The 56,482-nt window shown below is 59.1% G+C and carries 51 protein-coding genes and 1 pseudogene (2 of these 52 only partly in view); 25 read left to right on the plus strand and 27 right to left on the minus strand.

Features of this window, described 5'->3' with window-relative positions; genetic code table 11:
• Window positions 1–814 (plus strand): annotated as a pseudogene (locus DTW90_RS37705) (nucleotidyl transferase AbiEii/AbiGii toxin family protein) (it extends 53 nt beyond the left edge of the window).
• 184 nt (window positions 815–998) lie between these two features.
• On the opposite strand, the gene DTW90_RS25815 reads toward DTW90_RS37705, so the two are convergent.
• From DTW90_RS25815 to DTW90_RS25850, 8 genes are all read right to left on the minus strand, one after another.
• Window positions 999–1,724, minus strand: coding sequence for an Asp/Glu/hydantoin racemase (locus DTW90_RS25815; protein ID WP_246665046.1), 726 nt, complete (start codon window positions 1,722–1,724; stop codon window positions 999–1,001).
• 20 nt (window positions 1,725–1,744) lie between these two features.
• Complete coding sequence (locus DTW90_RS25820; protein WP_149342010.1) at window positions 1,745–3,175, minus strand: amidase; 1,431 nt, start codon at window positions 3,173–3,175, stop codon at window positions 1,745–1,747.
• 24 nt (window positions 3,176–3,199) lie between these two features.
• Complete coding sequence (locus DTW90_RS25825; RefSeq protein WP_149342012.1) at window positions 3,200–3,970, minus strand: aspartate/glutamate racemase family protein; 771 nt, start codon at window positions 3,968–3,970, stop codon at window positions 3,200–3,202.
• Window positions 3,970–4,953 (minus strand): ABC transporter ATP-binding protein, encoded by a 984-nt coding sequence (locus DTW90_RS25830; protein WP_149342014.1) that lies wholly within the window; start codon window positions 4,951–4,953, stop codon window positions 3,970–3,972. Before DTW90_RS25830 ends, DTW90_RS25825 begins: the two co-directional genes overlap by 1 nt.
• On the minus strand, window positions 4,950–5,912 hold the full coding sequence (locus tag DTW90_RS25835) for an ABC transporter ATP-binding protein (RefSeq protein WP_149342016.1): 963 nt from the start codon (window positions 5,910–5,912) through the stop codon (window positions 4,950–4,952). Before DTW90_RS25835 ends, DTW90_RS25830 begins: the two co-directional genes overlap by 4 nt.
• Entirely contained in the window at window positions 5,909–6,784 is an 876-nt protein-coding gene (locus tag DTW90_RS25840; RefSeq protein ID WP_149342018.1) for an ABC transporter permease, read from the minus strand. Before DTW90_RS25840 ends, DTW90_RS25835 begins: the two co-directional genes overlap by 4 nt.
• Window positions 6,777–7,775 (minus strand): ABC transporter permease, encoded by a 999-nt coding sequence (locus DTW90_RS25845; protein WP_188080056.1) that lies wholly within the window; start codon window positions 7,773–7,775, stop codon window positions 6,777–6,779. Before DTW90_RS25845 ends, DTW90_RS25840 begins: the two co-directional genes overlap by 8 nt.
• 119 nt (window positions 7,776–7,894) lie before the next feature.
• Window positions 7,895–9,568, minus strand: a complete 1,674-nt coding sequence (locus DTW90_RS25850) for an ABC transporter substrate-binding protein (protein ID WP_246665047.1) — start codon at window positions 9,566–9,568, stop codon at window positions 7,895–7,897.
• 204 nt (window positions 9,569–9,772) lie between these two features.
• Here DTW90_RS25850 and DTW90_RS25855 point away from each other — a divergent pair, with 204 nt between their 5' ends.
• From DTW90_RS25855 to DTW90_RS25875, 5 genes are all read left to right on the plus strand, one after another.
• The gene (locus DTW90_RS25855) at window positions 9,773–10,492 is read left to right on the plus strand and encodes a GntR family transcriptional regulator (protein ID WP_149342022.1); all 720 of its coding nucleotides are present in this window, start codon (window positions 9,773–9,775) and stop codon (window positions 10,490–10,492) included.
• Window positions 10,489–11,907, plus strand: coding sequence for a dihydropyrimidinase (gene hydA / locus DTW90_RS25860; RefSeq protein ID WP_149342024.1), 1,419 nt, complete (start codon window positions 10,489–10,491; stop codon window positions 11,905–11,907). The genes DTW90_RS25855 and hydA overlap by 4 nt, the downstream gene beginning before the upstream one ends.
• A gap of 12 nt (window positions 11,908–11,919) precedes the next feature.
• The gene (locus DTW90_RS25865; protein WP_149342026.1) at window positions 11,920–12,330 is read left to right on the plus strand and encodes a DUF3830 family protein; all 411 of its coding nucleotides are present in this window, start codon (window positions 11,920–11,922) and stop codon (window positions 12,328–12,330) included.
• Between the two features lie 417 nt (window positions 12,331–12,747).
• Entirely contained in the window at window positions 12,748–13,149 is a 402-nt protein-coding gene (locus DTW90_RS25870) for a heme-binding protein (protein WP_149342028.1), read from the plus strand.
• A 55-nt stretch (window positions 13,150–13,204) separates the two neighbouring features.
• On the plus strand, window positions 13,205–14,014 hold the full coding sequence (locus DTW90_RS25875) for an SDR family oxidoreductase (protein ID WP_149342030.1): 810 nt from the start codon (window positions 13,205–13,207) through the stop codon (window positions 14,012–14,014).
• 3 nt (window positions 14,015–14,017) lie between these two features.
• On the opposite strand, the gene DTW90_RS25880 is transcribed toward DTW90_RS25875, so the two are convergent.
• From DTW90_RS25880 to DTW90_RS25890, 3 genes are all read right to left on the minus strand, one after another.
• Window positions 14,018–15,529 (minus strand): MFS transporter, encoded by a 1,512-nt coding sequence (locus DTW90_RS25880; protein ID WP_149342032.1) that lies wholly within the window; start codon window positions 15,527–15,529, stop codon window positions 14,018–14,020.
• A gap of 18 nt (window positions 15,530–15,547) precedes the next feature.
• The gene (locus tag DTW90_RS25885; RefSeq protein ID WP_246665048.1) at window positions 15,548–16,693 is read right to left on the minus strand and encodes an HlyD family secretion protein; all 1,146 of its coding nucleotides are present in this window, start codon (window positions 16,691–16,693) and stop codon (window positions 15,548–15,550) included.
• Window positions 16,694–16,978: 285 nt separating this feature from the next.
• A complete protein-coding gene (locus DTW90_RS25890) occupies window positions 16,979–19,660 on the minus strand; it encodes a winged helix-turn-helix domain-containing protein (protein WP_188080047.1) in 2,682 nt (893 codons plus the stop codon).
• Window positions 19,661–19,940: 280 nt separating this feature from the next.
• Here DTW90_RS25890 and DTW90_RS25895 point away from each other — a divergent pair, with 280 nt between their 5' ends.
• Complete coding sequence (locus DTW90_RS25895; protein ID WP_188080048.1) at window positions 19,941–20,930, plus strand: alpha/beta hydrolase; 990 nt, start codon at window positions 19,941–19,943, stop codon at window positions 20,928–20,930.
• Window positions 20,931–20,976: 46 nt separating this feature from the next.
• Here DTW90_RS25895 and DTW90_RS25900 read toward each other — a convergent pair whose 3' ends face one another.
• Together DTW90_RS25900 and DTW90_RS25905 are read right to left on the minus strand one after the other, a co-directional pair.
• Window positions 20,977–21,501: an NAD(P)H-dependent oxidoreductase gene (locus DTW90_RS25900; RefSeq protein ID WP_149342040.1), complete on the minus strand. Its 525-nt coding sequence runs from the start codon at window positions 21,499–21,501 to the stop codon at window positions 20,977–20,979.
• Window positions 21,502–21,527: 26 nt separating this feature from the next.
• Window positions 21,528–22,802 carry an MFS transporter gene (locus DTW90_RS25905; protein WP_149342042.1) on the minus strand — a complete coding sequence of 425 codons (1,275 nt, stop codon included), beginning with the start codon at window positions 22,800–22,802 and terminating at the stop codon, window positions 21,528–21,530.
• Window positions 22,803–23,091: 289 nt separating this feature from the next.
• Here DTW90_RS25905 and DTW90_RS25910 point away from each other — a divergent pair, with 289 nt between their 5' ends.
• Together DTW90_RS25910 and DTW90_RS25915 are read left to right on the plus strand one after the other, a co-directional pair.
• Complete coding sequence (locus DTW90_RS25910; protein WP_149342043.1) at window positions 23,092–23,904, plus strand: type 1 glutamine amidotransferase domain-containing protein; 813 nt, start codon at window positions 23,092–23,094, stop codon at window positions 23,902–23,904.
• Between the two features lie 151 nt (window positions 23,905–24,055).
• Window positions 24,056–24,337, plus strand: a complete 282-nt coding sequence (locus DTW90_RS25915; protein ID WP_149342153.1) for a muconolactone Delta-isomerase family protein — start codon at window positions 24,056–24,058, stop codon at window positions 24,335–24,337.
• Window positions 24,338–24,383: 46 nt separating this feature from the next.
• On the opposite strand, the gene DTW90_RS25920 is transcribed toward DTW90_RS25915, so the two are convergent.
• Window positions 24,384–25,277 carry a LysR family transcriptional regulator gene (locus DTW90_RS25920; protein WP_348642665.1) on the minus strand — a complete coding sequence of 298 codons (894 nt, stop codon included), beginning with the start codon at window positions 25,275–25,277 and terminating at the stop codon, window positions 24,384–24,386.
• A gap of 334 nt (window positions 25,278–25,611) precedes the next feature.
• Between DTW90_RS25920 and DTW90_RS25925 the strand changes: the two genes are divergently transcribed.
• Window positions 25,612–26,826, plus strand: coding sequence for an MFS transporter (locus DTW90_RS25925; protein ID WP_149342045.1), 1,215 nt, complete (start codon window positions 25,612–25,614; stop codon window positions 26,824–26,826).
• 131 nt (window positions 26,827–26,957) lie between these two features.
• Here the strand turns inward: DTW90_RS25925 and DTW90_RS25930 are convergent, their stop codons facing one another.
• Complete coding sequence (locus tag DTW90_RS25930; protein ID WP_149342047.1) at window positions 26,958–27,182, minus strand: DUF2798 domain-containing protein; 225 nt, start codon at window positions 27,180–27,182, stop codon at window positions 26,958–26,960.
• 36 nt (window positions 27,183–27,218) lie between these two features.
• Window positions 27,219–27,644, minus strand: coding sequence for an ester cyclase (locus tag DTW90_RS25935; protein ID WP_149342049.1), 426 nt, complete (start codon window positions 27,642–27,644; stop codon window positions 27,219–27,221).
• 165 nt (window positions 27,645–27,809) lie between these two features.
• On the opposite strand from DTW90_RS25935, the gene DTW90_RS25940 reads away from it, so the two are divergent.
• Window positions 27,810–28,724: a LysR family transcriptional regulator gene (locus DTW90_RS25940; protein ID WP_149342051.1), complete on the plus strand. Its 915-nt coding sequence runs from the start codon at window positions 27,810–27,812 to the stop codon at window positions 28,722–28,724.
• Window positions 28,725–29,131: 407 nt separating this feature from the next.
• Here the strand turns inward: DTW90_RS25940 and DTW90_RS37710 are convergent, their stop codons facing one another.
• The 3 genes from DTW90_RS37710 to DTW90_RS25955 form a co-directional block, all read right to left on the minus strand.
• Window positions 29,132–29,617, minus strand: coding sequence for a hypothetical protein (locus tag DTW90_RS37710; RefSeq protein WP_246665049.1), 486 nt, complete (start codon window positions 29,615–29,617; stop codon window positions 29,132–29,134).
• Window positions 29,618–29,664: 47 nt separating this feature from the next.
• Complete coding sequence (locus DTW90_RS25950; protein WP_149342053.1) at window positions 29,665–30,849, minus strand: phosphatase PAP2 family protein; 1,185 nt, start codon at window positions 30,847–30,849, stop codon at window positions 29,665–29,667.
• Between the two features lie 755 nt (window positions 30,850–31,604).
• Entirely contained in the window at window positions 31,605–32,981 is a 1,377-nt protein-coding gene (locus tag DTW90_RS25955) for an FAD-binding oxidoreductase (RefSeq protein WP_149342055.1), read from the minus strand.
• A gap of 90 nt (window positions 32,982–33,071) precedes the next feature.
• Here DTW90_RS25955 and DTW90_RS25960 point away from each other — a divergent pair, with 90 nt between their 5' ends.
• Both DTW90_RS25960 and DTW90_RS25965 read left to right on the plus strand, forming a co-directional pair.
• Window positions 33,072–34,103 (plus strand): helix-turn-helix domain-containing protein, encoded by a 1,032-nt coding sequence (locus tag DTW90_RS25960; RefSeq protein WP_149342057.1) that lies wholly within the window; start codon window positions 33,072–33,074, stop codon window positions 34,101–34,103.
• A gap of 153 nt (window positions 34,104–34,256) precedes the next feature.
• Window positions 34,257–36,185: an adenylate/guanylate cyclase domain-containing protein gene (locus DTW90_RS25965; RefSeq protein ID WP_149342059.1), complete on the plus strand. Its 1,929-nt coding sequence runs from the start codon at window positions 34,257–34,259 to the stop codon at window positions 36,183–36,185.
• Between the two features lie 298 nt (window positions 36,186–36,483).
• On the opposite strand, the gene DTW90_RS25970 is transcribed toward DTW90_RS25965, so the two are convergent.
• The 3 genes from DTW90_RS25970 to DTW90_RS25980 all read right to left on the minus strand — a co-directional run bounded on the left by DTW90_RS25970 (window position 36,484) and on the right by DTW90_RS25980 (window position 39,124).
• A complete protein-coding gene (locus DTW90_RS25970) occupies window positions 36,484–37,563 on the minus strand; it encodes an SMP-30/gluconolactonase/LRE family protein (protein WP_210251435.1) in 1,080 nt (359 codons plus the stop codon).
• A 356-nt stretch (window positions 37,564–37,919) separates the two neighbouring features.
• On the minus strand, window positions 37,920–38,501 hold the full coding sequence (locus tag DTW90_RS25975; RefSeq protein WP_149342061.1) for a TIGR00730 family Rossman fold protein: 582 nt from the start codon (window positions 38,499–38,501) through the stop codon (window positions 37,920–37,922).
• Window positions 38,498–39,124 carry an NAD(P)H-dependent oxidoreductase gene (locus tag DTW90_RS25980; protein WP_149342063.1) on the minus strand — a complete coding sequence of 209 codons (627 nt, stop codon included), beginning with the start codon at window positions 39,122–39,124 and terminating at the stop codon, window positions 38,498–38,500. The genes DTW90_RS25975 and DTW90_RS25980 overlap by 4 nt, the downstream gene beginning before the upstream one ends.
• Before the next feature lie 87 nt (window positions 39,125–39,211).
• Between DTW90_RS25980 and DTW90_RS25985 the strand changes: the two genes are divergently transcribed.
• The 6 genes from DTW90_RS25985 to DTW90_RS26010 all read left to right on the plus strand — a co-directional run bounded on the left by DTW90_RS25985 (window position 39,212) and on the right by DTW90_RS26010 (window position 45,376).
• Window positions 39,212–40,177 (plus strand): aminotransferase class I/II-fold pyridoxal phosphate-dependent enzyme, encoded by a 966-nt coding sequence (locus DTW90_RS25985; RefSeq protein ID WP_246665050.1) that lies wholly within the window; start codon window positions 39,212–39,214, stop codon window positions 40,175–40,177.
• Window positions 40,178–40,327: 150 nt separating this feature from the next.
• On the plus strand, window positions 40,328–41,671 hold the full coding sequence (locus DTW90_RS25990; protein ID WP_149342064.1) for an LLM class flavin-dependent oxidoreductase: 1,344 nt from the start codon (window positions 40,328–40,330) through the stop codon (window positions 41,669–41,671).
• Window positions 41,672–41,696: 25 nt separating this feature from the next.
• Window positions 41,697–42,536, plus strand: a complete 840-nt coding sequence (locus tag DTW90_RS25995) for an ABC transporter permease (RefSeq protein ID WP_149342066.1) — start codon at window positions 41,697–41,699, stop codon at window positions 42,534–42,536.
• Window positions 42,518–43,255 carry an ABC transporter ATP-binding protein gene (locus tag DTW90_RS26000; RefSeq protein WP_149342068.1) on the plus strand — a complete coding sequence of 246 codons (738 nt, stop codon included), beginning with the start codon at window positions 42,518–42,520 and terminating at the stop codon, window positions 43,253–43,255. Before DTW90_RS25995 ends, DTW90_RS26000 begins: the two co-directional genes overlap by 19 nt.
• A gap of 14 nt (window positions 43,256–43,269) precedes the next feature.
• Window positions 43,270–44,307 (plus strand): ABC transporter substrate-binding protein, encoded by a 1,038-nt coding sequence (locus DTW90_RS26005; RefSeq protein WP_149342070.1) that lies wholly within the window; start codon window positions 43,270–43,272, stop codon window positions 44,305–44,307.
• A 169-nt stretch (window positions 44,308–44,476) separates the two neighbouring features.
• On the plus strand, window positions 44,477–45,376 hold the full coding sequence (locus DTW90_RS26010; protein WP_149342072.1) for an FAD/NAD(P)-binding protein: 900 nt from the start codon (window positions 44,477–44,479) through the stop codon (window positions 45,374–45,376).
• A 222-nt stretch (window positions 45,377–45,598) separates the two neighbouring features.
• Here the strand turns inward: DTW90_RS26010 and DTW90_RS26015 are convergent, their stop codons facing one another.
• The 5 genes from DTW90_RS26015 to DTW90_RS26035 are packed head-to-tail and all read right to left on the minus strand — an operon-like array spanning window position 45,599 to window position 50,649.
• Entirely contained in the window at window positions 45,599–46,312 is a 714-nt protein-coding gene (locus DTW90_RS26015; RefSeq protein WP_149342074.1) for an ABC transporter ATP-binding protein, read from the minus strand.
• On the minus strand, window positions 46,309–47,133 hold the full coding sequence (locus DTW90_RS26020; protein WP_149342076.1) for an ABC transporter ATP-binding protein: 825 nt from the start codon (window positions 47,131–47,133) through the stop codon (window positions 46,309–46,311). The genes DTW90_RS26015 and DTW90_RS26020 overlap by 4 nt, the downstream gene beginning before the upstream one ends.
• Complete coding sequence (locus tag DTW90_RS26025; RefSeq protein ID WP_149342078.1) at window positions 47,126–47,983, minus strand: ABC transporter permease; 858 nt, start codon at window positions 47,981–47,983, stop codon at window positions 47,126–47,128. The genes DTW90_RS26020 and DTW90_RS26025 overlap by 8 nt, the downstream gene beginning before the upstream one ends.
• Complete coding sequence (locus tag DTW90_RS26030) at window positions 47,980–49,029, minus strand: ABC transporter permease (protein ID WP_149342160.1); 1,050 nt, start codon at window positions 49,027–49,029, stop codon at window positions 47,980–47,982. Before DTW90_RS26030 ends, DTW90_RS26025 begins: the two co-directional genes overlap by 4 nt.
• Window positions 49,030–49,062: 33 nt before the next feature.
• A complete protein-coding gene (locus DTW90_RS26035; protein WP_149342080.1) occupies window positions 49,063–50,649 on the minus strand; it encodes an ABC transporter substrate-binding protein in 1,587 nt (528 codons plus the stop codon).
• A gap of 455 nt (window positions 50,650–51,104) precedes the next feature.
• On the opposite strand from DTW90_RS26035, the gene msuE reads away from it, so the two are divergent.
• The 6 genes from msuE to DTW90_RS26060 form a co-directional block, all read left to right on the plus strand.
• Window positions 51,105–51,665 carry an FMN reductase gene (gene msuE / locus DTW90_RS26040; RefSeq protein WP_149342081.1) on the plus strand — a complete coding sequence of 187 codons (561 nt, stop codon included), beginning with the start codon at window positions 51,105–51,107 and terminating at the stop codon, window positions 51,663–51,665.
• Window positions 51,666–51,756: 91 nt separating this feature from the next.
• Window positions 51,757–51,927 carry a hypothetical protein gene (locus tag DTW90_RS37235; protein WP_188080049.1) on the plus strand — a complete coding sequence of 57 codons (171 nt, stop codon included), beginning with the start codon at window positions 51,757–51,759 and terminating at the stop codon, window positions 51,925–51,927.
• Between the two features lie 172 nt (window positions 51,928–52,099).
• On the plus strand, window positions 52,100–52,828 hold the full coding sequence (locus DTW90_RS26045) for a gamma-glutamylcyclotransferase (RefSeq protein ID WP_149342162.1): 729 nt from the start codon (window positions 52,100–52,102) through the stop codon (window positions 52,826–52,828).
• A gap of 153 nt (window positions 52,829–52,981) precedes the next feature.
• Window positions 52,982–53,974 (plus strand): MsnO8 family LLM class oxidoreductase, encoded by a 993-nt coding sequence (locus DTW90_RS26050; RefSeq protein WP_149342082.1) that lies wholly within the window; start codon window positions 52,982–52,984, stop codon window positions 53,972–53,974.
• Window positions 53,975–53,992: 18 nt separating this feature from the next.
• Window positions 53,993–55,342 carry an LLM class flavin-dependent oxidoreductase gene (locus DTW90_RS26055; protein WP_149342084.1) on the plus strand — a complete coding sequence of 450 codons (1,350 nt, stop codon included), beginning with the start codon at window positions 53,993–53,995 and terminating at the stop codon, window positions 55,340–55,342.
• A gap of 18 nt (window positions 55,343–55,360) precedes the next feature.
• A protein-coding gene (locus DTW90_RS26060; protein WP_149342085.1) for a M20 aminoacylase family protein crosses the window boundary here: on the plus strand, window positions 55,361–56,482 show its 5' portion. It continues 78 nt past the right edge of the window; only the first 1,122 of its 1,200 coding nucleotides appear in the window; its start codon is at window positions 55,361–55,363; its stop codon lies beyond the right edge, outside the window.

The following is a 56,482-nucleotide window of genomic DNA, read 5'->3' on the forward strand; positions in this document are numbered from 1 at the left end:
TTCTCGTCAGACAGAGCAGGACCTTATTATTTCCCGGGCTCTCTGCGACCTTTTTTCGGCGTCAAAGCTTAAGGGCAAGATCGCGTTTCGAGGCGGTACTGCAATCAACAAGCTGCTCTTTAAACGGCCCATGCGCTATTTCGAGGATATCGACCTCGTCCAGATTACGGCCGAACCCATCGGACCAACTATCGACGCGATACGCGATGCTCTTGCCTGGCTGGGAAAGTGCAAAAGGGAGCAAGCGGGTCATTCTGCGCACCTCGTTTTTCGCTTTGCGCCCGAGGCCGAGCCTGGAACGACACTTAAGCTCAAGGTCGAGATTAACACACGCGAACACGCTTCGTTGTATGGGGCATAAGGATATCCATTCAAGGTTGAGAATGGATGGTTTAGAGGTGCGGCGGACATCATATCCTATGACAAGGAAGAGTTGTTTGGCACAAAGCTCCGGGCCCTTTTGCAGCGGAGAAAGAACCGCGATCTGTTCGATCTCCACGAGGGTTTTCGGGAGCTGTCGCTCCATCCAAAGCGGCTTGTCGCAGCATTCGAGCACTACCTGTCACTTGAGGAGAATGTGATCACGAGGGCAAATGCCGAGCAACGCATGCTCGGGAAGCTGACAAAAAGCCGTACGGAAGACATCGAACCTTTGCTCCCGCCGGGGATCGAGTTTACGGACGACGACGCTATTGGCGCTTTCTGTGTGATTTGGAAGGACGTCCTTCCTATGCTCAAGGGAGAGCCGTGGAAATCGTCGGAAAAAGCGATAGAGCAGTTGCGCGAGAAGAGGTTTCCAAACCTGCTTCGATAACCGATCGGATGCGCAGTTCATGCGGGGATTTCATGGGGGTCGGTCGGCCCGCTAATTTCCGTGCAGACGGTTCGATCCCGCTCAAGAGCTAAATCAAGGCCGCGATAGCCGAACGCTTACTTTCAGATCATCACTGCCAACAAGGGATCGCGCGAACTTCCGCGCGATCGGATTCATATGGCTGTTACGAGGCTCCGGAGAACATTCTCCCGAAACCTGGCACTCGCTTGAGATCATAGTCGAGCGCTGCAAGTGCACCGTAAATCGCTGTCGCGACGCTGTCATGGATCGCGATACCGTGAGCCGCCTCCAATTGATTAACGAGAGGTGCTCCCGCGAGATTGGTGCAGAAAATGGCGATTGAATCTGGCCTCGCAGGCGCGAGGTCGGCAACCATCTCTGCGATCGTCTCGGGTCTCACCTGGCTGAAACTGAAATTGTCCCTGATACCCTGATGCCTTTCGCAGATGACCTCGACCCCCTCATTCGCAAATGATTTGATGATGGCAGCCTGCACATCAGACGTATAGGGCGTCGCTAGACCGATCCGGTGTTCGTTTCTTCGGCGCATGACGTCGAACAGCGCCAGCACCGACGTGGACGCCTTGATGCCGGTTACCTGCGTGATGCGTTCGCAAAGCCGGCGATCGCTATCCAGACCGAGCCAGCCGGCGCTTGTGCCGTTCCAGACGATCACATCGACTTTCGCGTCCGCAAGCAATTCCGCGGCTGTTATCATCGGGCGATCATCGAACTGGTTTAGGAGTGCAGCATCCAGGCCGATTGCAGTAACCCGGAACCTCGAAAAATGCGCGGTCACGTCGGGCAGGTCTTTGAGCATCTGTGTGGTGACGGGTTCGAGTACCGTGTTGGATGAAGGGGTGAGCATTCCGATGCGAAGCGGGTTCACTGACATTTCCTAAAGATGAGTCAAGCATGGATGGGTGGCAGGCCGAGTTTCGGCAAAACCGCCTCGAAGGCTGCGGCAGCGGACAGCACCTTGGTATCACCGAGATGCTGGCCAACGATTTGCAATCCGATGGGCAGGCCATCGACGAGGCCGCACGGCACGCTGGCCGCCGGCTGTCCCGTTAGATTGAAAGGCGACGTGAACGGGCACCATTCGTAGGGTGCGATGGTTTTGCCATCGATTGTCGACGGGCCATCCTGATCTTTTGCGAAGGCTGTGACCGAAAGGGTTGGCGTCAGGATGAAATCATAACGGCTCATGACCTTGGCAATTTCGTCGACAAAGGCCTTGCGCCCGGTGATCGCGTTGGTCGCGTCCTCGAACGGACGTGATTCAGCCAGAAGAGTGGTCACCGCCTCCGAGACCGGCATTGGTTTGTCTGAAAGCAGCTTGCGCATGCCGGTGAGATCGGTCTCCAACGCCACCATTGCCTTGAATGTCGCATGCACGTCCATTTCGGGCGGAGCTCCAATGGTCAGTTGGAGGCCGCATGCTTCAGCCAACAGCGCGACGGCTTTGTCCGTCGCGTCCTTGAGGCCCTGCTCGATTGTCTGATCATGCCACGTGGGCCAATAGAGAACCTTGGCACCGCGAGGCAGCGGGGCAATATCGGTCCATGAAACATCTGCGCAAGGAATCGACCAGCGATCGCGCGGATCGGGACCAGCGATGACGGATAGCATGAGGGCGGCATCCGCGACATCGCGCGCGATCGGGCCGATATGCTCGATCGACTCCCAGCCCGAGACACCCGGAAGCGATATATCCCGGCATCCAGGCCACAGCGGAACGCGCCCCATAGCGGCCTTGACACCGACGAGCCCTGAAAGGGCCGCCGGTAGCCGGATGGAACCGCCACCGTCGCTGCCGATGGCGATCGGGCACACGCCGGCTGCAACAGCGGCGGCAGATCCTGCGCTCGAACCGCCTGGGGAGCGATCCGTATCCCACGGGTTGCCCGTGGCTGGAAACAGGAGATTGTTGCCGTGAGCACCGAAGCCGAATTCGGAGACATTCGTCTTACCGAGGATGATCGCATCGGCCGCCTTCAACCGCTCGACAACGATGTCATCTTCATCAGGAATATAGTCGGCATAGAGGTTGGAGCCGAATGTCGTTCTGAGACCCTTCGTCAGAACAAGGTCCTTGATGGCGACAGGCACACCGGCCAGCGGGCCGACGGGCTCGCCGCGCGCGATCCGCTGGTCCAAAGCGTCGGCGGTTTTATGAGCTTCCTCACGCGCCAACGTTGCAAAGGCGTGGATGATCGGCTCGACCTTGTCGAGCGCCGCAAAGGCAGCATCAAGGACGGCGCGTGCGGAGAGCGCTCCGGACGCGACCTGTTCGGCGATATGACGAGCCGACATGGTTGGGTATTCATCGATAAGCATGGAAGCCTCCTTGTGTAGAAATATTCATGGTGGCGGCGCTGTCTCGGCCGGCTTGGCCAGCAGCAGCCGTTCGAGCGCAGCGGAGAGGCCGATTGACGCCTTTGGATCGGGCCGCCTGAACGAGCCGGCGGATGCCTTTTTTGGATTGAGCGCAGCCAGCAATTCTGCCTGTTTCACGGCCGCGATGACGGATTCGACGACGGGGACGAAAATCCGCTCACGCACACGTGACGCGAGACCCGCCAGAGGGGCGCCAGCGAGAATGATGACATCGGCACCATCTTCGTCGATGGCTTTTCGCGACAGGTCGATCAGAAGCTCTTCCTTCTCGTCCTGTACATTGGCGAGGGATGCAAATGGTCCGTCGAGCAACCGGATGCTTGCCAGTCTTTCCAGAAGCCCGTGCATCGCAGCGCATTCACGGAACCAGGGGCCCAGTGCCCGCGAGAAGGAAACGATCGAGAAGCGCTGGCCAAGCATACAGGCGCTGAGCATCGCTGCCTCCGCAAGGCCGATGACCGGAACGGACATGAGCTCGCGCGCGCCCCCGAGGCCCGGATCGCCAAAGGCGGCGATGATCGCGATATCAAAGCTGCCATTCCGCTCTGCAAGGACATCGAGGACAATGGCGGACGCGATCGCGGCTTCAGCCCGCGTAGCAATATAGGGCACGCCCCGCGGAGCCGTAACCGGGATCAGTGTAGATCCTGGAGAAAGGAAAGGCTTTGCCACGCGAACGAGGAGGTCAGTGACTTCTGTCGAGGTGTTGGGATTAAAAAGCAATATGCGGGGCATCAGGGATTTCCTTCGATCGCGCGATGACACGCGACAAGGCTGCCGTTCCCGAGGGATGTCAGAGGCGGCATTGCCTTGGTGCATATGGGCAGCTCTACAGGGCACCGGCCGGTGAAGCGGCAGGCGTTCTGATCGGGATCGATCGGGCTCGATGCGGAGCCTTCGAGCTTGGTTCGATCGGCATTTTTACGCCCCGCATCCGGGATCGCATCAATGAGCGCGCGGGTATAGGGGTGGCGGGGTTCATGGAAGACCGACTTAGACTGGCCAAACTCGACAATGCGGCCGAGATACATCACCGCGATCTTGTCGCAGAGCAGGCGTACGACATTGAGGTCGTGCGAAACAAACAGATAACTCATGCCGCGCTGCTTCTGCAGCTTTGCGAGAAGGTGCAGGATCAGCGACTGCACCGAGACGTCTAAGGCCGAGGTCGGTTCATCCAGCACAAGCAGCTTGGGCTTGACTGCTATCGCCCGCGCAATACCGACACGCGCTTTCTGACCACCTGACAGCTGATGCGGATAACGACTACCGTACTCCCGTGGAAGACCGACATCGTCCAGTGCCGCAAGCACCAGGTCGGTAATATCTTGACTTGAACCGCCCACAAGTCGCTTCAAGGGATCAGCGATGGCTTGGAATACGGTGAAGCCGGGATTGAGACTTTCGGTCGGGTCCTGAAAGACAACCTGAATATCGCCCCTGAGCGAAGAGCCACCAAATCTCTTGGCGGAGATCGTACCGATTTCGACGCCTGAGAGCTCTATCTCGCCTGAGGTCGGGTCGATCAAGCGCGCCAGCACACGCGCCAAGGTCGACTTTCCGCACCCGGATTCGCCGACCAGGCCAACGCATTCGCCCTCGCCAATCGTCAGATCGACCTCGTCAACAGCGTACAGCATCCTGCGTCGCAGTGTCCCGACGGGATAGCGCTTCGAAAGGCCACGAACGTTTATCAGGGGAGCACGGGTAACTGTCATAACGGGTGCCTGCAGCGGACGGAGTGATCATTGCCCAGCGGCGTGAGCGCGACATTCCCCGTCTCGCAATCGGCCTGGCGCCTGTCGCATCGGTGGAGAAACCGGCAGGGGGGCAGGTCGCGCCTTAGGTCGGGAAGGCTGCCGGGTATCGAAGACAGGTCCTGAAGCTCGGTGCGAGCAGTCGGCGTGGCGGCAAAAAGCCCTCGTGTGTAGGGGTGCGCAAAATGTGCTCGAAGCTCATCGGCGGCTGCCATCTCAACCATGTGACCTGCATGCATGACAACGATGCGATCGCAATATTCTCCGGCGAGAGCCAGATCGTGGGTGATCAGGATCGAGGACATCCGGGTCTCTCCGACGAGATCGCGCATGAGATCCATGACGACGGCCTGGGTCGTGACATCGAGGCCCGTTGTCGGCTCATCTGCGATAAGAAGGGATGGCGAACAGGATAGTGCCATCGCGATCATCACCCGCTGGCACATTCCGCCGGAGAGTTCGAAAGGATAGGCGTTATAGCGTCTTTCCGGGTCGGGGATGCGCACTTTTTCCAGCGCTGCGATGGCAGCTGCCCGGGCATTCGAGCGGGTCACCGGTCCGTGTCGCCTCAACACGTCCTCGATTTGCCTCCCAACCTTCATGATCGGATTGAGGGCCGTACGCGGGCTTTGGAAGATCATCGACAGTTCGCGCCCGCGGATGGAGGCAAGCGGCGAGTTCGGTCCGATAAGGTCGATACCGCCGAATTCGATGGCATCGGCCATGATTTCGGCATTGTCGTCGAGAAGCCCCATCAGCGCATAGGACAGCACCGATTTTCCAGAGCCGCTTTCACCGACGATGCCGAGCACTTCGCCCTTGCCGAGGGAGAAGCTGACGTCGTCGAGGACCTTGACCGTGCCCGATCGAGTCCTGAAGCTGACACTGAGGTTTTCGACTGAAAGCAAAGGGACGGTCATGTGCGCCTCCTTGGATCGATGATATCTCTGAGACCATCACCGATGAGGTTGAAGCAGAAGACTGTAATGACGAGCGCTGCGCCCGGAAAAGCAAAAGTCCACCACTCGCCCGAGAAGATGTAGGACGCGCCCTCAGACACCATGATTCCCCATTCGGGTGTCGGCGGCCGCACGCCGAGGCCGATGAAGGACAAGCCAGCCGCGTTTAGGATCGCCCAGCCGAGATTGAGGGAGCCCTGAACCATCATCGTCGGCAGGATGTTCGGCACGATGTGAAAGGTCAGCAGCCGGAACGGGCGGTTCCCACCCATACGGGCCGCTTCGACGAATGTCATATCGCGCCGAACGTTGACTTCGCTGCGCGCAAAGCGCGAGTAAAAAGGCAGGTTGATGATCGCAGTTGCGAGTACGATGTTGCCGACACTGTTACCGAGCGCAGCGACGATGCCCATCGCCAGGACAAACAGCGGGAACGCCATGATCGTGTCCATGACGCGTCCGATGATCGCGTCGGTCCAGCCGCCGAAGTAGCCGGCGATTGCCCCTGTCCCCGTTCCAATGATGAAGGAGAGTGCAACAGCACCGATTGCCATCCCGATATCAAGTCGCGTGGCGATGGCGACGCGGCTGAGAATATCACGGCCGAGCGCGTCCGTGCCGAACAGGTGCGTGAGGGTCGGCGGCTTCAACGCCGCGGATGTGTCCACTGCCAGTGGATCAAACGGAATGAGCCATGGAGCGAGGATCGAAAGGGCGACGAAGAGCAACAGGATGATCGCCGCTGCCAGTGTCAGCTTGTTTTCCGCGGCTATGTGGCGGGCATCACGCCAGAAGGTGCTGGAATGGGCGTTCGGAGAGACTGCGTCAACCATCGTAGCGAACCCTCGGATCGATTGCAGCGGCCGTCAGGTCGACCACCAGATTAAGCAGAATGTAAAGGATGGCCATCATCAGCACGAAGCCTTGGACGGCGGCGTAATCCGAGGTGATGACTGCATTGACTGCATAGGCGCCGATGCCCGGCCAGGCGAAGACTTGTTCAACGAGCACGTTCGCGCCAAGCAGGAAGGAAAAGACCATGCCAAGGATGTTGATGACGGGAAGCATGGCATTGCGCAGGCCGTATCCGTAGACCACCTTTGGACGCGAAAGGCCCATCGCACGTGCGGTGCGGCAGAAATCGCTCGAGAGCGAGGCCAGCATCGAGGCGCGGGCAATGCGTGCAATCGGTGCCAACGCGAACAGCCCAAGCGAGATCGAAGGCAGCACCAACTGTGAAAGGGATGCGCAGAAGGCGGAAATGTCGCCCGCAAGCAGCGTATCGATGAGGTAAAGCCCGGTAATGGTCGGCGGCACCGTAAAATAGGTGTCGTTCAGGCGGCCGAGCGGTTCGGGTGCGATGCCAAGTCTGAAATAGAAGATATAGACGAGGCCGAGTGCAACGAAAAAGGTCGGGAAGGCAGCGCCAACGGAGACAATGATACGACAGAGGTGATCAATCATCTTTCCGGGTCTTGTTGCAGCGGCGATGCCAAGCGGCAAGCCGATCAGCATTGCGAAGATGAGTGCGCAGATCGTCAGTTCGATCGAGGCGGGGAGCCGCGTTACCAGGTCCTGAAACACAGGCTGGCCGCTCGACAGCGACATCCCAAGGTCGCCGTGCAGCACGCGGCTGACATAGTCGCCAAATTGAAACCAGAGAGGCTTGTCCAGTCCGAGTGCCGTGCGGATCTGCGCAATGCTTTCCGGTGTCGCCGAGGATCCGGCATAGTAGGCCGCAGGATCGCCCGGCAACGCACGCGCCAGCAGAAAAGTAACGATCACAACGCCGATGACGCTTGGAATTGCCGTGACTATTCGCATTGCAAAACTGAGGACTATCTTCAAGAGCTCAATCTCCACGCCGGTTCGGGCGCCTGGTCGATCCGGGAATTATGTTGGGGAGCCGAACCTGGATCCGGCTCCGGCTCCCTCACCATGCTCTACTCTTTTGAGATCGATTTCAGGTCGAGATGCGTGTGAAACCAGTACACATAGCCCTTCACGTTCTTCTGCATCGCGATGTCAGAGTAGAGGTGGGCGACCGGGACACGCGGCACATCGTCCATAGCGATCCCGTTCATCTTCGTGATGATTGCGTCATAAGCCTTGGGATCGCTCTCGAAGCGTGCTTGTTCGATCAGCTTGTCCAGCTCCGGGTTTGAATAGTTGGCCGTGTTGAACACGCTGTTGTTTTTGCCGTCATAGGTCCAGAAGTAGAAATATTCCGGATAGTCGAGCCAGCCGTAGAAGTAGTTGATGTCCATGGGCATGCTCTTCGAACCCATCTTGGCAAACCATTCGGAACCTGGGACCTTATGGATCTCGATGCTGATGCCGATCTTCTTGAGCTGTTCCTGAATGAGCAGGGCCATCGGCTCCTGAACAGTCGTCTGGCTCATGTCGATGTAGAGATCGGTCTTGAAGCCGTCGGCATAACCTGCGTCTTTCAGTAGTGCCTTGGCCTTGTCGAGGTCGGTGTTGTATTTCGATGCCACCGGCCACTTCGGCGCGTATGGGGCAGACGGATCGGCGCCGAAGAGCGGTTCGCCGCGCTGATAGAGCGCCTGCTTCATGATGCTGTCGTAGGGAAGGGCGTAGGCAATCGCCTGGCGCACCCGCTTGTCGTCGAAGGGCTTCATCGTGACGTTGAGGTCGACGTTGAACTGCTCGTTCTGCATCAGCGTGCCGATGACGTTGACCTTTCCTGCAGCTGCAAGCTCAGCATAGTCTTTCGGAGGCAATCCGACTGACACATCGACATCGCCCTTCTCGAGCAGGGCACGGCGAGTGCCCGGCGATGCGATCTCGCGCAGGACGACACGCTTCAGCGCCGGCGTCGGCCCGGACTTCCAGTTGTCGAAGCGGTCGAAAACGATCCGGTCGCCGCTCTTCCAGCTGCCGACCTTGAACGGGCCGCCGCCGGCATCGTTCAACGAAGTCCATTTCAGTGCCCAGGGGTCGTCATTCGTCGCATGCTGCAGGGCAAGCTTCTTGTTGACGACGTAGGGAACGGGGACAGCCAGATCTGGCAGGGTTAGCTTGTCGGCGACGGGGAGGGTAATCTTAAAGGTGTGGGCATCAACGACGGAGAACTGCTTCGGATCGGTCAAGGAGCCGGCTGCCATCTGAACCGTTGGAAAGCCGCCGACCGAAACGGCTCGGTCGAAGGACCATTTCACGTCATCCGCTGTAACGGGGGAACCGTCATGGAACGTCGCGTCTTCGCGCAGATGAAAGATCAGTGTCTTGCCGCCATCCTGGATTTCCCAGCCTTTGGCAAGCTCCGGCTGGATCTTGGTGGCATCATACATCACCTTCCCATCGGGCAGGGTCTTCGTGCCGTGCGTGATCAGCCGATCGTAAAGCTGCCAGGATGCCATCTGGGCGAATTCGTTTGCAGCGGGCGCCATGGCGTCGAGGGAGTTCGGGCCGTGTTCGGCGACCTCGATCAGGACGTCCTTCGGGGTTTCGGCATGTGCAATGCCATGGAGCAGACCGAACGACATGGTCGCTGCGATCCAGAGTGACGTATGGGAGCGGTAGGCTTGCACGCGAGCGATCGCGGATTTGCTTATGACCATGGAGGCGACACCTTCTGCTAATGTGGCGGACATGGTAGCCTTTGCAAGCAATATGCCAATTTCTAATTATTTGATTACATTAAATATCTTTACAAAGTGCATTATTTATGTAATTGTACTCCTGCTTTCAATATGCCCAGACTGCGTGATTTTTGAGCAAGTAGAATGCTTGCTTGGCGACCAATCAGTTCGATATCAGTGGGATGAATAAGGGTGAGAACAGTCGGGGAAACAGTCATGGATGACGACGATGATACACCTTCGCCCGCACCCTATGCGGTGGCTATAAAGCGCGCGTCCCTCCATCATCACGTTGTTGACAAACTGCGCGAAATGGTCAGCCGTGGCGATTTGCCGGCTGGCGAGCGACTGAATGAAGTTGCCCTTGCTCAGGCAATCGGAGTTTCGCGCACACCCATGCGCGAAGCAGTCAAGCTCCTTGCGTCGGAGGGGCTGCTTGAATTGTTGCCTGGTCGCGGGGCAAGAGTTCGTCAGTTTTCGGCCGAGGAACTTTTCGATGTGTTTGATGTGCTCGGCGCGCTCGAGAGGCACGCCATCGAAATCGCCGTTTTAAAGCTGACGCCTAAGGCGTTGACCGAGATCGAGCGCCTGCATAGTCAAATGGGTGACGCCTACGCGAAACGGAACCAGAAGAGCTATTTCAAGGCAAACCAAAAGCTTCATGCTCTCATTGTGGATCTTGCGGGTAATCCAGCCCTGACGAACACCCACATGACGTTGACGAAGCAATCTGTCCATAATCGCCATGAGACACTGATCTCGGAACAGCGTTGGAAAGAGTCAGTTGCTGAACATCAGGCGATATTCGAGGCGATCGTCAAGGCGGATGCCAACCTTGCAGGCCTGCTGATGCTCGATCATAGCCGAAAGACCGGGGCGGCCGTCGTCGACGCCGCCCGTGCTGCCAACGAGATCCGGGCGAGTAACAGGAAATGAGCGAATTCGACTTGATCATTGCCAATGGCACGGTCGCGACGGCGGCCGACGTTTTTCCCGCCGACATCGCCATCAAGGATGGCAAGATCGTTCAGATCGGCCAAAATCTCGCCGGCGGCAAGCGCCGCATCGATGCTTCAGGCAAGTTCGTTTTGCCCGGAGGCATCGACAGCCATGTGCATATTTCCCAGCCTTCCGGGGAGGGGATCGTCATGGCGGATGATTTCGAGAGCGGCACGCTATCCGCTCTATTCGGGGGCAATACGACGATCATGCCGTTCTGCCTGCAGGAAAAGGGGCAGTCGATGCGTGAAGCCCTGTCGGCCTACCACGCTCTTGCCGACGGCGAATGCTATACGGATATCAGCTTCCATTTGATCATCTCGGATCCGACCGCATCGGTTCTCGGCCAGGAATTGCCGGCACTTGTTGCCGATGGATACACTTCCCTCAAGGTCTTCATGACCTACGAGGGTCTGCGTATGAACGATGCTGAAATCCTCAAGGTGCTTGACGTTTCGCGCGAGACGGGCGCCACCGTTATGGTGCATTGCGAAAACGAGGACGCGATCCGGTTCCTGATCGAAAAGCACGAGCTTGCCGGCGATGTGGCACCCCGGGCCCATGCGTCGACGCGTCCGATTGCCGTCGAGCGTGAGGCGACACATCGAGCGCTGTCACTGGCGGAAGTGGTCGATGTGCCGATCGTCATCGTCCACGTATCCAACGGCGAAGCCATGGACGAGATTGCAAGGGCGCGTGCCCGAGGCGTGAAGGTGATCGGGGAAACTTGCCCGCAATATCTGGTGCTGACGGCAAAGGACCTTGAAGGCATGGATTGGGAAGGCGCCAAGATGGTGTGCTCGCCGCCTCCGAGAGATGAGGCGGCCCAAGCTCATTGCTGGCGGGGGATTGAGACGGGAATATTCGATCTCTTTTCGTCGGATCATTGCCCGTTTCGTTATGATGACCCGCAGGGCAAGCTCAATCCGAAGGGCTCTGTCAACTTCAGGCATATTCCAAACGGAATTCCGGGCGTCGAGACCAGGCTTCCGATCCTTTTCTCAGAAGGGGTGATGAAGGGGCGTATCGATATCACACGATTTGTAGCCCTGACTTCGACCAATCATGCAAAGACCTATGGTCTCTACCCACAGAAGGGTTCGATTGCGATCGGCGCAAATGCTGACATTACGATCTGGGATCCCGAGGCCAAACGAACCATCCGGCACGCCGATCTCCATGACGGCTCCGATTACTCCCCTTATGAAGGCATGGAAGTGACTGGTTGGCCGGTTACAACGATTGTTGCAGGTGCTGTCATGGTCGAAGACGGCGTTCTAGTAGGCAAGAAAGGGCAGGGCAGATACCGCTCTGGGACCACACGCCCTGTTGGAATTCGCGGCCAGGCATAGAGAGACATGACAATGAACCTGAAAATCGCCGCTGGTCCCTTCACCTTCGATGCAAAGCTTGAAACCGAGAAGGCGCCGAAGACCTGCAAAGCGTTCCTAGAACAGATGCCGTTCACCGGAAAGATTGTGCATGTGCGATGGTCAGGTGAAGGTGTGTGGATTCCGTTGGGCGATCACGAGTTTGGCGTGAGTTATGAGAACCACACCAGCCATCCGGCACCTGGCCACATCATTCTTTATCCCGGTGGTATGAGTGAGACTGAAATCCTGATTGCCTATGGCGGTGTTGATTTCTCGTCGAAGATGGGTCAACTCGCCGGCAATCACTTCATCACGATCACCTCGAATTTGGATCAGCTCGCAGAACTTGGGAAAATGACACTGTGGCAAGGGGCACAAGAGATTAAGTTTGAAATCGCTTAATCTTCCGAGCTTATTCGCAGGGTCGCCGGTTCGGATTCCCTCAAGAGCTTCGATTGTGGAATAGCGGGTCGGCGGTTCCATTCTCGTTAAGGTGAAGGTCTGAACCTTTGAAAGAATCGGAATTCTGAAAGAACATTTGAATGCTTCCCCTGCACGAAGCTATTTGAACGACATTAGTGGGACGACGCCCGGACGAGGCGTTGCAGCCACCTTAGCGGCTACATCCGTCTAACCTTCGGCGAGAATTGTTATTGCCGTGTGGCCGATTGAAGATCACACTAATATTAGAGGGATTCCGCATCGACCTGGCCGGCAGTACCGAGATTCGCACTCCAAATCTGCGACCGGCCGATATCTGCGTGTGAAAATGTCTGCGTGTGCGGCCGAGACTTGATCCTCAAAGACGGGAGATACCTGATGATTACCAGCGAACAGGCCCGCAAGGTCATCGCAGCAGGCGAGACGCGAGCAATCGAGATCGGCATTGCCGTCAATATTGCGGTGCTCGATTCCGGCGCGCACTTGAAGGCTTTCAACCGGATGGACAACGCCGTGCTCGGATCGATCGACATAGCAATAGGCAAGGCTAGAACCTCCGTACTCTTCGAGGCCACCAGTGAGGGCGTCTGGGATTATTGCAAGCCCGGCGCTCCGGCTCCCGGCCTGGAGCGGAGCAATGGCGGCCTCACAACCTTCGCCGGAGGAATCCCGCTGCGTGTGGCCGACGGCACGGTGATCGGTGCGGTCGGCGTTTCCGGCGGCGCGGTTTCGCAGGATCGCGACATCGCAGAGGCGGCCGCTGCGGTATTCGGTAGCTGACAGGCAGTGCCCTCACCTATCTCCATCAACCCTGAACCCAGGAAGGGAAAGTATTATGACCAAGACCATTCTGATTACAGGCGCTGGTTCGGGCTTTGGTAAGGGCGCCGCCATCGGCATGGCCAAGAATGGCCACTCAATCATCGCAACGACACAGGTCTCCTCGCAGGTCACACCGCTGCGCGAGGAAGCCTCGGCCCTCGGCCTGAAGAATTTCCGCGTCGAGCGTCTCGACCTCACCGACCCTTACGACATCAAGCAGGCGCAAGGCTGGGACTTCGACGTCCTCTGGAACAATGCCGGCATGGGCGAGGCGGGCCCAGTCTGGGAAATCCCGATCGAACTTGTTCGTAAGAACTATGAAGTCAACGTCTTCCTGCCACTGGTGCTGACCCAGGGCGTCGTTCAGCGCTGGATTCGCGAGGGCAAGAGCCGGGGCAAGAAGGTCGTCTTCACCTCCTCGATGGGCGGCCTGTTCACCCCGGCAAACTGGGGCACCTATGTCTCCACCAAGCACGCCCTGGAGTCGATCGCCGAAGCGCTGCAGCAGGAACTCGGGCCCTACAGCATCAAGATCCAGACGATCAATCCGGGCGCGTACTACACCGGCTATAATGAAACGATGGCCGACAATCCGTTCCGCTGGCTGGATGACAGCAAAAACTTCACCAAGCGCGCTGACCTGCGCAAAGGATTCGACGACTTCTTCGCTACCCCGGAAGGTAAGATGGACCCGCGGGAGATGATCGAACGCATGATCGAGATCGTGCCCGCAGACACCGGCAAGTTCCGCAACGTCGTCCCGAAGGTTATTGAGGACATGTTGAAAGACCATCAGCTGAAGGCCTGGGAGAACCAGATTTGAATCCTAGGCATGCGAATGCGTGAGTGGATGCCGCGGCGAACGTGCCATGAGCGCCACGGCACACAGTCCGAGAATTGCAGCAAAAAACGCAATCCAGAAGCCATCGATGTAAGCCTGGACGTTCGCCTCCCGCTGGACGACATTCGACAGGACACCAATCGTCCGCTTTGCGACATCCGAGCCGGCCGTTCCGCCGGTGACATGCAATCCGATCAGGTAGGAATGCAGCTGTTCACGCTGCCTGATCCATGTCCCCATGATGGTCGTGGCAATCTCCGAACAGATCAGCCGGAGGAGCTGGATATAGGCGGAGAGGGCGATTGCACGAGCGGGGTCAACGCTGCCAAGTATCATTGTGACCGCGGCCAGGAACGTTACTTCTTCGGCAATCGTCTGAAGGATAAGGATGAACTCGAATTCGGGTAGCGACCAAAGGTTGGTCAAGGATGTGCCGAGCCAGGACGAAAAGGCAAAGCACGAGAAGCCGGCAATCAGGGCGAGGCGCGGCCCGATTGTCCGAACGAGCACTACCGCCGCGATGGTCGCAAAGATCAGCAACAATATGGCATGGGGCGCGGAAAAATTGCCGATTTGCTCCGGGCGCAAATGGGCCACGGAAATCAGGAAGTTCGGCGCCAGGAGTGAGCTGGAAAGACTGGCCACCATGAATGCGAAAATTGCAAGGAAACTCAAAGCGATGTTTCTTGAAAACATTGCGGAAACATGCGCCCAGGGGTCTTTGGTAAAAGACTCGTGCAACAGAAACACCAATGCAAGAAACCCTGAGGCGGCGAGCATCGAGACGATGAAGCCGGACCGAAACCAATCCAGCCGGTTGCCCTGGTCCAGTGCGGCGTAGAGCATGGTCAAGGCGACACCGAACATGGCCATACCGCCCCAGTCTGCGCGCCTTAGGAGGTCCCGATTGATTTCCACCGGTCTTGCGCCGAACCAGAGGAGGACACCGATCGCAGGGGCGATGAAGGCATCCTGCCAATACAGCCACTGCCACCCTATCGTCTGGGCGTAGCTTCCGGCGGTATAAATGCCGAGGTTCTGCGAAATGGGGATCCTTGCCACGTAGAAGGCAAGCGCCACGATCCAGTATTTGCTGTCCAGGTTTCGAAACGCGGTCATGAGGGTCGCTGGTACGAAGATACCGAGCAGAACCGCCCTTGCTGCGTGCAGTAAGATCAGGGCCTCGAAGCCGCGGACGAATGGGATCAGAATGGAGATGGCGGCATAGACAATCGTCGGTGCGATCATCACCCTTTTGACGCCGAAAACCGTAACCAGCCAGGCGACACAGGGCGCGATGAGAATCTGAGGCGCCGTCGCAAATGTGGTAAGCCAAGACCCTTCGTCAAAACTCAAGCCGAAAGCTCCGCGCAGATCGGATAGGCCGATACTTGCCGTGCGCACATCGAAGGCGGTCAGGAACGCGGCCATGAGGACAGCGACCACCACCAGTACCGGCCGTGAGCGGTCGCCTTGAGGTGCGGGATTGTCTGACATAACATCCTCCCTTGGCTTTTATTTCTGGGTGACAATTCGCGTTACGACCGACATGCCAGGGCGAAGTCGTTCGAAATTCGGCTGAGTGGGATCGAGTTCGACGCGGACGCTCATCCGCTGGGCGACCTTGGTGAAATTGCCGGATGCGTTGTCAGCCGGCAGGAGTGCGAAGGTCGATCCACTTGCCGGCGCGATGCTCGACACCTGACCCCGAAGAGACTGCCCGGGAAACATATCGACCGAGACATCGACGGGCTGTCCTTCCCGAACGTTGGCCAGCTGGTTTTCCTTATAATTGGCGAGCACGTAGACACGAGGCAGCGGTATGATCGAGATCATGCTGGTGCCCGCAGTCACATACATGCCGAGCTGAACATTTCGTCTTGCAACGACGCCGTCGAATGGGGCACGCACATAGGTATGGCTCAGCTCCAGCTCCGATGCGGCCACTTCGGCATTGGTCGCGTCGACCGCCGCGCTCAGCGCGTCTCGCTGTTTGGCGAGCACTTCGAGCTGTGCCCGCTGAGCAGCGACTGTCGCTTCACTCATTTTCGAATTCGCGAGCGCCCGTTCATGAGCCGCTTTCGCCCTTTCGAGATTTTGGATCGAGCTTGCGCGTCCGTCGGTCGCAAGCCTGACTTGACGCTCCAGCTCCTGATCGGTCTGCACCTTATCGGCACCAGCGGATTGTTGTTGAGCAAGTGCCACATCGATCTGGGCAAGTTGAAACGTGCGCTGGCTAGCATTGTTCTGGAGTTGGGCACGGGCCGCCTCAAGCTTCGCATTAGAGGAACGCGCGGCTACTTCATAGGGCGCCCGGTCGATCACAAAAAGCAGATCGCCTGCCTTCACTTTGGCATAGTCGGCAACGGAGACCGTTTCGACCGTGCCGCTGACCTGCGCACTGATCGTCGACATATCGGCATACACCGCGGCATCATCGGTCGATTGGACGGATTGGCTGCCGATCCATGAATCCCACTTCGTCGTGGCGCCAGCGACGGCCAGCATTGCAACCAGGATCGCGGACGCAGGAATGAGCAGTGAGGATATGGCAGGAGCCGGAAGCGTCACGCTTTCCTGGGAGGACGGCACCAACACCGTCACATTCGTCAGATCGGCGGATCGGTCAGTCGGGTGCTTGCTATTCTTCAACCAGGCCATCTTCTTCATCCACTTCATGGGGCCAAGGGCCGCTTTTTAGAAGTCGTTTCACGATCGCTCTTTCAGATCACGGTCTATAAAACACGGATTGGGAGGCGTTTGGTGTGAAGAGCTGTGATGTCCTGCAAAGCCACGAGGCTCGGCCTTTCACTCCCTGGTGACGGAGTGAAGTCTCACGTCTTTCGATCTTTACCCTGAATTTCGCGCACGCTTTTTGGGGAGAGCAATCGGCAGCGGGGCCGGCCTGTTCGAAAAAGTCGCTGCCGCTGTGCCGGATTGGCGCGCTCAGCCCCGCCGTTCCATGTCCACGAGCATCCTGGCTGCCCGTTCCAGATCCGCGGTCCCAAATCCTTCTGTGAAGGCGTTGTAGACGGCGTGAAGTTGCGCATGCGCTTCGTCAACCTGTCCGGCCTCACGCAGGAAGCTGGCATTCGTCATTGCAATACGAAGCAGCCACGACTTTGCGCCGGATAGCTCCGCCTCTCCTTTGGCGCGTTCAAGCCGCCCACGAGCCTCCGCGTGCTGGCCCTCGGCATGAAGGGCGGTTGCCTGTAGCCTCAGCAATTCAGGAATGCACCACCCACCTTCACCGGCATCGATACGCTGCTCCAGAAAAGGAAGGGCCTCCAGAATCCCCCAGGTGCACAGGTGTTCGAGTTTCATCGCACCGAACTCCGGTAGCCTGTCGATTGCGGGGGCTGCATGCCAGTTGAGCATCGTGTCATAGGTGTTCGACCAGGAACGCCAAAACAGAAGGCCATGCTGCTCGGAGGTGGTCTGAAGCTCCCGGATACGGCTTTGCCCAAGCTGTTCATCCCCTGCCCACAACGCAACCGGCACGCCCGAAACCGCTAACGCATAGCAAAGCGACAGTGCGTGATCGGCAGCCCGCATTTCCTGAATGGCGAGCTCGGCTTCCGACAGCGCCCGATCGGGATTGCCCCGCAACCATTCGGCGCGTGCGATGATCGTGCGGGCAACCACGGGCTCGATGAAGGCGAGGCTGTGGGCCGGCGCAACACCATTTGCGAGAAAATGGCCGAGCACGCGATGGGCTCGTTCAATTGCTTCGTTCTGGCGGCCGATATAGTTCAGGGAACGGCTCTTCAGACGGTCGACCACGACGGCATGCTCGCCCTTCGGCCAGAGGGCTTCGAGTTTTTCGGCATGGGCAAAGCCCAACCGATAGTCTCCTCGAAGCGTATTGACGTTCCAGAGTCCCCAATGCGCCCGCTCTTGATAGATGATGTTGCCGGCTCGTTCGGCGAGTTCCAGGGTGCGTTCGAACGCGTCAACCATGGCCGTCCGCGGCCCTTCGGTGTGCCATACGGCCTGGCCGAACGCCGTCAACAATTGCAATCCGACCGGCGTGTCCTCTTTGTCCGTTCCGGCAATCACAGCCAGCGCACGCTCCGTCATCTGCCGATATTCGGTCAGAAGCGTGAGTTGGAACCAGAGGGCACCGGCGGCCGCGGTGATCGCCGCACCGAGGGCCAGGTCGCCTTTGGGAGACAGAGCCCAGTTCATCGCCCAACGAAGATCATCGAGATAGCGCGCAAATTCGTCTCTCTCGCTGGCGAATCTGCCCTCAAGGATCGCCGCATTTGCCCTTTCGGCCACATCCAGGCTGAATTGAGCATGCCTTAGCGATACCGCCTGACTGTCGCCGGAAGAGGCAAGCTTCTCCTCGGCATAGGCCGCCATCGTGTCGAGAAGGCGGTAGGAGACACCGCGCTTGCCCCCCTCCACGGCGACCATCGATTTACTGACAAGGTTCGAGAGGCCATCGAAGATACCCGCTTCCCCGGCGGGGTAGACGGCGACAGCGTCGTCCAATTGGAATCGGCCGCGAAAGACCGAGAGCGCCCGCAGCAGTGCCTGTTCCTCCTTGGCGAGGAGTTCGTAGCTCCAGTCGACCGTGGCGCGCAGTGTCTGATGGCGCGGCAGCGCGGTACGGCGGCCTTTTGTCAGTATGGAGAAACGGTCGTCCAACTTCCTGGCAAGCATCTGCAAGCCGAACATGTCGACCCGGGCGGCGGCCAGTTCCAGGGCAAGCGGAATCCCATCAAGCCTCCGGGCAATCTCAACGGCAAAGGGCGCATCTTGGTCCGTCAGCATGGAGCCGCCCGTCAGGGCTTGGGCACGCTCCATGAAAAGCTGAACTGCGGAGAATTGAAGGGCGTCGGCAGCGCTCGTTATGTCGTCCCGTTCTGGCAGGCTCAGGGGCAACAAACGGTGGATCCATTCCCCTTCTGCGCGCAACGGCTCCCGGCTGGTGGCAAGTATATCGATACCGGGAGCGTGCCGGAGGATCGCTTCGGCCAGCGCAGACACGGCTTCAAGCAGGTGTTCGCAGTTGTCGAAAAGTAGAAGTTGTCGCCGTTCGGACAACGCATGCAGGATTGTCGGAAGACCATCCTCCTCGGCAACGACGACACCCAACAGAGCAGCCAGGGTGGAAGACACGAATGATGCATCTGCGACCGAGGCAAAATCGACGAACAGGGGATCGTATTCATAGTGGCTGGCCAGTCGGTCGGCGATGGCAACCGCCACGGTCGTCTTGCCCATTCCGCCCGGTCCGACAATCGTCAGAAAACGGCGGTCCGGCACTTGATCGCAGAGGACTGCGACGACGTCGTCGCGTCCGACAATTCGCCCAAGGGGTCGGGACAGGACAAGGGTCCGGTTTTTACTTCCGGTCGAGCTCTCACTGGCAGGCTGTCGCACCTTGTTGAGCGCGGCCACAAATCGATAACCGCGTCCGGCTTCATTGAGAATAAATCGCTGGCCGTCCTTACCCTCTCCCAAGGCCTTGCGAAGCGTACCGATATGAACGCGCAAGGCGCTTTCGTCGATAAATCCGTTCGGCCAAACCTTCTCGGTCAAGTCCCTTTTACTGACAAGTTCCCCGTTGGCTTCAACCAGGGCGACCAGGAGATCGAAGGCGCGACTGCCCAGTTGCACCGGCTTGTCGTCACGGGTCAGAAGCCGTTGCGATGGGACGATGACATAAGGGCCAAAAGTTAGGGCGGTATCCGTGGTTTAGGCCTCTATTCGAGAGCTCCCAGGCCCCGGTCTCGTGCCCAACGGGCGACAACCATTGCCTGAGCGAATGCCCGAAATTATGGCCCGGGCTTCAACATTTCACAAGCCTTCGCGGGTGTTCGGGATGAATTGCAGGCATTTTGCCGATCTCATAACGCCTCCAAGCCGAGATCTCAAAATGTCACCCCAAGACGCCAAAATGAAGTCACGTCCAAACTGTTTGATAAGCCCCGGCGGCTCGCATGCCGTGCTTGATCCCGCCATTCGCGACTTTCTCGACACCCGCGCCGCGGCCGGCAAACCTTCAATTTACGGACTTTCTCCGCCCGAAATGAAGCCGGCCTTCGAAGAGCTGCAGTCAAATGGTCATTCGGCATTGGGCATCGATGTAACCTTCCATCAGGTCCGCACGGAGGATGGTACCGTTCTCGACTTTCATCTTGTCCGACCACCGGGCCTCAAGAGTAGTCCGCCGGTCATTCTCTATTTTCACGGCGGCGGCTTCGTCGCCGGCAGCTGGTCCACCCATAGTCGGCTCGTAGCCGCGCTTGCTACCCGAGCTCAGGCTGCCGTTGCGTTTCTCGATTATGATCTCATCGGCGACACGCATTATCCCGAGCCCGAGAACCAGGGATTTCGGCTGGCGAGCCTGATCTCATCCCGGGGAGGTGAGTTCGGCCTTGACGGAACGCGTTTGGCCGTTGCCGGCGACGGGGCCGGTGCCTGCATTGCAACTGGCGTCGCTTGGCGAGCATTGCAGGAGAGGGGACCGCAATTGCTCTTTCAGGCGCTGTTTTGTCCCTGGGTAGGGTTTGGTCGATCGAACTGCGACGATGCCGACATCGCATGGCTATCGGGTCCGGTCTACCGCAGGCTCTGCGCGCGCCATTTTGGCGTCGCGATCGACCAGCACGGCATATTCCCCGACAATGTCAGCTACACCCGTTTGGAAGCTATGCCACCCGCGCTCATCATCACGGCGGATTATGACGTCACACGGCCAGGAGCCGAGATGTACGCCCTTAAGCTCCTCCAGGCCGGCGTCGACGTCGCCGCCGTCCGATATGTGGGCACCATCCACGACTTCGCGGTGCTCGCCCCCCTGTCGAGCACCGCGGCTGCGGCCTGCGCTGTGAACCAGAGCGGCGAGCTGCTGCACAAAGCGCTTGCAGAAAAAGGGCGAAATTGAAGGCCCGCCCTTGTAATGAGGAAATGCTTGCGAAAATGATCAGAAGTCAGTTGCCAGATAGGCGAGGAAGGCTTTCGTGCTCTCTTCCAGTTCCTGACTGCTGAAGCCGGCATTGGCACCATGCAGGATGAAGCTCGGCAAGAAACGGGCCTTGATAAACAATGCGGTCACTTCGAGCGGCTTTGTCAGTTCGCGCATTGAGAAATGATTGCGCCCTCCCGCCCTGTAGGCATGCGACGGTCCCCGTCGAATAGGCGAGCCCAAGCTCCTTGCCGATAAAGACTTCACCCCCAGGCCCATAAGCCCGGCCGTGGCTCAGCACCTCATCGATCCAGCTCTTGAGAACGACGGGGACCGAATACCAGAAAATCGGGAACTGAAGGATGATGCGAGCATGCGCCTCGATCAGCTTCTGCTCTTTGGGCACGTCTATAACGCCGTCCGGGTAAGTTGCGACAATATCATGGACATCCGCCACTCCCGCATTGCGCACCGCCCGAAGCCAGGCGGCATGCACGGTCGAATTGGCGATATCGGGATGGGCCGCGATAATGAGCGTATTGTGAGACATGACACATTCTCCAGATGCGAGACCGATCAGGCGTTTGCAGCTTCGCACTGCGATGGCTGCCTGCCCGGTGATGTCTCCTCAGTGCTTGGGCTAGGAACTGTTTCGGGTTCGGCTGCCGCTATGGTCTTCCCGCCACCGAGCAGCGGAAAGACGGCAAAGGACAGGAGCAGATTGACCGCGGCGATCGCCAGCAGGCCGGGCAGGAGTGCCGAATTGCCCAGATGCTCGATGACCAGCCCTGCGACCAGCGGCGTGACGGCTTGCCCGATCAATGGTGACCTTGCCAGCCGTCCCATGACGGTTGCGTATTCGTCCCGTCCGTACAGCGCCAAGGGAAGGGTCCCTCGGACGATGGTGCGCATTCCGTTGCCGGCGCCGTAGAAGACGATTGCCAGCCATGCGAAGCTCGGCGCTAGAGCCAGGACCAATAGCCCCACGAGCGCGCAGACGGCGGAGGCCAAATGGCTCCAATAGGGGTGAGCGCGTTTTCCGAACACGCCTTCCAGACCGCGGGCGATAACCTGTGCCGGACCGATCAGCGCGCCAAGCGCGACGGCATGATCCGTGCTTACACCTCGTTGCTCTAGCAGCATCAGAAGTTCGACGGAGACGGCCGTCATGATCATCGACGCCACGGTAAACGATGCCGTAAGGCGGTGCAGGCCTTTGGGCGTGACCGCGGCTGCGTGCTTTTCGTCAACTGGTGTTGCCGCCTCAGTGATCCCGACGTGAGAGGGGAGTGCCCAGGCAAAGAGTGGAATGACGACCAGAACTGAAACTGCCGCATAGGAGAGGCAAGCCCCTCTCCAGCCGATTGTCTGGACGAGAAAATTGCTGGCGGGCCAACATAGCGTGATGGCAAAGCCCGAGGTCAGGGTAATCTGGGTCAATGCGCCACGCGCTTCCTTGCCATAGGCCTGTCCGACCGCAGAGAAGAGCGGATCATAAAGACAGGCCGCCATGCCGGCCCCGATAACGGCCCAGCCCAGCAGAAAAATCGGAAGCGAATAGGCTTCAGCCGCGATGACCAGGCCGATCGCGAGGATCAGCGATCCGGCGATGAGAACCGGTCTCCCGCCATGCCGCCGGATCAACCGTCCGACGAACGGCGCCGGCAGTCCGGATACAAGGATTGCGATGGAGAGGGCACCGACAACCCAGGCCTTCGACCAGTTCGTCGATGCAGCCACCGGGTTTGCGATGACGGCCATAAAGAAGTAAGATCCGCCCCAGAGCAGGATTTGAGTTATCCCGAGTGCGGCATTGCGCATGAAGCTGGGTGTAGGTGCTGAGGGCGTCATAGGGTGTCCGTTCGTTGCTCTATTCGAGCCTCAAACTGGATTTGCTGCGCGCATTTTTCGAGTGAAACGCTGTGAAGTCTTGAGAGCCACCGGCCGCGCAAAAGGCGCGAGCCGTTCGCCTTCGTATCTTTAAACGCTCTCAAGCATCACTTCGCAGCCGCTGCGGCCAGCCGTGACTTAAGGTGTGTTCGTCAGCTGCCTCGATATTGGCAATCGCCGATGCGGCCGTCTGGATGAGTTTACCGCCCAAGGCGGCTCAGTTGTCACCCTCAATACGAAGGATAGGATCATGAGCACCAAGGGAAAAGTCCTTATCGTCGGATCCAGTGCTGACACGTTCGAACTTGCGGATGGTCGAAGGGAGCCGGCAGGCTACTATCTGAACGAGCTTGCCATTCCTGGCCAAGCAATCGCCGCAGCGGGATATGAGATCGTCCTGGTCACTCCGAAGGGAGATCAGCCCGTGGTCGATCAACACTCCGTTGCCGCAAGTCACTTCGGCGGCAGCGAACAGGAGCTGCAGAAAGCCCTGGATTTTGTCGCTAACTATCCCGGCATGCAAAATCCGCGCTCGATCCGTTCGGTGATCGATGAAGGTCTTGGCAACTATGTCGGCGTCTTCCTGCCGGGTGGCCATCCGCCGATGATCGATCTGATGCAGGATTCCGATCTGGGTGAGGTTCTCAGATATTTCCACTCAAACTCCAAACCGACCGCGCTTCTCTGCCATGGCCCGATCGCTGTGACCGCCGCAATGCCGAAAGCGAAAGAGTTCCGGCGGGCAATGGTCGACGGCAACTTGCAAGCGGCAAAGGCGGCAGCGGAAGGTTGGCAGTATGCAGGTTATCGGATGACCATCTTTTCCGATGACGAGGAGCATTGGGTAGAAGAAAACATGATGAATGGCAGCAAGGTGCCGTTCTATGTTGCTAACGCCCTGAAAATTGCCGGCGGAAGTGTTGAGACCAAGGGCGTCTTCCAGACCAATGTGGTTGAGGATCGAGAGCTCATTACCGGGCAGAATCCGCCCTCCGATCATGCCATCGCCGATCTATTCGTGCCGGCGCTCGATCGCTATCAGGTCACGGTATCCGCGATTTAATCCATCGGCTTCCGGTTTGCGAGCCAATCGGATGCAATCCCGTTCCCACGCCACTAGCGGGGTGGTCGGCACCCCGTTTGGCGCACGCCGGGAACAGGCGGCATCACAGCAAAAACGCAGACGCCTTCTGAGAGATACAGAGGAGATCGGCATGCTTTTCCAGGTTCAGATCACGATCCAGGTCCCGCACGGATCGGACAGGAAAGAGATCGAGGCGCTTTCTGCGACCGAGATCGAATATGCCAAGGAATTGCAGCGCAAGGGCAAGTGGCTGCACATTTGGCGGATTGCTGGAAAATGGGCAAACATCAGCATATTCGATGTGAATGATGCCGAAGAGCTTCACCAAATCCTGAGCTCGTTGCCCTTGTTTCCATACATGAGTATTGAGGTGATTGCGCTTTGCCGCCATCCCGCGTCCATTGCTGGATGACGGTTCGTGAGACAAATTGCCGTGCCGCTATCATCGCTTTACGACCCTACTCTCCAGCACCGATTTGGAGATGCTCGGTCAGAAAGTTCACAAAAGCGCGTATGCGGGGGGAAAGCTGCCTGCTGGTCGGCCACAGGGCCGCAAGCTCGCCAGTCGTGAGGATATGGTCGTCCAAAAAGGACACCAGCGATCTGGCTTCAATCTGGGCGGCGACGGCAAACGGCGGCATAGCGGCGATCCCAAAGCCCCTTTCAGCCAGATGAACGAGCGGCTCTATCGTGTTGGCGCTCATCGTCTCCGGGATCGCAATGACGCCATCATCGGCTTTCAACGGCCAGTCGATAATCTTGCGCGTCGATTGGGATCGTTGCCGAAGACAATCATGGCGCGCCAGATCAGCCGGTGAGGTCGGCATGCCACGTCGGCCGATATAAGCGGGCGACGCCACCAGCTTGGAGCGAAACCTGCCCAGGCTCTTGCGCATCAGGCGGCTGTCGTTTGCAACTCCCGTCCTGATCACCACGTCGAAACCCTCCTCGATCACGTCGACCAGGCGGTCGGTGAAGTCGAGGTCGAGCGTGACGGCCGGATAGGCCGTCATGAAGTCGGCAATAACCGGCATCAGCAGCATGCCCACCATCGGTAAACTGACCCGCAACCTGCCGTTCGGCGCGGCCACCGTCTGGGTCAGCTCCATCTCCGCCGCCTCGATTTCCTCAAAAATCCGGTGGCAGCGATCGAGAAACAGCCGGCCTTCTTCCGTCAGGGTCATATTGCGTGTGTTGCGATGAAAGAGGCGCACCCCCAGGCGCTGTTCGAGGCGCGCGACAGCTTTGCCTACGGCTGACGCTGACAACCCTGCCTGCCGGCCGGCGGCAACGAAGCTCCCAGTTTCTGCCGCGCGTACAAACAAACTCATGGTGCCCAGATGTTCCATCATGCCGGCATAGCGGAATTTTATTCCGTAGTCATCGGAATGCCGGGCCGTTTTTCTTGATTAGTTGCTTCGCTATTTTTTGGTTGGTCGCGAAAGCGGACCGGAAACCAAGGAAAGAAATAACGATGAGAAACGGAATAATCGGAAGAAGCGGATGGGCCCAATACGGCCCAACTCAAGTCTTCCGGCCTTTGGATCATTTTGAGAGCGTCGGCATCTCGATCAGCGAGCTTCAACCCGCTCACGATGCAGGCGGGGCCACGGCGGCGCGTTCCACATCCCTTTTGACAATCGGCAGTCCCCGCTGCGCAGAACATATGGTGGGAGAAGCACAGCTATGACGATCCAAGCCGCCACAGCCGCTGAGGATACACGCTCAGGCCTGCCACTTCTTGCCCTGCTGGCTCTCGCAACGACAAGCTTTTTGGTAACCCTCACCGAGGCCCTGCCTGCCGGCCTCTTGCCCCAGATGGGTGCCGATCTTGGCGTCAGTGATTCCTGGGCGGGACAGCTCATTTCGGTCTACGCGATCGGCTCCCTTCTTGCGGCTATCCCGCTGACGACGGCGACGCGCAGCTGGCGCAGACGCCGGCTTCTCATCATGACGCTCGTCGGTTTCGCCGTCGCCAACTCCGTTACGGCAGTTTTCGGCAACTTTGGCATCATTCTGGTTGCTCGCTTCCTGGGAGGTGTTTCGGCAGGGCTGCTTTGGGCCCTCATGACACCCTATGCCGTGCGCATGGCGCCGGCGCAGTTGAGCGGACGGGCCATGGCCATTGCACTTGCCGGAATTCCGGTGGCTATGTCGATCGGGATTCCGGCTGGCACCTTCATCGGAATTGCATTTGGCTGGAGAACCGTGTTCGGTCTCATGACCCTTATCGCCCTCCTGCTCATCGGCTGGGTGCTCGTGAAAGTGCCAGACTTTGCCGGAGAACAGAAAGGCGGGCAGCAGCTTTCGCTGTGGAAGGTCATCTTGATGCCCGGCATCCTGCCTGTGCTCGTTACCATCCTGGCCTATATATTGGCGCAGAACATGCTCTACACCTATATCGCGCCGCTTCTGGATACCGTCGGAGCGAGCGGTCAGACGGATCGCGTTCTGCTGACCTTTGGCATTGTTTCACTGGCTGGCATCGCGATCGTCGGCGCCACAGTCGACCGGGCACTGAGGCTGCTCATCGTGGCCGACATCGGTCTCTTTATTGTTGCTACGCTGCTATTGGCGTTCGGTGCCGTCTCCCCTCTGGTTGTTTATGGGGCGGCTGCGATCTGGGGTCTTGCCTTTGGCGGAGCAAGTACGATTTTCCAGACCGCCCTAATCCGCGCGGCCGGCCCGGCTGCAGACACGGCGGCAGCTATCATCGTGACAGTCTGGAACATCGCCATTGCTGGTGGGGCATTTGGCGGCGGCCTGATCTTGCAGAATTTTGGCGCGTCGGCGTTGCCGTGGTCCCTGCTGGTCCTTCTGATCCCTGCTCTCGGCATCGCCCTTTTGAACAGGGCCTTTAGCAGCCATAAAACCACACCTACGGTGGTGCGCGCGCATTAGTATTGCGACCAAGGTTTAGCCTTTTGAACCTTGGTCGCTTCTTTCAATTTGAACCGCGGTGATTTCGATATGAAATATTTCCGTATTTTCACCGCGAATTTTCGACCATCGACCCGCGAGCGGCTTGACCTTCAGTCGCTGAGCGCATCCGCAAGCCTGCGGATGACAGGCGCCGCGATCACCACAACCGGCAGCATGACCATCCAAGAGAGCAGATAGGCTCGTAACCAGTGGGCGGCAAAATTTCCCTCCGCGTAGAAAGGAAAGCTCGCGATTGCCGCCGCGATGGCACAGGTTATCCCCGACTGGATGACGCCGAAGACGAAGTGGTTGTACTTTCTGGGAATTCTAGGCATCACTGTTCTTCCATCGGCCGCCGCGTCACGTGGAGTTCAGGCGACGTGCTTTACTCCGGCTAGGCCGCGATGCACCTCGAGCGCATTGCGCTCCACCCAGTTGTGCTGCAGGAGCCCGTCCTCGCGCACATGCATTACGGCGGTGCCGGTCATTTTGATCGGGGAACCGCAAGCCGGCGAGCCCATAAACCCGTTGTTTCTGCCCGTGACGATCCAGCGGGAGACGACGCGGTCGCCCGTCTCGTTCTGAAAGATTTCGACGACATCGAACCGGAAGTCGTCAACGCTCGCAAGAAAGGCCGCGATCCACTTTTTGAAGGTTTCCCTTGAGCGGACCTCGACCCCGCCCGTGGTGATGACGAAGTCTTTTGCCACCAGCCGGTCGACGGCCTCAGGGTTCTTCGATTGCCACACTTCCCGCCAGAAATTATTGACGATCTCGACCGAATTTCTCTTTGCCATGTCCATACCTCCTTGGAGCGCTGCGCGCCCGACAGGATGTGCAAGGACGCTTGATCACTTCTGAAACAGCATGCGTTGCACGTTCGTTTCTGGCGTCAATGTTGGAGATTGCTTAAAAGAAGACAAACGAATAATGTAACTAGCATCTAGTTGGAAATCGAATTGATGACGATATTACCCGATGTGGAACCTGATCTGCTCCGCGCCTTCGTCGCGGTCGCCGAGACCGGCAGCTTCACCGCAGCAGCCGAAGTGGTCGGCCGCTCGCAATCGGCAGTCAGCCAGAAGGTGCTCCGCCTTGAGGACATCCTGCAGATGCGCGTTTTTGACAGGACTAGCCGGTCGCTGCGCCTGACATGTGACGGCGAGCGGGTTCTGGTGGCGGGCAAGCGATTACTCGCCCACTATCAAAGCTTCATGCACGAGCTGCGCGATCCGCCAAAGGTCTCGCTCCTCAGGCTCGGTATCTCCGAAAACTTGGTCCAGACGCAACTCCCCCGGTTGCTCTCCCGCTTCAGCCACCTCCATCCGGACGTGCAATTGGAGCTGACGACGACGGCGACTGAGGAATTGCTTGTCGAATACGAGGCTAGGCGCCTCGACATCATCATCGCCAAGAGGCGGCAGGACGGGTCCCCCCATCCTGGCCGCGTCATCTGGCGCGAGCAGCTGGTCTGGACCGCCAACTCAGACTATCGCGCCGACGACCGCAGGCCCGTCCGCCTGGTGATGAGGCGGCCGCCGTGCATCTATCGCGCCGTCATGACAGAGGCGCTTGATGTGATCGGTCGCGAATGGATGACGGCCTGCACCGCAAGCAATCTCTTAGGCATCGAGGCCGCTGTCCTCGGCGGCCTCGGGGTCACCGTCCTCGGGAAGTCATTCGTCCAGAACGGCATGAAGATCCTGCCCACCTCCGAGCGCTGGCCGGCGCTCCCTGTCGCCGAAGTCTCCGTCATCGGCAAAAATCCAGCTCTACAGCATATCGTGCAGCCGTTGGTGGCACTTCTCACCGAGGCCTTGCTAGACAGCTCGGGCCTGACCCTAGAGACGCCGTTGACGGCCGAAAATGGGAGGTGACGCGGGCGGAACCTCTCTGTTTCTACCGGGCGGGCGCCACAGGGTTGACAGTGATGCCGGTCTCGGCCAGGTCCAGCGTCCCGGCACGGGTGAAGCGGTTAAACGAAGTTCGAAGTCAACCAGCAGGATTCTGGGAAACATCCGCCCAGAACCCTGCTCGGCCCATCGCCGCGTAAGGCGGCGCCACTTACAGCAGTATCGTTAGAATATGTGGGGAAGTCCGTGTAACTCCCCTCGCCGTCGCGGGTATAATAGGTGGACCGGTCAGCGACGGCCAACGGCCAACCATTCTTGAGGCGCTCAACGAGGTTCGGGTTCGCGATATGCGGCCTACCATAGGTGATCAGGTCCACCAACCCGGTGTCGGGTGCAGCCTGGGCATGCTTGAGATCCGTAAAGCCGCCACATCAGATGAAGGCCCCAGGAAACACCGCCCGAGCCTTGGTCAACAGGGCATGGTGGAGATGCCGGCGCTCAAGCGCTGCCGATTCCATATTCCCGGCCGGAAACAGTTCGTAGAGCAGATGGACATATGCGACGCCGTGGCGCCCCAATTGCTCGACAACATATAGGAACGTTTCCTCCACGAGAGGGTCAATCGGTATGGAGCCGTATTTGCCGAAGGGAGGCAGCCGAACGCCCACGCGCCCCGGAGCGAATTCAGCCATCAATCCACCGACGACTTCCATCAGGAAGCGCGTCCGATCTTCCCCGCTGCCACCGCCGTAGCGGTCGGTGCGCGTGTTGAGCACCGAGTTCATGAACTGCTCGATCAGATAACCGTTAGCCGCGTGGATCTCTACACCATCGAAACCGGCCTTGCGGGCATTGGCGGCGGCTTTGGCGAAGGTGGATGCGATGTTGTCCTCTTCACAAGAAGCCGTGGGTTGCACCGGCGGTCATCCTCTGAGCGCGGATCAAACAAGCCTCCTCCCGTTCGCTACTCGGCCCCGTCTTTTTTTGCCCGCTCGATGAACTTACCGGCGACCGACTTGCCAAGTGCGACACCGGCCCGGTTGTCCATTTCATAGTGAATGCCGGCCCAGATGCGGGAATCGCCCGCCTCCTTGCCGACCGTGCGGATGAACTCCGCGTGGTTGGGGAACAGGTAGGCAAGGACCTCGGATCGGGCAGTCGACAACGTGGAGTGGTTCGACGGATAACTGGGATGGGCCGGCACTGCGAACAGGGGAGTGATGCTCGGGTCAAGCATGTTCGGCCGCAGGTACCAGTAAGCGTATTTCCCGTCGTTGCTTGCAATGAAGGCGTCGTAGTGGACGGCTGCGAGCAACGCGTACGCTCGTGCGGCGCGGGGCGGGTTCGAATCCGTCTTGTCCTCGAACATCCACCTGCTGGCATAGTCATACCAGTCGGTGTACAGGCCGGATGGGCTTTGCCAGTAGAACGCTTTGTAATTGTTGGGGAATTTTCGATCAAACTGCTTGACCGCATCCGTCTCGGCCCTCACGGCCGCAGACTTGCAGTCGGGCGGAGGCGGCGGTCGGAATTCATCGGCTGCCTCGAGCAGGATCGGCTTCCAGTTTGGCATGGTTACATTGGCGGGTTTCTCTCCGACCCACTTGCACGGCCCGGTCGGCACCGTGCCGGTCCAGACCGCATCGGAGCCGTCGGCCTTTGCCTTTGCAATCACTTGCTCTCCCACGCGTCGCCCCAGTTGCAGGCCGGCGGAGGAGTCGCTTGGGAACTGGACACCGGCAAGGACACGCGACTGCGCGGCTTCTTCGGCCATCGCCTGGAGCGACGACGCCTCGTCCGGAAAGAAGTAGGCAAGAACAGTCGCGGCGGCTCCGGCGGCTGCCGCGTGTTCAGATGGATAAGCGGGACTGCGAGGCGTCGGCAGCGCAGTCGGCAGCGTCGCATCCACCTCGCTCGGGCGGGGGCGATTGTAGAAGTATTTTGACTCCCAAGCCGCGACAGTGGCGTCGTAGATCGCCATCGTCAAATAGGTATAGACGCGATGCGCATTGGGGATCGTCTGGTTTGCGAGAAGACGCTTGTTGACCAACTCGATCCATCGATAGCCGGGCGAGCCAGCGTCCCAGAATGTGATTTTGACGGCGACCTGGGCATCGCTCTTTGCGACAAGTTCGCGAACCTGCCCCAACTCGGTTGCGGAAGTACCCGGTGGGGGCGGGACTCGGAAGTCTTTGCCCGAGCTGATTACCCACGTCTTCCACGTTCCAGCATTTGGCTCTATCTGATCCGATTGGGCGAGTGCAAAATTCCCTGACAAGAGGATTAGCGCGCAGGCCCTGCTAAAGCCGCTAAGCATGTTCGACCTCCCATAGTTGATTCCCGGTCCAAAGACGAGAAGGTTCCCTGTTTTGACGCCTTCCATTTTTGTATTTTAGAAATCTCTAATTGTACCGCGACGCGCTGCCAAGTGAAAGGATGAAAAGTGAGAGCAGGAAACAGATAAGCGAGGGAGTTGCGAAGTTGACATGCACAAGGCTGTGCACCGATTAGGTCGCGGCGACGACTTCCAATTGATTGCGCACACCATAAATACCCGCGCCTCCACGCGCAGACCGGCATCCTGTAGGCCTTGCGAGTATCTTGGTCGGAACGGATCATTTTGGTCGAGTCTTCGTCGTGATCGTTAAGAGGACGGCTTGGAAAGAATCTCATCTCCATAATAGTCTGCTTTCCTTGTGGGGGTGCGTCGAGATCAAGGATAGGCTTGGGATCCAGCGGCTTGAATTTGACGACAACCACAACCTCCCATCCAATTCGCCAACAAGCACATTGCGTCCAGCGGATCTCAAGTCTGCGCGTCCGCAGACACGGATTGAGCAATTTAAGCGAATGCGAGCCTCGGGCTCAGGCCGCCTCGGCCGCTATGAGCGGCCCCGCCGAACATCAATGCGGCAAAATATTCTGGTTCAGATGGAAGATGTTGTCCGGGTCGTAGGCACGTTTGATCTGCTTAAGCCGTGTGTAAGTTTCAGCACCGAAAGCGTCTCGAACCAGGCTGTCACCTTCTCCAAGGCCAGGGAAGTTGAGATAGAGTCGGCCAGTGGAATGGGCCTGCATGCTGCGCCAGGAATTGCGCACCCAATCGATGTTGGCATCATCGTCTACTGGATCGGACCAGATTGCATCAAGGCTCAGCATGAACGGCATGGAGCGATCGCCAAAGGCGGTGGCGTCGGCTGGGACACGCTGGACTGCACCGCCAAATTTCCAGATCGACGCGTAAGTCATCTCGGACGGCCGTTTTGACAACTTCTCGACGATCTCGCTGATGACATGGTCATCAAGACGGGAAAGATAGGTCGATTTCCAGTAGCAGCGATCCCGGCCCTTCGGAAAAAGTCCGTCGTAGATGCTCTGGAGGATGCAATACGGCATCCGGTCGCTGAAGTCCAAAAGCGGTTCACCAAAGTCGCGCAGCGGCTGCGTGGCGCGCTCCCCCTTCTTGGCCGGGCCATCGAAGACCGTGGCAAGGGAAAGCACGCGCCTGCCCCAGGTCTCTTCGGGATAGGCCGGATCACTGGGTATAGTCGAGAATTCCGCAAGACCGCTGACTTCGTCCGGTGCCGTGGTCATGTAGTCCCGCCATTGCGGGAGGATATCTCTGGCACGGTCTTCCGGGTATACGGGCGCACAGAACATGATTTCGTCCGCGATCGGATGCAGGCGGAACTCGAAGTTCACGACCACGCCGAAATTCCCGCCACCGCCCTTCAGCGCCCAGAGCAGATCGGTATTCTCGGTATCGCTCGCACGGATGAGGTCGCCTCTTGCGGTGACCAAGTCAGCGGCAATCAGATTGTCGCAGCTCAGACCGTGAGTGCCCCGCAGCCAGCCGATACCTCCCGATAGGGTCAGTCCAGCGACGCCCGTCATCGAAATCAGTCCGCCGGGCGTGGCGCGTGCAAATGGCGTGGTTGCAGCATCGACGTCGCCCCAGGTGGCACCTCCCTCGACGTTGGCCCGATCAAGTAAGGGTGCGATGTGAACAGCGTTCATCAGTGACATGTCAATCATCAGTCCGCCATCGCAGACTGCGTATCCGGCGACATTGTGTCCGCCACTGCGAACGGCAATGGCGAGCCCGTGCGCGCGGGCGTGGTTTATCGACGCCATGACATCTGCGGCATTGCGGCATCGGGCGATCAGCGCGGGTCGCCGGTCGATCATGCCGTTCCACACTATCCGCGCGGCGTCGTAAGCAGCGCTTCCCGGTTCGAGGAGTTCACCATGCAGTGTGCTGCGGAGCGCTTCATGAGCCATATCGAGGTCTCCCCTTGGTTCGCCGCAAGCCTAGTACGTCCGGACGATTGGGACTAAAGTCGAAAATGCTGAAAGGCGGTCATTTCTGCCATGCTCGGTCGAGACAATCGCATTAATATTGCCATCCTCGCGGTGCCGGAAGTCACGGCCTCCGCGTTGTTCGGCATGTTTGACCTGTTCTCCTCACCTGGGCGCGACTGGCCATTCATCATAACTGGCATAGCGGGCGAACAGCGCATGCATCCGTATGTCGTTGCCCGTTCAACTGACGGCTTCGCGGCTGCGAATGGAATCTGGGTGAAGCCGGACTTTGATTTCTGCGATTGCCCTTCACCCGATATCGTGTGCATCCCGGATTTCTTCGTCAATCCGGGCGAAAGCGTCGCCGGGATGTACGAACCTGAGGCAAGTTGGCTGAAGCGATCTCACGAGGATGGCGCGATGCTGGCCAGTGCCTGTTCAGGTGCCGTGTTGCTCGGCGAGGCCGGATTGCTGGTCAACTGCGAGGCGACAATCCATTGGGGCTATGTCGCAACACTGACCAACAACTATCCAGGCGTCAAGGTCAGGGTGGATCGGTCCCTCGTGCTGAGTGGCGAGGCGCAACGCATCGTCATGGCGGGAGGCGGATCGAGCTGGCAGGATCTCGCGCTCTATCTCATCGCGCGGTTTGTCGGGCTGAAGGAAGCGATGGAGGTTGCCAAGGTCTACATGCTGCAATGGCATGACATGGGGCAGCAGCCCTTCGCGTCGCTCATGAGCCTCCAGCAGACGACGGATGGGGTGATCAATAGATGTCAGGAGTGGTTGGCGACGAACTATAAGGTTCAAAGCCCGGTCGCTGCCATGGTCGCACTTTCCGGTCTTCCGCAGCGCTCGTTCATCCGCCGCTTCACCAAGGTCGCAGGCATGACACCGCTGAACTATGTGCAAGCACTGCGTCTTGAGGAGGCCAAGCAGATCCTGGAAACGACCGATCTGCCGATTGAAGCCATCGCCGACGAAGTCGGATACGAGGACACAAGCTTCTTTGGCCGCCTGTTTCGCCGCGAGACAGGCCTGACGCCTGCGCACTATCGGCTGCGCTTTGGTTCATTGCGCCGCGCGCTCAAGAAGATATAGGCATGCCCGCTCCACAAAGCCCACCCATCCGATGCTGCAATTTGCGAACCTCGATTTGCGGATCGACATGTCGTTTTTGGTGGTGTGCTAGTTGCCGTGCTTCGATGGGTGTAGACTGCCGGCACTATTGCATGCTCATGCAAGGCAACGATGATGGGTACGCTCGCGCTCGACCGGAAGCTGCTCGCGATCCTAGCGGCGGATATGGTAGGTTACTCGAAGGCGATGGAGGCCGATGAGATCGGCACCATCAAGCGGCTGAAGGCCATTCGCGCCGACCTGATCAATCCCGCCATCTCCCAACGCCATGGCACCGTTGTCAAGCTGATGGGCGACGGCGCGCTCGTCGTCTTCGACAGCGTGGTTGATGCAGTTGCCTGCGCCGCGGAGTTTCAGAATACCGTGGCGGTAAGAAACGCCGACCTGCCGGACCCTGAGCGCATCATATTCCGCGTCGGGGTCAATCTGGGCGATGTGGCCTTGGTGGATGGCGATGTCTACGGCGATGGCGTGAATGTCGCCGCGCGGCTGGAACAGTTGGCCGAGCCGGGCGGCGTGATGGTGTCGGGGACGGCATACGACCATCTCCAGGGCAAACTCGACTGGCCGCTCGATTTCGCCGGGGAGCAGCAGGTCAAGAACATCAGCCGCCCGGTGCGGATATATCGGCTCAGACTCGACGGCAAACGGGCGCGTCGCCCGCTTCTCGGAATGATCCCGCGCTGGACCAAGACGGCTGCGGTGGCGGTCGTGCCCCTTGCTCTGGCGTGCGGCGGGGTCTGGTGGTTCTTGCAGCCTGAACCATTGAGCGGCAAGCCGTCGGTGGCGGTGCTTCCCTTCGGCAATTATGGCGGCGACGAGGCTAGCGGCCGTCTGGCTGATGGCCTGACTGAGGACATCATCACCGACCTTGCGCGGTTTCCCGAATTCGAGGTGATGGCGCGAAATTCGACGGAAGTTTATAAAGACAAGCCGATGGATGCCCGCCTGGTCGCTGGTGCGCTCAATGTCGGCTTTGTACTGGAAGGCTCGATCCAGCGGCAGGAGGACCGGGTACGGATCACAGCACAGTTGATCGATGCAAAAACCGGCCACCATCTTTGGTCTGAGAATTGGGACCGGCCCGCTGAGGACGTGTTCGCCGTTCAGACCGAAATCGCAGAGCAGGTCGCCAACCGCCTCGGCGGTGGAGTGGGACTGATTCAAGAGGCCGGGCGCGCGGCAGCCAAACGCAAGCGGCCTGAAAACCTCAATGCCTATGATTATTATCTTCTTGGATCCGAGAAGATTGAAAAACTGACCAAAGCGGATGAGTCGGAGGCCGTCATGTTTCTCGACCGCGCCGTCGAGCTCGACCCGGGGCTGGCACGGGCCTGGGTAGAACTTTACCATGCGCATGAACTATTGGAGTTGTTTGGTGTCAATCCCGAGAGCAACCGCAAGGCGGCTGACGATGTGGCCGAACGCGCGGTGCGGATCGATCCGAGCGACGCTGAAGCGCATGCGGTATTTGGTATGAGCCTTGCCAATAAGGGCGACATGGGCCGCGCCAAGTCTGAGCTGGACACGGCCCTTCGTCTAGCTCCGGGTTCGTCCGAAATCCTGACCTTCTATACCGGCTTTGCAGCACGCTTCGGCGAACCCGATCGTGGCGCCCAAATGGTCGACAAGGTGATGAGGCTCGACCCGAACTATCCGATGTGGGCGTCCAACTTCTTCGCACCTGCCTATTTTATGGCGGGCCGGTATGACGACGCGGTAAAGATGCTGGAGCGCATGGCGCCCAACAGCTACCAAAAGTGGACTTGGGTAGTGCGCAGCAGCTCCCTCGCGGCACTGGGTCGAACCGATGAAGCGAATGCTTCGGCTATAGAAGCTCTCAAGCATCACCCGGACCTGACTGTAGAGAGCATGATCAATGAACCTGGCCTAAGCACAGTGGAGCGCAGTCGGTTTATAGAGACGATGCCACTAGCTGGCTTCCCGGCGTGCGCCAAGCCCGAGGCGTTGGCGAAACTCGCCAATCCTGCGCGACTGCCGGAATGCGAGGCTGGGGAGGTGAATCCAATCCAGCAGCCATAGACAGCCCCGTGCCAGGCTTTGCCAGGAACTTGGCGTCCCTCGTCTCGCCCAACACCTCGGGGCTGAAAGCCCCGCAACGTCGTTCGAAGTCCGTGCGAGCCGCACCGGAAGCGGAGAGCATCTGGACGTATTCATCGATCGCCGTCGGCTGAACGCCCGTCTCCCATCTTCCATCATCGGTGATGCTACGAAGCCAAGTACAGGAACTTCCGAGCACGGCCAACGCTGCCGCGCCGATGAGGCGCTAGAGCTTCAGTGGAAGATCGATCGGACCGCGAACGATAATCAGAGGCAGTGCTCAATGCAAGCCGTTCACTCGCATCTTGAGGCCGTAAACGCTACCCGCGGCAGTGATGAAGAGCATGTCTTTATCTTTGCCGCCAAAAGCGAGATTTGTCGGCATTTCCGGCAACTCGATATATTCAATTTTCTTGCCAGCCTTATCAAATACAGTCACTCCAAATACAGTCCCTCCACTCTGGGCGAGATAGACGTTCCCCTCATTGTCGATGGTCATGCCCTCTGAACCGAGATTGCAGAACAGACGTTTGTTCGTGAGGTCGCCGTTCGGATTGATGTCGTAAGCATAAGTCTGGGCCGCGCCGTAATCAGCGACGTAGAGGACCTTTCCGTCGCCTGTGCCAGTGATGCCGCTAGGCTTAAAAATGTCCATCGTCACACGCCTGACCGTCTTGCGGTCGGGCGTCATAAAGTAGACGTTTTGCCCTTCCACGCGCGTCTTTTGATCGTGAGTCGAGTGAAAATCGGGATCGGTAAAATAGATGCCGCCGTCTGGACGAATCCATACGTCATCCGGGCCGTTAAACACTTTGCCGTCGAAGGCCGCGAGTAACACCGTCACCGTCTTGTCAGGTGCAATAGACCATAATTCGCCTTTTTCGGAAGCGGCTGCGATGAGGTTGCCAACGTGATCGAAGGAAATCCCAATCGCGCTTCCTGATGGCTTGAGCCAGTCGGAGAGTTTCCCGTCTGCCGCATGCCATTTGACGATCAGGTTATTGCCATAATCGGTGAAATACACGTTGCCTTGACTATCTGCCGCTGGCCCTTCGGTGTGTGCATAACCCTCCGCCAACTTTTCCAAATGCGCGCCAGGAGCGATGACAGTCGAATCCGCTGCGAAATTGGAACCAGTTGAAAGCAACAGAGCGGTGAGAAATATGCTGACGCAGGCGAGGGCTTCGATGAGCTTGAGATTGGCCCCAACCTGATAGCTTTCTGCAGTCTCGGAAACCAGAAATCTTGTCATGACGGCCTTCCCCCCAGACCAGCAATCGCAGGTCAACAGAGCCAGAGACCATTCAGCAACATACAGCAATTGATTGGCCTGTTGAAGCCGGATCTGGGCAGCAGGCATTGTTGCCTTTCCTCACTCTCGGCCGTCGGCGGCGACGATCAGCCAGGGCACCGAAGGGCGCCTTCGAAAAACCGATCGCCTAGCAGGACGCACAGGACTTCGGGCGGCAGAAAGCGGAATTTGTGGGATAGGGCGCCGTAAGACCTGCGTCGGTCGACTATAGGGGCATCGTCAATGTGAACCGCGTCTCAGTCTCGTCCGATTTCACGGAAAGCTCTCCGCCATGCACTCTGGCGACGATCTTATCGACCGTGCCGCGACGGCAGTAAAAGAACCGGGCTGATCTCTACAGCGGCACGATGGTGCTTATTGCAAGCTCCTCTTGTTCTGTCTGTGACCGGATGAAGAGCCGATGGCTAGATCCATTTTGAGACGGTCACTCCCTCGAAATTGCGGAGTGTCTCGATCAGCGGGGCAGCATCAGCACTGACCGCGATCGAATGGCGATGGGCCGGTGGCAGGAACTGCGTCTCGACCATGTGTTCGATGAACTGCAGGAACGTGTCGTAGAAACCTGCCGTGTTGAGCAGTCCGAGCGGTTTGACGATCTCCGAGAGCTGGTTCATGGTCCAGACCTCCATCAGTTCCTCGATCGTGCCGATGCCGCCGGGCAAAGCGATGAAGGCATCTGCCAGATCCACCATGCGCTGCTTGCGGATGCGCAATGTTGGAGTGATCTCGCCCGTCGTCAGGCGCGGGTGCGAATGGCCGCGCTGATGCAGGCTCTTGGTGATGACGCCGTGGGCTGTGCCGCCAGCTTCGAGCACGGCATCGGCCACGACGCCCATCAGGCCCCTTGTCGTGCCGCCATAGACGAGACCGATGCCTTCGCGGCCAAGCGCCTTGCCGAGCGCCCTTGCACCATTGGCGAAATCTTCCGTCGCGCCGAGATTCGATCCGCAGAACACGGCGATGGTCTTGATGGTACGGATACTCATTGTGCCAGCACATCTCTGGCTTCGGCAAAATGCGCCGCAAGCTCGCGCGCCGTCGCTTGCCGCGTTCGCTCCAGGGCCTCGCCGCCGGCGCCTGTTCCCTGAACGGTGAAGAAGGTCACGTCCCTAAGGCCGATCATGGCGAGGATGGTTTTCAGGTAAGGCGTGAGGAAATCCGGCTGGCGGGCTTGCTCACCGGAAAAGCGCCCGCCGGAGGCTATCGCGATGAAGACCGGGCGATCTTCCAGCAGGCCGACCTTGCCGGCGGGGCCGATCGAGAATGTTCGCCGCGCCCGCACGACATGATCGATCCAAGCCTTCAGCGCCGAGGGCAGCGAGAGATTGTGCATCGGCGTGCTGATGACGACGCAATCGGCGCTTTCAAGCTCGCGGACCAGCTCTTCCGAACGGGCCATCGAGCCGGCGTCCGAGACATCGCCTGCCGAAGCCTGCGAGATCGCATAGTCTTCATCGATATGCGGCAGGCTGTCGTTGCCGATGGGCCTGTCGATCACCTCGATGGCCGGGCTGCGCTGCCGAAGTGCGGCGATGATTTCCAGCGAGAGCCGGTAGCTCTCGGCCGCCTTGCCGCGAGGGCTGGCACTGACATGCAGGATGTTTTTCATCTGTCCATTCCCGATCTGTAATCTCGATGGTTCTATCGCTGCAATGGCGCAGGCCACAGATCCATGAATGGAGTTTGAAGGTGAGCCATGATTGCCATGGGTGGCCTTGCGCAGCTCGGCGTGGCGCTCCATCATGCACCAGATATTTTCAGCAAAAATCCGATATCGGGGAAGGCCATGACGGCGAAGAAGACCAGCCATATCCCCCGTCCGGACCCGGCAACGGAGACACCCTATTACCGGCAGATCTACGACCGGTTTCGCAGCGCCATAGCCGAGGGGGTGCTTAAGCCGAGCGACCGCATACAATCGGCTAGAGCATTGGCGAAGGAACTTGGCCTCGCGAGGGGCACGATCGAAACGGCCTATTCGCTGCTGGCGGCCGAAGGTTATATTCAGGCGCGGGGGCAGGCCGGCAGCATCATCTCGCCCGATCTCACGCCGGGGACCGCCGAGCCGATGCCCATTCGCCCGGTCGGGAGCGATCCTCTCGTCACCAGCTATCGGCCTGACACCATCCTGCCATTCCAGATGGATTTGCCGGCGCTCGATGCCTTCCCCCGCAAGATCTGGGCGCGGCTCGGCGCGCGCCGTGTGCGCGCCATGCAGCCATCGGACATGATGCATCCCGATATCGAAGGTCTGCCTGAACTCAGAGCGCAGATCGCCGGATATCTCAGGGTGTCGCGCGGCATCGATTGTTCGCCGAGGCAGGTCTTCGTCACCTCGGGTTATCGCCAGACGATTGGCATGATTTCCCATGCGCTCCTCAAGGCCGGTGACAGGGTTTGGCTGGAAGATCCCGGCTATCCGAGGAACTATACCGGCCACATCCGGGTAAGCCTCAACGATGGTTCGGTTGTGGAATTGCGTCAGCCACATTTCCGCGGCGGCGTTCGAGAGCCGCTGACCCGCGATGAGCTGATCGCCAAATTCCACGGGAATGTCGCTTACGGGGCGGCTTCGCCTCAGTACGGACAGTCATTGCTCGATTTTTGTCTGAATTTACAAACGGAATCGGATGTTTCAGCTCTCGCCGAGCTTGAGGCATAGGTTAAAGCACGCTTTCCCTCGGTCCTTATGCGTCGACGGACTGTCCTGGCTGGGAACGCTTTTCCGCTGCTGTGCTGAAATTGAGAATTTTAGCGCTTTAATAATCATCTAAATCTATCGACATTGGTCGGAACGAGCGAGGAGTTCCAGATGGCCGATAGTAGAAGAATTCACCTTAACGCGTTTCTCCGCAACGTGGGTCAGCACGAGGCCGCCTGGAGACTTCCCGAAACGCGGGTCGCATCCGTCACGGATATCGAACACTATCGAAACCTGGCGCGCGTCGCCGAGCGCGGAAGGCTCGATGCGATCTTCTTCGCCGATCACCCGGTTTTGAAAGATCGCTCTCAGGATCGGCCGTGGGATTCGCTGGATCCCTTCACGTTGATTTCGGCGCTGTCGGGCGTGACAACCCACATCGGGTTGGTGGCGACCGCATCGACCACCTACAACGACCCCTATGGCATTGCGCGGCGTTTCGCGACGCTGGATCACGTCAGCAAGGGCAGGGCGGCGTGGAATGTCGTGACGACGGCCAATGCGGAGGCCGCTGCCAATTTCGGCTTCGACCACCACCCGGATCCCAACACCCGATACGAGCGCGCCGCAGAGTTCCTCGATATTGCCATCGGTCTTTGGGACAGCTGGGACGACGATGCCATCAAGGGTGACAAGCAGGAAGGCGTGTTCGTCGATCCCGATCGCATCCATCGCATCGATCACCACGGCAAATACTTCGATGTGGCCGGTCCGCTCGAAATCCCGCGATCGCCGCAGGGACGTCCCGTCATCTTTCAGGCAGGCTCCTCGGAGCCCGGAAAGGACCTCGCCGCACGATATGCCGAGGCGATTTTTACCGCACAGCCGATCATCGAGGACGCGCAAGCTTTCTACGCGGACGTCAAAGCTCGCGTGCGGAAATATGGACGCGACCCCGATCGCGTTCTGATTCTGCCCGGCCTCTCCTTCTTTATCGGCGGAACCGAGGAGGAAGCCTGGGCGCTGCGTGAGACCTTCGAGAACCTGACGCTTCCGACCTATGGGCTGGCACAGCTGTCGAGGATTACCGGGATCGATTTCTCCGGCCATGAACTCGATCAGCCCGTGAAAATTCCGGCACGCCAGGAGACGGAGGGCAATCAGAAGAGCAGGCATGACCTCGTCTATCGCCTGACATCGACCGAAGACCTGACCCTTCGCCAACTTCTGCGTCGCCTAAGCGCGGGTCGTGGCCACAGGATTGCGACCGGAACGCCCGAGCAGATCGCCGGAACGATCATCGAGTGGTTCGGGAACGGAGCGGCCGACGGCTTCAATCTTATCCCGCCGGCACTGCCAACCTCCCTGGTAACATTCGTCGACGAAGTTGTGCCAATTCTGCAAGGCAGGGGACTTTTCCGCACCGAATATGAGGGAGTGACACTGCGGGACCATCTCGGTCTCGATAGACCCGCGGTCAATCGAGACACGCGTTATACGGCGGCTGCCGAGTGAACCAGCGGAACGTCGGAGTTACGAGATGAGCTTGCTGTCATTCTCAACGCCATCGGACTTTCTGCAGCGAATGCCTGGTAAGACGACGCCTGCCGGGCTGTCGCTTCTTCCCAAGAAGCCGATCCCCGGCCAAACGCTGCTCGGGCCGGCTCTGGTGCTGCTGATGTGGTATCTGGCGTCGAGCGCTGGATGGATTTCGCCCGCAAAGATGCCAGGCCCGGGCGTCGTCGTATCTTCCTTCCTTGACATGGTCGACAGCGGCACACTTGCCTCCGACGTGACCATGTCGCTCCAGCGCGTGTCGATCGCATTGATCGCGGGCGTGACGGCTGGCTTTTGCCTGGCCGTTATCGCGGGGCTGACCCGCTTGGGAGACGCCATGATCGATGGCAATGTCCAGATCAAGCGCTCCATACCCAATCTCGCACTTATTCCGCTTTTCATTATCTGGCTCGGCATCGGCGAGGCGATGAAGGTCACGATCATTGCGCTGGGCGTCTCGATCCCGATCTACATCAATACGCATGCTGCGCTTAAGGGCATCGATCGGCGCTATGTCGAGCTCGGGCAGACTGTCGGTCTGTCCCGCATTCGATTCCTCAGGCACATCGTTCTTCCAGCCTCTCTGCCTGGCTTCTTCACCGGACTAAGACTGGCGGTCACGAATGCCTGGACCGCGCTCGTGGTCGTCGAGACCGTCAATGCGACGAGCGGCATCGGCTATATGATCACCCAGGCACGAACCTATGGGCAGACGGATGTGGTTCTGGTCGGCCTCGTCATCTATGGCGCCTTCGGCTTTGCATCCGACGCGATCGTGCGACTGATAGAAAGGAGAGTGCTGGCATGGCGGCAATCAATCTAAACGTCCATCGACGCGCGCCTCTGGTGCGGATCAGCAATCTTACGCGTAGCTTTGCCGGACATGCTGTTATCAGCGGGATCGACCTGGAAATCGAGAAAGGTGAATTCGTTGCGCTGCTCGGACGCAGCGGCTCCGGCAAGAGCACGCTCCTGCGGGCGGTCGCGGGGCTCGATGTGGATGCCGCAGGCACGGGTCAGATCGAGATCCCGGAGCGTCACTCCGTTCTGTTCCAGGATTCGCGCCTGCTGCCCTGGGCAAGCGTGATCGACAATGTCAGCCTCGGGATCTATGACGCGGACATTCATGACCGTGCACGGGCTGCCCTCACAGAGGTCGAGCTGCCTGGAAAGGAAAACGTCTGGCCCAAGACTTTGTCCGGGGGCGAGCAGCAGCGGGTTGCGCTCGCGCGATCGCTTGTTCGTAGCCCAGACCTTTTACTGGCGGATGAACCGTTCAGCGCGTTGGACGCGCTCACCCGGATTCGCATGCAGCGTCTGCTCGTAAGGCTCTGTCAGCGCCTTCGTCCGGCCGTCCTTTTTGTCACCCACGATGTCGAGGAGGCTCTGCGCCTTGCCGATCGCGTGGTGATCATCGCGGAGGGTAAAATCTTCTACGACGAGAAAATTTCTGGCGCGGCGGACTCACCGGTCCGCTTCGAGGCCGCACGAGACGACATCCTGGAACGGCTTGGCGTTCCAAAAAATGTACCCGCCTATTGAAGGAGAGGCGCCGCATGGCAATCGGTCATAAATCCATAATTCGCTTGAGCCTGGCTTTGCTGCTTTCGGCAACCGTCGTCCCGTTTGCAAGGGCCGACAGCCCGACGCTTCCGACGCATGTGCCTGCCGGCGTCAAGCTTGTTGTCGCGGATGACGCAAACAATGCCGCGAGCCTGCTGAAGCTATCCGGAGAAAAAGATAGACTCGCCGAAGACGTCTCTTTCGCGAATTTCACGAGCGGTCCTCTCCGGCTGGAGGCGATCAGGGCAGGGGCTGCGCAAGTGGGCGCCGTCGGCGATGTTCCGCCAATTCTCGCGCAGTTCTCCGACGCGGACGTCGTGATTGTCGGCGCGGTGATTACCGCCGGTCCGGCAACGATCTTTGCGACCGCGCCGGGATCGGGAATAAACGATCTGAAAGATCTCAAGGGCAAGAAGGTCGGTATCAACGCCGGAACCTCTCAGCAGGCCACCGTATATCGCGATCTGCGCGGTTCCGGACTGACGATAGACGATATCAAGCCGATCAATCTCGGACTGGCGGAATTTGCCGATGCGTTGCGATCGAACCAGATCGACGCCGCCGTGCTCAAGCAGCCGGATCGCTATCGCTATCTCAAGTCGGTGGCGGGCACCAGCGCCAAGGAGATACCCGATGTGCCGGGCGGCAGCACAAACCTCAAATATCTCTATGCGAGCAAGACGGCACTCAAGGACCCAGCGCAAGCCGCCGCCATCCGCGATCTCGTTATTCACTGGTATCGCGCTCACCTGTGGCGAAATTTCAATCAGGCGACATGGATCGACCAATACCTCGTCAAGGACCAACGCCTTGTAAAGGCTGACGCCCAGGCTGTCGCCGACAGTGACGGAACATCGACGCGCATTCCGAATTGGAAGAACGAGTTGATCCCGACCCAACAGGACACAATCGACCTGTTGCAGAAAGCCGGGCAGTTCAAGGGAAAGACGCTGAAAGCCGAAGACGAGTTTGATTTGCGTTTTGCCGATCTTACCGACAAATCTCAGACGACGGCGGAACTGGGTGATTAAACAATTGTCTTCATGGGCTCGATAACCTCAGGCATACCTCCGCGTCTTGGTCGGAGATGCGCCTTCCCTGCAATATCCCATGGCCGCTTGGTCCGGTACACTGGTTGAATCTGGCGACTGCACTATACTGATACTGCCGATGATCATGTTGGTGCAGACGGGGTGAATAGTGTCCTACGATCTTGCCGTGGTCGGTGCCGGATTTTCGGCGATTGCAGTCACCATCAATGCACTTCTCAAGCTGCCGCCGTCGGGCCGCGTCGCCGTCGTCGGAGACGATCCCGGTTTCGGTCGCGGTGCCGCATACCGAACCGAATTTTACGTCCACCGCCTGAATGTCCCAGCCGCCCGCATGAGTGTTTTCGCGGATCGGCCGGACGACTTCCTGGATTGGCTGAAACAAAAGGGTAGAGACCTCCCCGGCGACGATTTCGCGTCGCGTAACGACTATGGCCTTTACCTGCGCGACCGGCTGGCCGACCTTCTGAGAGATCGCAGTCATCGCGCGAAGGTGGACTTCATCAAGGCCAAGGCCATGGCCTGCGTCGAGATGTATCCAGGCGCCGTCGTGTTCCATCTGAACAACACGGATATGCTTGCCGCCAAAAACGTAGTCCTTTGTCTCGGTGTCGGAAACGCGCGTCTTCCACTATCTGTCGCGGCGCTGTCTCCGATCGCCAAGAGCCGGATCGTCGAAAATCCCTGGCGATTGGCCTGGCTGAAAGGAGTGGGGGCGCACGATAGGGTCCTTCGCGGTTCCCAAAATACCAGGGCTTTGCATGTCGACTGGATCGTGAATTCCACCGGGATGGAGCGTGCGGGGATCGGCCATTCACCCCTCTTGGAGGAAATGCGCCGGCTGGGCCTTGTCCAGCAGGATCCGCTGGGGCTTGGGATCGTCGTCGACCATCGATCGCGGATTATAAAGGCTAATGGTACGGTCGACGATCGCATCTATGCGGTTGGTGCGCTGACCGCCAGCCGGTTTTGGGAAATCACTGCCGTTCCCGACATACGGCGGCAGGCCGCCGAGGTTGCCGGCGAAATCGCCGCCAGATTTTCGACTTAGCCGTCGGCTCTTCGTACGCCCTCGGACCGCCGCCCGTCATGCGAAGAGCAAAATCGCCTTCGGCCTTGTCTATGACGGCTATCTCGACATTGTCCGCCGCTTCCTGACCAGGCAACACGACGACCCGCGTCATCCGTCGTGTGGATCATTGCCCTGCACATCCGGCTTGCAAGAACGGCCGCGGCGATAGTCTGGCCGGAGAGTTGAGCTTGCAGCCGCTCGTCAACCAAGCCATCGCTCGTCGGCCAGCGCCGCGCGATCGAGTTCTTCTTCCGTGCGACCGGCACGCATGACCACTGCCCGGTCGCACATATGCGCCAGCACGCCGGGATCGTGACTGACAAGGACGAAGGTCATGCCATACAAGACCTTCAGTTCGCTCAGCAGATTCAAGATGCCGGCTTGGACCGAGACGTCGAGCGCCGAGGTCGGCTCGTCAAGCAACAGCAGTTTCGGCTTCAGCAGCAAGGCGCGGGCAATGGCGATGCGCTGACGTTGACCGCCGGACAACTGATGCGGATAGCGCCCGGCCACGTCTGCGGAAAGCCCGACTTTGGAAAGCACGCCACGGACCTCATCCTGGACATTGGCAACGCCGCGGATCGAAAGCGGTTCGCCAAGAATACGCAGGATGCGATGGCGGGGATGCAAAGACGAGTATGGGTCTTGGAAGACCATCTGGATGTCGCTCCGCAATGTGCCCGTCAAGCGCTGACCCGGCTGAAGTGCGTCGCCCAAAACCGAGATCGCGCCCTGCCAATTGTGATTGAGGCCGGCGAGCGTCCGAAGCACGGTTGTCTTGCCGCAGCCCGACGGACCGATAAGCCCGAAGGTTTCGCCCCGTTCGATCTTGAAGCTCGCGTTGTGCACGGCCGTAAGTGCCCGCCCGCGGGTTGCGAATTCCACCGAGAGATCACGGACGGCGACAGCACTCAAACCTCTTCTCCATAGGTGGGCAGGAGGCTGCCGTAGGTTGCCGCGGATGGTCGCGCCGCCCAGAGCGCACGCGTGTAAGGCGAGCTTGCCTGAGCGAGGTCGGCCACCTCCATCTGTTCCTCGATGCGTCCACCGCGCATGACCATGACACGGTCGGCGTAGCGTGAGACCTGCTGGAGGTCGTGACTGATCAGCAAAAGCCCCATGCCAAGCTCCACTGTCAGGGAGCGCAGCAATGTCAGGATCTGATCCTGCATTCCGCGGTCGAGGGCAGACGTCGGTTCGTCAGCTATCAGCAATCTCGGCCGATTGATCAGCATGGCAGCGATCATGACGCGTTGGCCCATGCCGCCGGAAAGGGCGGCGGGATAGCTGGCATAGACACGTTCGGGGTCGGCGAGGCCGACACGCGAAAGCATATCAAGCGCCTGCCGGCGCCGCTCCGCCGATGAAAGCTTGCCATGCAGCAGAAGTGTCTCTTCAACCTGGCGACCGACCCTATGGGCGGGGTTCAGCGAATATTTCGGGTCTTGCAAAACAAGCGCGATGTCTTGCCCCCGGATCCTGCTCCAGCTTGCGGGCGAAAGCCCTCTTAGATCTCGCTCCCCGAAGCTCAGCCGCTTTGCCTCAACCATCGCCTGCCGGGGCAGGAGGCCCATGATCGCACGGCCCGTCAGCGACTTTCCTGAACCGGATTCGCCGACGAGCGCCAAGATTTCACGTCCGACGGAAAATGAAATCTCCTTCACGACCCTGACGATACCCGTCTCGGACGGAAAGGAGACCGACAAGTCGTCTACCGAGAGAATCGGTTCAATCATGGCGCGGATCCAAAATATCGCGCAGGCCGTCCGCGAGAAGGTTGAAGGCAAAGGAGGCGACCAAGATGGCAAAACCCGGCGCGGCGGCAACCCACCACTGATCGAAGATCACTTGCGTGCCTTCCGAGACCATGGAGCCCCATTCGGCCGTCGGCGGGCGAACGCCAAGCCCCAGAAAACCCAGCCCTGCGGCCGCCAAAATGATCCCGGAGAGATCGAGTGCCAGCCGAATGACGGCCGACGGCAGAACCAGCGGCAGAACGTGGCCCCAAAGCAGGCGCATTCCCCTTATGCCAACCATCTCGGCGGCGGCGAGGTAATCGCTGTGCCGCAGCGCGGCCGTTTCGACCCGCGCCTGACGGGCATAGGCCGGCCAGCTCGTCAGCGCCAGCGCGAGCGCGCCGTTGATCAAGCCGGGACCCATGATGGCGACGAAGGCAAAAGCCAGGAGCAGGCGCGGAAACGACATGACGATATCCGTCACGCGCATCAGGGCACGTTCCGTCAGCCCACCAAAAAAGCCCGCCAGAATACCGATCAAGATGCCGAGGGGCGCCATCAGCAGCACGACGATGAGAACAAGCAGCAACGTCGGTCGCGCGCCGTAGATTAGCCTGGAAAGGATGTCGCGGCCAAAGCCGTCGGTCCCAAGGACATGAGATACACCTGGCGGCATCAGCCGGTTGGCTGTCTCCTGCAGGTTCGGATCGTAGGGTGAGATCATGGGCGCGAGAAGCGCCAGCACCAGAATGGCGATGACGACAGCGCCGCCGGCGAGGCCCGCAGGCGAACGCAGCACGCGCCTTAAGAATGTCTTGCCGCAGAGCGGCGCTTCCAGGGTCATTGTCATCGCTTCATGCTGCCTTGGAGGCGCGTCACGCCAAGATCGGTCAACGCGTTGAGCAGCACGAAAGATGTGCCGACGACGAGCGTCGCGCCAAGGATCGCCGGCATATCGCCGGCAAACATGGCAGTCGTGAGATAACGGCCAATTCCCGGCCAGGCGAAGACCGTTTCCGTCAATACGGCACCCTCGAGGAGGCTCGCATAGGAGAGGGCGACGACCGTCAGCAGCGTGCCGGAGACATTGGGCAAGATATGCACGAAGACGATCCGCGCAAGGCTGGCGCCCTTGGCTCGCGCGGTCGTCACGTACTCATGGCCAAGCTCGGTCACCACGGCGGCACGCGTCAGACGCGAGATCGCGGCGAGGGAATATATGGCAAGCACGGTCGCCGGAAGGATGAGGTGAGCGACGGCATCCTTGAACGCGCCGGGCTTGCCGGAAATCCAGGTGTCGATCAGCGCAAAGCCGGTGACGGGCTTCACGGTGTATTGGAAGACGACCCCCGCCCTGCCTGGACCAGGCACCCAATGTAGACGTGCATAAAAGAAGAGAAGCAATAAAAGGCCGAGCCAGAAAATCGGAACCGAATAGCCGAACAGAGATATGAAGCGGGCAATCATGTCCACCCACGTGCCCTGACGCATGGCGGCAACGATCCCGAGCGCCAGGCCGATCAAGGCGCCGAAGATAATGGCTGTCGTCGCAAGCTCGACGGTGGCCGGAAACGTCAGCGCGATATCCTTTGCGACCGGCTGGCCGGTGGAGGTCGACTGCCCGAGTTCTCCTGAAAGCGCCGTGCCGACGTACCGCAGAAACTGCAAAGGCAGCGGTCTGTCGAGGCCGAGTTCGGCCCGCGCCTGTTCATAGCTCGATTGGCTGGCGTGGTCTCCCACTAGCTGCTGCGCCGGATCGATCGGCGACAGCCGCGTCATCGCGAACGTCACGAGTGCTAGCCCCAACATGGTCAGCACGAAGGACCAAGCGAACTTGAAGAGTGCCGACACGAAAGACAACTCCCACCAGGTTTTCGTCTGGCGGGAGCGGGTCATTTCGTTGCCGGGCGTTTTCGCCGTCTGCGGCACCTATTTTTCCACCTTGTCGTAATAGACCTGGTCTGCATTCAGGCCCTGGGCATAGTTCTTGATTTTGTCGCTTAGCACGACCTGATCGTTGCCCTGAAGCGTAAAGATGTAGGGCGAACTTACCTGGATCTTCTTTTGTAGATCCTGATAGAGCGCAACCCGCTTGGCCGGATCCTGCTCCTTGACGGCTGAAAGCGTCTCATCGCTCAACTCGGGGATAACCCAGCCGGCCTGCTTGGCGACGGTGTTGGCGGAGTTGTCCTTGTTCAGCGCAAAGGCGCTGGCATTCGAGTGCGGATCAAAATAGTCGGGGATCCAATAGCGCAGAGTCATCTCGTATTTGCCCGATCGGCCGCGGGCATAGATGTCGCTTGCGACACCCGGCTGGATGTCGAGGGTGATGCCGGCCTGTGCGAACGTCGACTGCAGAGATTGGGCGATCGCCAGGAAAGGCTGATCGTTAAAAACGATGAACTCGATCTTCAGGGGTGTCTTGATGCCCGCATCGGCCAGGATCTTCTTGGCCTTGTCGACGTCAAGCTTGAATGGCGTATCGGTGAGAGCGCCAGGAAATCCGATCGGAAGGAACGACTGGTGCACGCTGCTTTGGCCGCGCAACAGGTTCTTGGAAATTCCGTCATAGTCCACAAGATAGCGCGCGGCTTCCCAGAAAGCCGGATTACCGAGCGTCGGGTTCGCCTTGGAATTCAGGAGAATGTAGTCGGTGCGCGCCGACGGTATGGAAAGAACCTTGACGCCATTCTTGCCTTGGAGCGACGTGATCTGGTCAGCAGAGAGGCCGCGGGCGATGTCCGCGTCGCCTTGTTCGACGAGCAGCTGGCGCGCGCTGACGTCGGGCACATTCTTGACGATAATGTTCTCGAGCTTTGCTTTGTCGGACGAATTGGCATTCGCCTGCAGGACGAGCGCGTCATGCGGCGTATAGCTCGCAATCGCATAGGCGCCACTGCCGGCGGAATTGGTCTTCAGCCAATTGTTGCCGAAATCGCCGTCCTTTGCCTCACCCTCAATGGTCTTCTCGTCGACAATCGACGCGATGGGCGCCGTCAGCAGCGAAAGCGCAAAACCGGCGCCGACATCGGCCGTCCAGGAAAGCTTGACGTGCTTCTCGTCGACCTTCGTCACCGCGCCATCGACGTTATCGGCCTTCCAGCCGAGTTCGTTCAGAATGAAGGCAGGCGCCTTGTTGAGCTTCACGGCCCGCGCCAGCGAAAAGATCACGTCCTCGGGCCGCACCGCATTGCCGGAGCTGAACTTGGCATCGGCAAGTTCGAAAACCAAACTCTTGCCGTCGGCGCCTGCCTGCCAGGAGGAAGCAAGCGCCGGCTCGATCTTCGTGCCATCGGCGCGATCGGATTGCACGAGGCGCTGATAGATATTGTTGAACGACTGAACGGTTGTGAGCTCGAAACCCTCCGCCGGATCGAAGCTGACGGCGTCGTCGATCGACTGGGCAACCACAAGCACGTTCGGCGGCGTTTCCGCACGTGCTTGCAGGGTCGTGACCGCGATGGCAGCGCCGAAGACGGCGCCGAGCAAGCGTGAGCGTGCTATGGTGAGAGACATTGAAAACTCCTTTTGTGCGAAATGGGCGGAATGGCAAGGCGCCAACAGGACGGGCTTCAACGCTTTGCGACGTTGATGTCTCCGATTGGATATGGCGGAAAACTAGACGAACGCCTATCTTTTGGGCAGCCAAGTTTCGACTAGCTTTTTTGTGTTTTCGGCAAAAATTTTCTTCCTGCCGGCTGCTCCTCGTTAAGGACGGCGTTCTCCCGAAAGCTGGTTGAGCGGCAGACGACGAGTAGGAGCGGCGCGGCGCGACAAAGAGCTTCTCAGTGTTGCTGGAGCTCGCCAGCGGTCGACAGCCGGCATGGCCAGACTGCGCCATGTCGTAAGTCGCTAAGGCGTGGTGCAAAGACGGGCACGATTTTCTTCGTGTTCGAGAAGATATGAATGCTCGTTTCTTTAATCTAGTATTTTTATAGACAATACTTTTCGGGAAGTTGAGAGGATTTCCGATGACAGCTCCCCGTCTGGTCGGCATTGCCGGCAGTTTCAATCGTCCATCGAAAACGCTTTCGCTCGTCCGGCACGTCGCCGCCCTGGCGAATGCTCGATATGGCTTTGCGACGAGCGCCTATGATTTGCTTGACGTCGGGCCATCCCTGGGCAACGCCCTGTGGCGCAGGGACTTGGATCAGCAGGCGGAGCGTGTTGTCGCCGATATTGTGGCTGCTGACGTTCTCGTCATTGGCTCGCCGACCTACAAGGGATCCTATCCCGGCTTGTTCAAGCATCTGATCGATCTGATCGAACCTCAGGAATTGCGCGCCAAGCCGATCATTATCACGGCAACAGGCGGCGGCGATCGTCATGCGTTGATGGTCGAGCATCAGCTTCGACCACTTTTCGGCTTCTTCATGGCGCATACGCTGCCGACCGCAGTCTACGCCGCCGATCGTGATTTTACCGACTATGCCGTGTCCTCCGAACCGGTCTTAAAGCGGATCGAGGATGTGGTGGGCGAGATCGCCGCTTTCTTTCCAGGCGTCAATCCCGCATTGGCGGCGGCCGAGTAGGGATTGGTTCCAAGATCAAAGCCAAAGCAACTCGTTTCCCTGGAATTTGAAGCGTCCGGAACCGGGTTGCACCAACGGAGTGGAGTGATTGATGAAATCGCGTCTTTCGTTTCTACACCAGCTGTATGCGCAGATGCGCGCCGCATCTTCGCCATCCCTGATTGTTGACCTCAAGTCGATTTCTTCGGGCTTTCGTCATGACATATACGATCGTGAGTATGAGCTTTCCTTCTGGAAAGCTGCTTTCAGCGTCTGGTATTGAGACGATGCTGTGGTGGATTGAACATCGTCCTGTATGGACGGCGCTCCGCCCTGTCGTGAATCGTTCCTGTCTCTCCGATGTGGATAAGGTCTGAATGCAATTCATCGCGGCAAGCCGACTTCGTGCCAAGCTTCCCGAGAAGCATGGCGCGTCTTTGAGACGAAATGACGTCATGTCGCTCACCGACGAACTGGTCTCGCTTAGCCTCCGCCTGGAGGAGGATCCGGGACCTGATCCGACACGCGTTCCGCTGAGTGACGACGAGGTCGAAGAGCTGGCTGATAAATTGCATCGTCAGTCCTCAGGCGCGCCATTGTGGGTTTTTGCCTACGGCTCATTGATCTGGAAGCCGGATTTCGAGGCGGTAGATTGGCGGCTGGCAAGCGTAAACGGCTGGCATCGCTCGTTCTGCCTGCATATGACACGCTGGCGGGCAACTGAGGCGCGGCCGGGATTGATGATGGCTCTTGCCAGGGGAGGGCGATGCAAGGGGGTTGCCTTCAGGCTGTCCGAAGAGGATCGCCCGGGACAAATCAGACGTATGATCCGTCGCGAAGTCGGAGCGCTGGAAGACGCGTCGTCGATCCGCTGGATCACCCTTAAAACCGAATCCGGACCGCTCAGCGCATTGGTCTTTTGGGCTGGCCCGAAAGGGAGCCGCGTGCGTTATCGCGTGCCTTTGATGGAGGTCGCACGGATTCTGGCCGGGGCCTGCGGACATATGGGCTCGTGTGCCGAGTATCTTTACCTGACGGTGAAGCACCTTGAGGAAAAGGGCATTCGTGATCGCAATCTCTGGATTCTTCAGGATCTGGTGGCGAGGGAGCTCAGGCGTCTGCGTGACGAACCAACAGGCGAACCCGATATTGTTCTCCAGAACAGCGGCGGCTTACGGTCCTGAGCATGCTGCATAGGTCTTGATCAGGCGGGATTTGCAACCGTCGCTTTAGGCGGAAGCTTTTTTCTCCCGACGCAGCCGAAAGAGCATGACATTCCTTACATTCGATTTAGTCTACTGTTTTTATAGATTTACTATATAACAGCGAGCAGCGTGATGACCTACCTGTTGAGCCTCCTGGACAAAAGCCCGATCGAACAGGGACTGACCGCAGCAGATGCGCTGCGCGCCTCCGTCCGTTTCGCAGCTGCTGCGGAGGAGCTTGGCTATCATCGCTTCTGGGTCGCCGAGCACCACAACATGTCCAATCTGGCGAGTTCAGCGCCGGAAGCATTGATCGCCTATCTGCTGGCAAAGACGTCGAGGATTCGAGTGGGATCCGGCGGCGTCATGTTGCAGCACTATAGCGCCTACAAGGTCGCGGAGACCTTCAATCTCTTGTCGGCTCTCGCTCCCGGCCGCGTCGATCTCGGGGTCGGAAAGGCGCCGGGAGGCTTTCCGCTGTCGACTGAGGCACTGCAGATCGGTGTCGATCCCGCGCGAAAACCGAGCTTTTCAGAGCAACTTTCCGCACTCAACACTTATCTCGCCGCCGAACCTGGAGCAGAGGGCGCGCATGCCACGCCGTTCCCGCCGGTGGCGCCCGAACGATTTCTGCTCGGCGCCAGCGTCGAGAGTGCCCGGCTTGCTGCGGAAAAGGGCTGGCAACTGGTCTTTGCCGGCCATCTGAACGGCGATGCAGAGAATATGCGCCTGACCTTTGAAACCTACAAGCACGATAGCGGCGGAAAGATCCCGCTGCTGGCACTGGCCGCCTTCGCGGCCGAAAGCGAGGCGCATGCCCGCGCACGCGTCGGTGATCTCCGTATCTGTAAGGTATTCTTGCCTGACGGTCGCACGGCCAATGTCGGCAACGAGGAGCAGGCGGCGGAATTTGCCCGCCAGGCCGGCTTCTCCGAGTTCCGAACCGAGGAAAAGGTTCCGAACGTTCTACACGGCACGGCCGCACAGATTCGCCAGCAGCTCGACGAGCTTCACCGCCGCTACGGCGTCAACGAGTTCGTGCTCGATACGCCCGCTCTGACGGCTGCCGAACGCTTCGCTTCCATCGAGTTGCTAGCCAAGGAACGGCTTTCCCTCGTCGCCTGATCAAACAAGGAGATTTCCATGGTCCAGAAAAACATCACCTTCGGCATCATGCTGCAGGGGCCTGGCGGTCACATGAATGCCTGGAAGCACCCGAGCGGTCCGGCCGACGCCAGTACCAATCTCGACTTTTTCGTCAAGACGGCCCGAAAGGCCGAGAACTCCGGCATTGCCTTCGCCTTTGTTGCCGACGGACTTTACATCAATGAGCAGTCCATCCCCCATTTCCTCAATCGCTTCGAGCCGCTGACGATCCTTTCGGCGCTGGCGACCTCGACCTCGAAGATCGGACTGGTGGGCACCGTGTCCACGTCCTATAGCGATCCTTTCACCATTGCTCGTCAGTTTGCGTCACTTGATCTCATCAGCGGCGGCCGCGCCGGCTGGAATGCGGTGACGTCTCCTCTCGAAGGATCCGGACGCAATTACGGTCGCGAGCATCCCGAGCACGAACTGCGATATGAAATCGCCGAGGAATATATCGACACCGCCAAGGGGCTGTGGGATTCCTGGGACGACGATGCCTTCGTGCGCGATCGCGAGGCCGACATTTATGCCGACAAGGCCAAGATGCACCGGCTCGATCACAAGGGCCGCTTCTTCCGCATCGAGGGACCGCTGAACATCGGCCGTTCAAAGCAAGGCCAGCCCGTGGTTTTCCAGGCGGGCGCCTCCGACTCCGGCGTGCGGCTTGCCGGCAAACATGCCGATGCCGTTTTCACCAATGGCGGACCGATCGAGGATGCGAGAGCCTTCTACAAGCAGCTGAAACAGAGCGCTGTCGCGCAGGGCCGCCGCGCTGCCGACGTGGGCATCTACCCGGGCATCGGACCGATTGTCGGCTCAACGGCCGAGGAGGCCGAGACGAAGTACCAGGCGATCCGCAATCTTGTGACGATTGAAGAAGCGCTGCTCTATCTCGGCCGCTTTTTCGATCACCACGATTTCAGCATCTATCCGCTCGACGAGGCGTTTCCTGACATCGGCGACATCGGTCGCAACAATTTCCGCGCCACGACGGATCGTATCAAGAAGACCGCGCGCGAAAAGGGACTGACCCTTCGCGAGGTTGCTCTCGATGCCGCAACGCCGCGCACCGCCTTCATCGGGACGGCAGACCACATCGCGACTGAAATCATCCGCTGGATCGACAGCGAAGCGGCGGACGGTTTCATTCTCGGATTCCCCGTCATCGCCGAAGGCTTCGACGATTTCTCGCGCCACGTCCTGCCGATCCTTGAGACGCGCGGCTATTTTGATCCGGTCCTGCGGGGCCAAACCCTGCGCGATCATCTCGGCCTGCCGTTCCGGGAGAGCCGTTATGCTCGAGACCTTGGGGAAATCGAACATGGAAAGGTCGCGAGCGCCTGAGGCGCTGCGGGATTTCCGATGAACGCATTTGCTCCTGTCCCGCGCAAGCCCGATCCGATCGAGGAGGGTATCGCGGCGCATATCGAAGACTTCATCGCGCTTCGGCGCGACCTGCATCAATATCCCGAGCTTGCGTTCCAGGAGCGACGCACCAGCAAGCTCGTCGCCTCGCGACTTTCCTCCTGGGGCTATGAGGTGGCGACGGACATTGCCGGCACCGGCATCGTCGCCACCCTGGCCCGCGGAAACGGCAGGAAGGCTCTCGCCATCCGTGCCGACATGGATGCGCTTCCGATCGAGGAGGCAACCGGCCTTGCCTATGCCAGCAGCAATCCCGGGGTCATGCATGCCTGTGGGCACGATGGCCATACGACGATCCTTCTGGCGGCGGCACGCTATCTTGCCGAACGGGGCAATTTCGACGGCACGCTGCGGCTGATCTTCCAGCCGGCCGAGGAGATCGGCGCCGGTGCGCGAAAGATGCTGTCCGAAGGACTTTTCGAACGCTTTCCGGTCGATGCCGTCTTCGGTCTCCACAACTGGCCCGCTGTTCCCGCCGGCCATTTCGGCTTCGTCGCCGATGCCGCCATGGCATCCGTCGATCAGGCCGCGATCCGGATTGTCGGCAAGGGCGGTCATGGCGCCGAACCGCATCGGGGTGTGGATCCTGTGTTGGCCTCCGCCTCCTTCATCACGGCGCTGCAAAGTATCGTCTCGCGCAATGTCGACCCGCAGGATATGGCCGTGGTCACCGTCGGCTCCATCCATGGCGGATCGGCTTCCAACGTCATTCCGGAGAGTATCGAATTGAAGCTGACGATGCGCGCCTTCAGCCAGGCCGTGCGCGATCAGTTGCAGCAGCGTGTGCCGGCGCTTGCCCGCGCGCAGGCCGAAAGCTTCGGAGCAATTGCCGAGGTCGACTACCGGCTCGGCTTTCCGGCCCTGATCAACCATCGCAAGGAAACGGCATTTGCCCGCAAGGTCGCGCTGTCTTCCTTCGAGCCGGATCGCATCGTGCCGGATTTTCGTCCGCGCACAGCAAGCGAGGACTTTGCCTTCCTGCTGCAGAAGAAGCCGGGCAGCTATCTCTTCGTCGGCAATGGCGAGAGCGCGCCGCTTCACAGCGCGAGATACGACTTC

The sequence above is a fragment of the Neorhizobium sp. P12A genome (genome assembly GCF_008365395.1).
In the GTDB taxonomy this organism is placed as follows: domain Bacteria; phylum Pseudomonadota; class Alphaproteobacteria; order Rhizobiales; family Rhizobiaceae; genus Rhizobium.

What these genes read in the sequence shown, in the direction of transcription:
- DTW90_RS26030 (WP_149342160.1), bottom strand. Translation starts at nt 49,029, where the DNA reads ATGACCCGCTCCCGCCAGACGAAAACCTGGTGGGAGTTGTCTTTCGTG.
- DTW90_RS37235 (WP_188080049.1), top strand. Translation starts at nt 51,757, where the DNA reads ATGAAATCGCGTCTTTCGTTTCTACACCAGCTGTATGCGCAGATGCGC.
- msuE (WP_149342081.1), top strand. Translation starts at nt 51,105, where the DNA reads ATGACAGCTCCCCGTCTGGTCGGCATTGCCGGCAGTTTCAATCGTCCA.
- hydA (WP_149342024.1), top strand. Translation starts at nt 10,489, where the DNA reads ATGAGCGAATTCGACTTGATCATTGCCAATGGCACGGTCGCGACGGCG.
- DTW90_RS26000 (WP_149342068.1), top strand. Translation starts at nt 42,518, where the DNA reads ATGGCGGCAATCAATCTAAACGTCCATCGACGCGCGCCTCTGGTGCGG.
- DTW90_RS25955 (WP_149342055.1), bottom strand. Translation starts at nt 32,981, where the DNA reads ATGGCTCATGAAGCGCTCCGCAGCACACTGCATGGTGAACTCCTCGAA.
- DTW90_RS25905 (WP_149342042.1), bottom strand. Translation starts at nt 22,802, where the DNA reads ATGACGCCCTCAGCACCTACACCCAGCTTCATGCGCAATGCCGCACTC.
- DTW90_RS26035 (WP_149342080.1), bottom strand. Translation starts at nt 50,649, where the DNA reads ATGTCTCTCACCATAGCACGCTCACGCTTGCTCGGCGCCGTCTTCGGC.
- DTW90_RS25920 (WP_348642665.1), bottom strand. Translation starts at nt 25,277, where the DNA reads ATGATGGAACATCTGGGCACCATGAGTTTGTTTGTACGCGCGGCAGAA.
- DTW90_RS25995 (WP_149342066.1), top strand. Translation starts at nt 41,697, where the DNA reads ATGAGCTTGCTGTCATTCTCAACGCCATCGGACTTTCTGCAGCGAATG.
- DTW90_RS25965 (WP_149342059.1), top strand. Translation starts at nt 34,257, where the DNA reads ATGGGTACGCTCGCGCTCGACCGGAAGCTGCTCGCGATCCTAGCGGCG.
- DTW90_RS26050 (WP_149342082.1), top strand. Translation starts at nt 52,982, where the DNA reads ATGACCTACCTGTTGAGCCTCCTGGACAAAAGCCCGATCGAACAGGGA.
- DTW90_RS25820 (WP_149342010.1), bottom strand. Translation starts at nt 3,175, where the DNA reads ATGCTTATCGATGAATACCCAACCATGTCGGCTCGTCATATCGCCGAA.
- DTW90_RS25840 (WP_149342018.1), bottom strand. Translation starts at nt 6,784, where the DNA reads ATGGTTGACGCAGTCTCTCCGAACGCCCATTCCAGCACCTTCTGGCGT.
- DTW90_RS25880 (WP_149342032.1), bottom strand. Translation starts at nt 15,529, where the DNA reads ATGTCAGACAATCCCGCACCTCAAGGCGACCGCTCACGGCCGGTACTG.
- DTW90_RS25830 (WP_149342014.1), bottom strand. Translation starts at nt 4,953, where the DNA reads ATGACAGTTACCCGTGCTCCCCTGATAAACGTTCGTGGCCTTTCGAAG.
- DTW90_RS25980 (WP_149342063.1), bottom strand. Translation starts at nt 39,124, where the DNA reads ATGAAAAACATCCTGCATGTCAGTGCCAGCCCTCGCGGCAAGGCGGCC.
- DTW90_RS26045 (WP_149342162.1), top strand. Translation starts at nt 52,100, where the DNA reads ATGTCGCTCACCGACGAACTGGTCTCGCTTAGCCTCCGCCTGGAGGAG.
- DTW90_RS25895 (WP_188080048.1), top strand. Translation starts at nt 19,941, where the DNA reads ATGAAGTCACGTCCAAACTGTTTGATAAGCCCCGGCGGCTCGCATGCC.
- DTW90_RS25935 (WP_149342049.1), bottom strand. Translation starts at nt 27,644, where the DNA reads ATGGCAAAGAGAAATTCGGTCGAGATCGTCAATAATTTCTGGCGGGAA.
- DTW90_RS25845 (WP_188080056.1), bottom strand. Translation starts at nt 7,775, where the DNA reads ATGCGAATAGTCACGGCAATTCCAAGCGTCATCGGCGTTGTGATCGTT.
- DTW90_RS25990 (WP_149342064.1), top strand. Translation starts at nt 40,328, where the DNA reads ATGGCCGATAGTAGAAGAATTCACCTTAACGCGTTTCTCCGCAACGTG.
- DTW90_RS26005 (WP_149342070.1), top strand. Translation starts at nt 43,270, where the DNA reads ATGGCAATCGGTCATAAATCCATAATTCGCTTGAGCCTGGCTTTGCTG.
- DTW90_RS25850 (WP_246665047.1), bottom strand. Translation starts at nt 9,568, where the DNA reads ATGTCCGCCACATTAGCAGAAGGTGTCGCCTCCATGGTCATAAGCAAA.
- DTW90_RS25885 (WP_246665048.1), bottom strand. Translation starts at nt 16,693, where the DNA reads ATGGCCTGGTTGAAGAATAGCAAGCACCCGACTGACCGATCCGCCGAT.
- DTW90_RS25875 (WP_149342030.1), top strand. Translation starts at nt 13,205, where the DNA reads ATGACCAAGACCATTCTGATTACAGGCGCTGGTTCGGGCTTTGGTAAG.
- DTW90_RS25940 (WP_149342051.1), top strand. Translation starts at nt 27,810, where the DNA reads ATGACGATATTACCCGATGTGGAACCTGATCTGCTCCGCGCCTTCGTC.
- DTW90_RS25855 (WP_149342022.1), top strand. Translation starts at nt 9,773, where the DNA reads ATGGATGACGACGATGATACACCTTCGCCCGCACCCTATGCGGTGGCT.
- DTW90_RS25870 (WP_149342028.1), top strand. Translation starts at nt 12,748, where the DNA reads ATGATTACCAGCGAACAGGCCCGCAAGGTCATCGCAGCAGGCGAGACG.
- DTW90_RS25915 (WP_149342153.1), top strand. Translation starts at nt 24,056, where the DNA reads ATGCTTTTCCAGGTTCAGATCACGATCCAGGTCCCGCACGGATCGGAC.
- DTW90_RS25910 (WP_149342043.1), top strand. Translation starts at nt 23,092, where the DNA reads ATGAGCACCAAGGGAAAAGTCCTTATCGTCGGATCCAGTGCTGACACG.
- DTW90_RS25985 (WP_246665050.1), top strand. Translation starts at nt 39,212, where the DNA reads ATGATTGCCATGGGTGGCCTTGCGCAGCTCGGCGTGGCGCTCCATCAT.
- DTW90_RS25970 (WP_210251435.1), bottom strand. Translation starts at nt 37,563, where the DNA reads ATGCCTGCTGCCCAGATCCGGCTTCAACAGGCCAATCAATTGCTGTAT.
- DTW90_RS25960 (WP_149342057.1), top strand. Translation starts at nt 33,072, where the DNA reads ATGCTCGGTCGAGACAATCGCATTAATATTGCCATCCTCGCGGTGCCG.
- DTW90_RS25865 (WP_149342026.1), top strand. Translation starts at nt 11,920, where the DNA reads ATGAACCTGAAAATCGCCGCTGGTCCCTTCACCTTCGATGCAAAGCTT.
- DTW90_RS26020 (WP_149342076.1), bottom strand. Translation starts at nt 47,133, where the DNA reads ATGATTGAACCGATTCTCTCGGTAGACGACTTGTCGGTCTCCTTTCCG.
- DTW90_RS26025 (WP_149342078.1), bottom strand. Translation starts at nt 47,983, where the DNA reads ATGACAATGACCCTGGAAGCGCCGCTCTGCGGCAAGACATTCTTAAGG.
- DTW90_RS25925 (WP_149342045.1), top strand. Translation starts at nt 25,612, where the DNA reads ATGACGATCCAAGCCGCCACAGCCGCTGAGGATACACGCTCAGGCCTG.
- DTW90_RS26055 (WP_149342084.1), top strand. Translation starts at nt 53,993, where the DNA reads ATGGTCCAGAAAAACATCACCTTCGGCATCATGCTGCAGGGGCCTGGC.
- DTW90_RS25835 (WP_149342016.1), bottom strand. Translation starts at nt 5,912, where the DNA reads ATGACCGTCCCTTTGCTTTCAGTCGAAAACCTCAGTGTCAGCTTCAGG.
- DTW90_RS25825 (WP_149342012.1), bottom strand. Translation starts at nt 3,970, where the DNA reads ATGCCCCGCATATTGCTTTTTAATCCCAACACCTCGACAGAAGTCACT.
- DTW90_RS25900 (WP_149342040.1), bottom strand. Translation starts at nt 21,501, where the DNA reads ATGTCTCACAATACGCTCATTATCGCGGCCCATCCCGATATCGCCAAT.
- DTW90_RS25975 (WP_149342061.1), bottom strand. Translation starts at nt 38,501, where the DNA reads ATGAGTATCCGTACCATCAAGACCATCGCCGTGTTCTGCGGATCGAAT.
- DTW90_RS25930 (WP_149342047.1), bottom strand. Translation starts at nt 27,182, where the DNA reads ATGCCTAGAATTCCCAGAAAGTACAACCACTTCGTCTTCGGCGTCATC.